The following is a 57,299-nucleotide window of genomic DNA, read 5'->3' as shown; positions in this document are numbered from 1 at the left end:
CCCCTGCACAGTAACCCGGTGTGGTCGGGGTGTCGCGGGGTTGGCCGGTTCCAGCCATCGCCAGGAGGACCGGAACCGTTCGTCGTAGGGGGGCGAGTAGGGTGCGCATGACCCGATCAGTCGGGTTGCTGGTGAGGGCCCGCGCCTTGTTCGACAGACACACGCGGGCCCTCCGAGTCCCGGCGGGCGGCACTACTGCCCGCCGGGGCCCTCCCCGCTCTCACGCCAGAGCCACAGGACCGTGCGGACCACAGCCAACAGGGTGCGAACAACGGCAGCGACCAGACGCCACACCCACCACCGGGTGCCCTCCTGCGACTTCGCGCGCTTCCTCGGGAACCTCATCGTCGGCTTCCTCTCCGGATCGGGGAAACGAGGCGCACACCGCGCCCCGAGACTGAGGGCAACAACATCCCCGTGACCAGCGAACCAACTGGTGTGCATGTGCAGATGCACGTGCACACTGTCGCACCTGGAGAGGACGCTCGGGTAGCGATGGCCGGACCCGGCCACCACAATCCAGGAATCCCATCCGCAGGTTCCTGACGTGCTGACTTACGCGGCGGTACCGATCCGTGAACGGCAACGGGCCACGAGAACGGCCACCCGCCCCACGGGGGACGGGTGGCCAGAAGAAGGGTTTCGGTCAGGACGGGGGCAGAGGGATCGCCCCACCCCCGACCGGACGACGAGCGGGCGGCTCCTCCCGAACCTCCGTCGCGGACAGAGTCGTCTCCACCTCCACCGTCAGATACCGCCTCACGCCGGGGTCGTGATGGTTCGGGCGGTCGCCGGACGAGCGGACGATGCGGATACCGGGGGAGTTCTCCAGGACGCGCACGAACGCGTCGATCTCCTCGGGCGGGCCGGACGGTCGGATGTCGAGTGCCACAGGGGTTCCTCTCAGAAAAGGGAGTCAGTCGAGCTGGCGGAGTCAACGCCCGGGGTACTGCCGGTGGTCGCGGCCAAACGTTCCTTCGCGGCGCGGTGAGCGGCCTGCCGCCAGATGCGGTTGTCCGGGTTGACGGCGGCGAGCTTGCACAGTTCCCGCCCCGACAACTCGTTGCCTCCCTGGGCCTCAGCCACGTACAGGTCGAGCAGCTGTTCGTACACCTCCTCACCGGGCTTCGGAGTGACCTGGCGGCCCCGGCCGTCGTGCTTGGGGTCCGGGATCTCCCAGGTCTCCAGCGATGGACGAACGTCCTCCGCCGGTTCGGGGGTCACGATGGACACCGGCTTCGGGGTGGGGGCGGTGGGCACGTCCAGGGGAACGTGTCCGGGGGTGTGGGGGAGCGAGTCCGCCCACGGGTCCACCCAGGTGTCGCGGGGGGTGGGGGCGAACGGTTCCGGGAACACCTCGTCGGGGAACGGGTGGTCGTACCCGTCGTCCTGGTCGTCGTTCTCCCATTCGGCGGCCGGGTCCACCCACTCCACCGGGGCGGGTTCACCGATCGCCTCCACCGCGTCCTCAACCCCCGCAAGCGGGGCCAGGTCCACGGCAGGCGTCCCGGGCGGTAGCGACACCACGTAGGTACCCGGCTCCACAACCCCGGCGCGGGCGGCGGCGCGGGCGTCCGCCTCAGCCTGCCGAACGATCCGCCGGTTCTCCACCTCGCGGCGGTGGTCAGCGATCACATCAGGCACCATCCGAGCGGCCTCCTCGACCTTGAACCCGCGCTTCAACCGGATCGCGACATCAGCCGGAACCCTCCACGACCAGAACGGGCCGAACTCGCGGCGGAGCTGGCGGATACACTCGGCCCGGGTCATGTGGGTGTCCAGCCCCTCCTCCCACGTCTCCATGTTCCACATGTGGGTTCGGCGGGTGATGCCGAAGCTGCCGATCGGGTCCCAGATCCACCGTGCCTTGGGGACCTGGCGGCCGGTGTCCGTGTTCGCTTTCTTCCACGCCCGACGCCGGTACTTGAGCGTGGTCTCCCACAGGTACCCGGCGATCAACGGTAGGGCGGTCCAGGCGACCTGTGCGGGGAGTTCGCGCCCGGAGGCGTGCGCCCACTGGAACCACGCCGACCCTGCGACGATCAGGCCCACCACGATGCGGGGGCTGGTGGCCTTCGCGCCTTCCTTCGCGAGCCGGTAGGAGATGAGACCGAAGTACGCGGCCATCCCGTCGAGGGCGAAGAAGAACAGGTACGGCCACACCCCGGTCAATCCCATGTCGTCGCGGGCGAACGGGATCAGACCCTGCATGATCAGCCCGGCGACGACGAACACGAACCCGAACACCAGCAGGTTCTCGACGGTGTTCTCGCGCTTCGTCTTCTGGTCGTCGGTGGGCGGGGTGCGGAGGGCCGTCCAGGCGGCGCGGAGACCGTGGACGGCGAGGGTTCCGGCGCGTGAGCGGAGTGTGGGGGTGGCGCGGGTCTTCCGCCGGTACTCGGCGTACCCCAGGAGGACGGTGAAGATCACGACGCTGGTGACAGCGAGGATGATCTGCGGGGCGGGCGGCAGCCCCGCCAGGTAGGTGAGGGCGGACGTCATCATCGTGATGGCGTCCCCGATACGATCGGTCACAGCTCGGGCTCCTGTTGTGGCAGGTGTTCGGGTTTGCCCCGGGCAGCCTTCACCGCTGCTCGGGGCTTTCTTCTGGTGAGGGTTATGCGATGATAGTATAAGAATCAGCGGTCATCGCATAGAACTATCCGGAAGTGAGGTGGTGGTGTGCCCAGGCCCGAGCAGGTGGGAAACTCACCCCATGACCGAACCCCGCCAACGCAGGACCAACGAAATCGGCGCAACCGGCCGACAAGTCGCGGCGAACGTCCGGCGCCTACGAAACGCCAGACAGCTTTCGGCCGCAGCCCTGGCCCAGCTCCTCACCGAGCACGGCCGGCCCTTCGTGCAGAGCGCCGTGGCGAACATCGAGGCGGGGCGGCGCCGAGTCGATGCCGACGACCTCATGGCTCTGGCCGTAGTCCTCGACGTGTCCCCGACGATGCTGCTGCTCCCGCCGGATGCCCGCACCACCACCGAGGCGACCGGCACAGGTCCGAAACCCGCTCATGAGCTGTACCGGTGGGCCGACCGCCAGTGGCCCCTCGAAGCGTCCACGGACCCGGAAACCCTCCGCCGTCAACTCCTCGACCTGTCCGTGTACGGGAACCCCGCCGGACTCCCCGCCTACGTCAACGTCGACCAGGACGTGCGGGCCATGGCCGCCTTCGGCCGTCCGAAGTTCCGAGATGACTCCTCCCCTGAGGGTGGTGACGCGCCACCCGCATAAGAAAGGTGCCCCCATGTCGCTGGGCGGATCGAACCGACTCATGTCCCCGGACGAGGTTGCCGCGTACCTCGGTGTCCCCAAGAAGACCGTGTACGACCGGTGGAAGGAATGGGGGCTGCGCGGTATCAAAGTCGGCCGCCACCTCCGGTTCCGGGAGCGCAACGTGGAGTCGTGGGTCAACTCCCAGGAGATCACCTACCTCAAGGACGCGGCCTGATGGCGTCGGTGAGGAAGCGGTGCGACTGCGCCAAGGGTGTTGAGGACGAGAAGCAGAAGGTCCGTGTCTGGAAGAAGTGCGACCACTCGGCCTACGTGTACTGGCGCAACGGCGGGCGCGGGTCTCGGCTTCTCTCCGAGGTATTCAAGCGCAAGGAGTACGACGGAAAGCAGTGGGGTGCGGCGGAACGGTGGGCCGCGCATGTCGATGGACGAAAGGCCATCCAGGAGGTGGTGCAGAAGCCGCGGCAGGGCGGGAAGACCTTCCGTGAAGTCGCGGAGAAGTACCTGGCGGAGAGGGTGGGCAAGGAGTCCACCACGGACTCCTACCGGTACAGCCTGCGGAACCATGTCTTCAACACCGACGTTGACGGCGTTCCGTTTGGTGAGATCCCAGAAGGCGCTGTGTCACGGGACCACATCAAGACCCTGGTGAAGCACTGGACGGAGAGTTTCGCCCCGAACACCGTGGCGGCCATCTACATCGCGGTGTCTGCGGTGTTCACCGATCGGCGCAAGAGCGGCGCGATCATGAAGAACCCCTGCTCTGAGGTGACGCTGCCCGAGCACATCGACTCACGCGTGTTCGTGTCGCCCACTCTCGAACAGCTCGACATCATGGCGAGTCGGTTGTGGGGCCCTTGGCAGTTGGCTCCGTATCTCGGCCACGCGGCTGGGTTGCGGTGCGGGGAGGCGTTGGCTGTCCGTCTGAATCAGCTCGTTGAGGGGGATGAGGGCTGGGTTCTCCGCATCAACCGACAGGTGTACACAGCGTCGAAGCTGACCCCGCTGAAGCACAGGAAGGCGGATGAGTTTCGCGAGATTCCCGTGACAGGGTTCCTGCACCGGAGGATCATGGAGCACGCCGAGGCGCATTCGATCCCGGAGGACGGGTTTCTGACGCCTGGCAAGGCCGGGGTTTGGGAGGGTGGGGCCCCGTACCCTCACCGGCCGTCGTTCTACGAGGAGTTGCGGGACGGGCTTGCTGCTGCGGAGCTCCCGGATGAGTTCATGTTCCAGTGGCTCCGTCATGATTTCGCGAGTCGGTGTATCCAGGGGAAGCCTCCCATCCCTCTTCCTCAGGTGGCGAAGATCTTGGGGCACCGAAACTCAGCGACTACGGAGCGTGTCTACTGGCACTTGTTGCAGGGTTCGGTGGCTTCGGCCCGGGACACCTTGGATCGCGGGTACGTGTTGGCTGGTTACACGTCCTAGAGCGCGTGTTGGCAAAGTGTTGTCACGAGGGTGACTGCCCCCCTGCTGACCTGCGCTGGCTGCTCACCCGGTACGCATCGTCTACATCCGGACTCTCGTGACCGGGAAGAAGGGGGCCGACTCCGGTCGGTCCATCGACACCGTCGCCAACACCGGCCAGTACCTGTAGGAATACTCCGGAGCGGGGCCCGCGTGCGATTCGCGGGTCCCGCTCCGCCGTTGGTACGGGATTGCCGAGCCACAATGGGGTCGGAGTCGGGAACTCCCGGACCGGATCCGGTTTGCTTTTCTGAGAATCCAGGTCGAACCGCCCTGAACTGGGACGACACGCCCATGGAAGCCCGGTGGAAACGCCCGGGAAGACGGCGCTTAGGCCACAATTGGCGCGGAAGCGTTCAAGACAGGTCCGTGGCGGATAACCTCTCATCATGAGTGTGCGGCGGATTATGGGTATCGAGACCGAATACGGGATCTCCGTGCCGGGAAACCCCGGAGCCAACGCGATGGTCACCTCCACCCAGGTGGTCAACGCCTACCTGGCCGCCTCGGCGGCACGGGCCAGGAGGGCACGCTGGGACTTCGAGGAGGAGAACCCGCTGCGCGACGCCCGCGGGTTCGACCTGGCGCGCGAGGTCGCCGACCCCACCCAGCTGACCGACGAGGACCTGGGCCTGGCCAACGTCATCCTCACCAACGGCGCGCGGTTGTACGTGGACCACGCGCACCCCGAGTACTCGGCGCCGGAGGTCACCAACCCCCGTGACGCGGTGCTGTGGGACAAGGCGGGGGAGCGGGTGATGGCCGACGCGGCCGCCCGCGCCGGTGCCACCCCGGGCATCGAACCGATCCAGCTGTACAAGAACAACACCGACAACAAGGGCGCCTCGTACGGGTGCCACGAGAACTACCTGATGAACCGGTCGACGCCCTTCGGGGACATCGTCCGGCACCTCATCCCGTTCTTCGTCTCACGGCAGGTGATCTGCGGGGCGGGCAAGGTCGGCATCGGGTCGGACGGCCAGAGCAGCGGCTTCCAGATCTCCCAGCGGGCGGACTTCTTCGAGGTCGAGGTGGGTCTGGAGACCACCCTGAAGCGTCCCATCATCAACACGCGGGACGAACCGCACGCCGATCCGGACCAGTACCGGCGCCTGCACGTCATCATCGGTGACGCCAACATGAGCGAGATCTCCACCTACCTCAAGTTGGGGACCACCGCGCTGGTGCTGTCGATGATCGAGGACGGCTTCCTCAGCGCGGACCTGTCCCTGGAGACCCCGGTGGCCGACCTGCGGGAGGTCTCCCACGACCCGGGGCTGACCCACCGGGTCCGGCTGCGGGACGGGCGCCGGATGACCGCCCTGGAGCTCCAGGGCGAGTACCTGGACCAGGCGCGCAAGTACGTGGAGGACCGCTTCGGCACCGACGTGGACCCCGACACCGCCGACGTCCTCGACCGTTGGGAGTCGGTCCTGTCCCGGTTGGCCGTCGACCCGATGGACCTGGCCACCGAACTGGACTGGGTCGCCAAGCTCAAGGTCCTGGAGGGCTACCGGTCCCGGGACGGGCTGGAGTGGTCCCACCCCCGGCTGCAACTGGTGGACCTCCAGTACTCCGACGTGCGCGAGGACAAGGGCATCTACAACCGCCTGGCCGCGCGCGGACGGATGCGGCGCCTGGTGGACGAGGCGGCGGTGGCCCGCGCCGTCACGGAGCCGCCGGAGGACACCCGTGCCTACTTCCGGGGCCGGTGCCTGGCCAAGTACGCCGACGAGGTCGCCGCTGCCTCCTGGGACTCGGTCATCTTCGACGTGCCCGGCTACGACTCCCTCCAGCGCGTGCCCACCCTGGAGCCGCGCCGGGGCACGAAGGAGCACGTGGGCGGTCTCCTGGAGGCCTCCGCCACCGCCGCCGACCTGCTGGCGGTCCTGGCGGGCAACCGGAGGAGCTGACCAGCGGTTCCCCGGGTGTCCCTCCGACACCCGGGGAACCGGCCCGGCCGTCCGCTCCGGGGAGCGGGCGTCAGTCGTGCCAGGTGCCGTCCGCGCAGCGCATCGGCCGTAGGCTCAGCGCCGTCCAGAGTTCCAGACGGGTCCGTGAGTCGGCCAGGTCGCGGCCGAGCACCCGTTCGGCCGTGCGCAGCCGGGCCCGCAGCGTGTTGCGGTGCACCCCCAGCTCCCGCGCCGTCTCCTCCACGTGCGCGCTGCTGTCCAGGTAGTGGCGCAGGGTGTGCGCCAGTTCGGTGCCGTTGCGCGCGTCGTGTTCCACGACGGACCCCAGTACGGCCTCGGTGAACGCCCGCGACCCGCTCTCGGGCACCGACGACCGCAGCAGCGCCCAGGCGTCGGCCTCGTCCACGTGCCGGTACCCCTGGGTGGAGACGGCGCCGCGCGCCCGGGCCACCGCCGACGCGAGTTCACCCGGGCCGCGCGCCCGGCAGGCCCCCGCCGCCGACACCCCGTCGAGCAGGGCGAGCAGCCGCTCGCCCGCGTAGGGACGGCCCGTGTCGGGCAGGACCGCCACCAGCTCCTCACCCAGACGGCAGAGCCCGCTCGACCCGGCCGCCTCCGTGTCGCCCAGTACGTCGACCAGGGCGTCGGCGGCGTCGTCCAGTGCGCCCGGGGCGGGAGACCGGAAGCAGACGACCTCCCAGGGCGGGGGCGGCAGGGTCAACGGCACCCCCACCGCCTGGCCCAGTGCGGCGGCGCGCAACAGCGGCGCGCGCTCCCGGAACATCGCCCGGCGCGCGTCCCGCGAGTGCAGCAGGTGCACGGCCAGCAGGGACGCGGCGTGGTTGGCGAGCACCCGGACGTTGGGGGAGGGCTCCGCGCAGCGCAGCGCCACCCAGCCGAGGGTGCGTCCGGTGGTGCCCAGGGTCTGTAGGAGGATCGACGCCCCGTCGTCGGCCAGCACCCGCATACCCGGAGTGGGCGCGGCGCCCAGCACCTCGGCGCGCACCTGGGAGTGCCAGCCGGGTTCGAGCTCGGGAACCGCCTGGCTCGTCATCGCGTTGCGGTCGAGCAGCAGGCACTCCCCGGAGGTGGCCGACACCAGTTCGCGCATCACCCCGGTCGGCCCCGAACGCAGGGCGGCGCGCGCCATCGCGTCCTGGGCGGCCAGCACCCGGCCCTGTTCACGGGAGCGCTCCGCCGCGTAGTGGTCGGCGACGGTCTCCACGACGGCGACGAACGACGTCTCGCCCTCGACCCGCAGGACGGGGAAGCCCAGCCGGTCGCCCTCGTCCAGGACCTCGGGCGGGATCTCGTTCAGCCAGATGTCGATGGCGAACGCCAGGCCCGCGCACCCCGCCCCGTGGAGCCGCCGTACGTAGGCCCGGTGCCCCGCGGCGTCGCCGCCCAGTCCGAGGCCGGCGGTCAGCACGAGTTCGCCGCCGCGCAGCCAGCGCACCGGGTCGGGCAGCTCGGTCACGTGCGCCCAGCGGACCACGCGGTCCAGCCCGGCGAACCCGGCGGAGGCGCTGACCTCCAGGTGCGGTGACGCGGTGATGTCGCGGACGGTGATGCTCACGGGCCCCTCCCGCCGTGCTCCGGCTGTGCGACCTGCACATTTGTCACGGTACAACCTGTGCGGACCATCCCGTCGCCGGTGGCGGTGGAGTGTCTACGGTCACAACAACACGCCGGATCACATCGGTCGTGGTCGCCGACGACCACGCCACGCGCCATCGGAGTTCCCATGTCAGAGCGGACCGCCCCCACGTCACCGCACCCCGCACGTGCGGCTGTGGCGGCCTTCGTCGGCACCACCATCGAGTGGTTCGACTTCTACATCTACGCCACCGCGGCGAGCCTGGTCTTCGCGACCCTGTTCTTCCCGGCCGACATCGACCCCATGGTGGGGCTGATGGCCTCCTTCGCCACCTTCTCGGTGGGCTTCTTCGCCCGCCCGCTCGGCGGCCTGCTGTTCGGCCACTACGGCGACCGGCTCGGCCGTAAGTCGGCGCTGGTCATCACCCTGCTCATGATGGGCGTGGCCACGTTCAGCGTGGGCCTGCTGCCCACCTACGAGCAGGTCGGGTTCGTCGCCCCGCTGCTGCTGGTGGTGCTCCGCTTCGTTCAGGGCATCGCCGTCGGAGGCGAGTGGGGCGGCGCGGTGCTCATGGCCGTGGAGCACGCCCCGGAGAACCGCAAGACCTTCTACGGTGCCTTCGCCCAGCTCGGCAACCCGGCCGGGGCGCTGCTGGCGACGGGTTCCTTCGGTCTGATCGCCGCCTGGGACACCGAGATCCTCTACGACTGGGGATGGCGCCTGCCGTTCCTGGCCTCGGTCCTGCTCGTGGCCGTCGGCATGGTCATCCGCTTCAAGGTGGAGGAGTCCCCGGTCTTCGACGCCGTGCAGGACGACCAGCCCCGGGGGCTCCCGCTCGGCTACGCCCTGCGCACCTCCTGGCGCACCCTCCTGCTGGGCGTGGGGGTGCTGCCGGTGGCCGTGGGCGGCTACTACATCGTCACCACGTTCCTCCAGGCCTACGGGGTCACCGAGGTCGGGATCAGCGAACAGGTCATCCTCACCGGTCTGACCATCGCGGCCTTCGTGGAGCTGGTGGTCACCCTCGGGGTGTCCTGGCTGGGCGACCGCTACGGAACCGTCCGGGTCGTCACCATCGGCCTGGTGGGTGTGGGCGTGCTGGCCCTGCCGCAGTTCCTGATCCTGGAGACCGGCAGCACCCTGCTCATCGTCCTCATGCTCTGCGTGATGCGCGTCGCCATGGCCACCGTCTACGGCCCCATCGCGCGGGTGCTGGCCCAGATGTACCCGCCCCAGGCCCGCTACACCAGCATCTCCATCGCCTACCAGACGGCGGGCGCGATCTTCGGCGGACTGGCGCCGCTGGCCTGCACCGCCCTGTTCGCCGCCACCGGCAGCATCCTGTCCGTGGTCGGGCTCCTGGTCGGCATGGTGCTGCTGAGCGTGGTCTGCCTGTCCCGCGCGCCCCGCTACCGGGACTCCGAACTGATCACCTCCGTCTGACCCGGCGCCCCCCGCTCCGACACCGCTCCGGTACCGCCGCCCCGCGTGGCGGCGGTACCACCCACTCCCGAGGAGGACCCACCCGTGACCGGTCTGCTCATCCACAACGCCCGCGTCCTGACGATGGACGACACCAACCCCACCGCGCCCGCCGTCGCCGTCCGTGAGGGCCGGGTCCGTCTGGTGGGCGGCGTCGAGGCGGCCCGTGCCGCCGCCGGACCCGGAGCCGTGGAGGTGGACGCGGGCGGCCGCACCGTCCTGCCCGGTTTCATCGACCCGCACAACCACCTGCTCTCCACCGCCGAGTCCCTGGCTGCGGTGGACGCGCGCTATCCCCGGGTGGGCAGCGCCGCCGACCTGGTCGCCGCGATCGCGGCCGAGGCCGAGCGCACCCCGTCGGGCCAGTGGATCCGTGCCTTCTCCATGGACGACGCCAAGTACCCGGGCGGTCGGCCCACCCGCCGCCACCTGGACGAGGCGACGACCGAGCACCCGGTGATCGTCTACCACGTCTCCGGCCACCAGGCCGTGGTCAACTCCGCCGCGCTGGCCTGGAGCGGGATCGGTGAGGACGTGCCCGACCCGGCCGGGGGCTCCTTCGTCCGCGACGAGGGCGGGCGGCTGACCGGGATGGTCACGGACGCGGCGATGGAACTCCTGCTGCCGCTGGCCGTGGACATCGGCTGCCACGGCCCCAACTTCCACACCGCGCTGCCCACCGAGCACCTGCTCGGCTGGCTGTCCGACGCGGCCGCGCCGTACCTGTCGGCGGGAGTGACCACGGTGTGCGACCCGCAGGTCTCCGCCCGCGAGCTGCGGGTGTACCGGGCGGCGCGCGCCGCGGGCACCCTGCCCCTGCGCACCTTCGGCATGCCGCTCTCGCACCAGCTCGACGCCCTGACGCAGGCGGGCCTCGCGAGCCCGTTCGGTGACGACTGGCTGCGCCTGACCGGGATGAAGTTCTACTCGGACGGCACCCTCCTGGGCGGCACCGCGAAGTTCAGCGTGCCCTACGGCGAGCGGGGTCAGTTCCCCGGCAGCCTCTACCACCACCCCGACCAGCTGGTGGACCTGGTGACGCGGGCGGCCCAGGAGGGGTGGCAGGTCGCGATCCACACCCAGGGCGACGCCGCGATGGAGCACACGCTGGACGCCATCGCCTCGGCAGCCCGGGTGTCGGGACCCGACCCGCGCCCCCGGATCGAACACTGCGGCTACCCGACGGTGGAGCAGGCCAAGCGCTTCACCGAGTACGGGGTCATCCCGGTCAACCAGCCCAACTTCCTGTACGACAGCGGCGGCGATTTCCTGCGTCGCCTGGGGGACCGCGCGCACCGGCTCCAGCCGATGCGTGAGGAGATCGACCTGGGGCTGCGCCCGGTGCTGTCCAGCGACTCCTTCGTCTCCAGCCTGCGCCCGATGGACACCGTGGCCAACGCCGTGTGCCGCACCACCCGGGAGGGGGCCGACATCGGGCGGGAGCAGGGCGTCACCCTGCACGAGGCGCTGCGCGCCCACACCCTGGACGCCGCGCACGCGCTGGGAGTCGAGGACCGTCTGGGGGCGCTGCGCCCGGGCTACCTGGCCGACCTGGTCGTCCTCGACGCCGACGTGGAGTCCCTGCCGCAGGACCGGCTGCGCGAGGTGAACGCCTGGCTGACCGTGCTGGACGGCGAGGTCGTCCACCGGGCCGCCTGAGCCGGGCGCGGACGCGAGCGTCCCCGCCCGCTGGACGCGGACGGGGACGCCTGGTGCCTGTGGTCAGCGGGCCGGAGACCCGCCGGTGACCACCGGGGTCAGGTCCTCAGACGGACGCCCCAGGAGTTCACCATGGGGGTGACCTCCTGGTAGAAGGTGGTCCCGCCGGTGCGGCAGTTGCCGGAACCGCCGGAGGTCACGCCCTGGGCCTGGGTGCCGGAGATGTAGGAGCCGCCGGAGTCGCCGGGCTCGGCGCACACGGTGGTCCGGGTCATGTTGGTGACGGTGCCCTCGGGGTAGCTCACCGACTGGCCGCGGGCCTGGATGGTGCCGCAGTGCCAACCGGTGGTGGAGCCGGAGCGGCAGACGGAGGAGCCGATGGGCGCCTGGTTGTGACCGGCGACGGTGGCGTACCCGCCGGTGTTGTAGCGGCTGACCAGGTTGGTCAGCGTGAAGTTGGAGGTACCGCGAACGAAGGCGGCGTCGTTGCCCGGGAAGACGGACTGCTCGAAGACGCCCCGGCCGTTGCCGATGGTCACCTGGGTGCCCACGCGGCCGCAGTGGCCGGCGGTGACGAACCCGGGCTGACCGGCGGCGTTGGTGGCCGCGAAGCCGACCGAACAGCGGCCGCCCATGGTGTAGGCCAGGCCACCGATGATGTCGGCGTAGAGCTCGGGCCGCGCACTGGTGGTCACCTCGACGGCCGAGGCGTCCACGCCGGCGTCCGCGAGCAGACCGCTGACGTCGGCTCCGGAACCCTCCAGGACCTCCAGGACGACGGTGTCACCCGCGACGTCCGGGTACCAGCCGACCACGCCGGGGACGGCGTCGGCGGCGTTGAGCTCCTGGACGATCTCGTCGAGGCCGTCGATGCCGTAGGAGACCAGTTCGGTCCCGGCGCCGGTGGCCTCCACGGCCTCGACCGCGGCGGCGTCGGTGACCAGGACGGTCAGTTCCAGGGTCTCGGTGTCGAAGACGGAGCCGCCGTAGGCGTCCCCGGCGGCCTCGGCCGCGGCCTCGTCGACCTCGAAGGCGGTGTCCTGGGCGGCCAGCAGCTCGTCGGCCTCGGACGGGGTCAGGTCGAGGTCGCGCTGGAGCGCTTCCTGCATGGAGACCGCGTCGGCCTCCGGGGTGGGTGACTGGGGAAGCGCTCCGGTGGCCGCGAGGGCGCCCGGGGTGCCGGACAGCACCAGGCCGAAGGCCAGGGCTCCCGTACCTATGGCGGAGACAACGGGGGAGGGTCGCATGGGGGTCCCTACTCTCCTGGGGGGATCAACGGGGGATCGGAGCCGAATTCCTTCGGCCCCTGTCGTTCACCGAGACATTCGGTAAACAACGCCTAACCATAGGTGCACGTTTTGGTGAGGGAAAGACCGCCAGAACGGTGCAGCATTCAGGGCTCGGTGGGGTCACCCGATGATGGGTCGCATGGCGGTCGCAGAACGTGGCGACACGAGCGGCCACCTTGCGGTTGTTGGAGTCGGTGCGCTACCGACCGAATCCGTTCCCCTGTCACAAGGGGGGCATTCTGGCCACATGCGGACACCGGTACCGCGTACCAAACGTGGCCGGGCGGACACACAGGTGTAACACCAGTGGTCACGGCTTCGCCAGCGTCCCCCTGGATGTGCGCAGTGCGTCCCTCTGTTCGATGTGTGGCACACGGGTCGTGGAGCGGAACGGCGACCGGGTGTGAGCGCCCATCGGAGGGTGTAGGGGCGCGAGCGGCGACACAGCGAACGCCCCCGCCCGCCGAACGGCGGACGGGGGCGCGGTCGCGCGGGAACCACATGGTCCCCGAACGGCCCTAGCTCGTGACGAGGCTGAGGTTCCAGGTGCTCAGCGCCGGGCCGACTTCCTGGTAGTACGTCGTACCACCGGAGGTGCAGTTGCCGGAGCCGCCCGAGGTCATGCCCTGGGCCTGGTCGTCGGAGATGAACGAACCGCCGGAGTCGCCGGGCTCGGCGCACACGTTGGTCCGGGTCATGTCGTTGACGGTGCCCTCCGGGTAGCTCACCGACTGGCCTCGGGCCTCGATGGTGCCGCAGTGCCAGCCCGTGGTGGAACCGGAGCGGCAGACGGCCGCGCCGACCGGGGCCTGGGTGGAGCCGCCGACGGATTGGGTGCCGCCGGAGCTGTACATGTTGACCAGGTTGGTGACGGTCCAGTTGGACGTGGACCGGACGAAGGCGGCGTCGTTGCCCGGGAAGATCGACTCCTCGAACACACCGGAGCCGCTGCCGTCCTCGCTGTCGGCGGAGGTGCCGACGGTGCCGCAGTGGCCGGCCGTCACGAATCCGTCGTTGCCCGCGCTGTCGGTGGCCGCGAAGCCCACCGAGCAGCGTCCGCCGCCCATGTAGTAGGCGTCGCCGCCGACGATGTCGGCGTACAGCTCGGGCGACTCGTCGGTCTCCTCCACCTGGACGGCGGAGGAGTCCACGCCAGCGGCCTCGATGAAGCCCTGGGCGTCGGACGCGTCGGTGGCCTCGACGACCACCGTGTCGCTGGCGAGGTCGGGGTACCAGCCGACGACACCCGGCTGGGCGCCGACCGCGTCGAGCTCGTCCATGATCGCCGCCAGGCCGTCGGTGCCGTGGGAGACCACCGAGGTCTCGGCGCCGGCGGCCTCGACGTCCGACGCCGGGCCGCCGTCCGTGAGCAGGACGGTCAGTTCCAGGGTGTCGGTGTCGAACACGGAGCCCGCGTAGGCGTCGCCGGCGGCCTCGGCCGCCGCCGTGTCGATCCCGAGGGCCTCCTTCTGGGCTTCGAGCAGGTCGTCGGCCTCGAACGGGGTGAGGCCGAAGTCCCTCTCAAGCGCTTCCTGCATGGTGGTCGCCTCGCCCTGGGGCGAGGGCTCGGCGGGGGCGGTCACGGCGGAGGCGCCGGGAGCGACCGAGAGCGCGAGCCCGAAGGCCAGCGCTCCCGTGCCGATCGCGGAGATGACGGGGGAGGGTCGCATTGATCCCTACTCTCCTTGGGGAATGGACGGGGGTTCGGGGGCGCGGCTCTCCTGAGGGGGAGACCCGGTCCCCGCGTGAGTTTCCGGCCGAACCGGGGAACTCGTTCGCTCACCGAGACAGTCGGTAAACGAATCCAAACCATAAGTGAACAGCTTGGGCAGCGAAAGCCCATGAAATGGATAATTCACTCAGGTGACGAGAGGATCATCCGATCACCGGGTTCGAGAAGGGGCGTCACTCTGGGTCGCGAGCCGCCTGACCTCCCGTTTTGGTGACTGGCTGTACGCGGATCACAAACTCGCCAGTAGGGCAAGGGGTGCTGTGTGGCCGGATGCGGACACTGGAACCGCGTGCCAACGGTGAGGGTGGGGCTACGTAGACGTACACGGCATGGTCAGAACGTCGCGGAGGGTGAAGATCAAGTTCGATCAGAGAACGAGTGTGCGCATGGCGCCCAAAGGGTGCGGGGGAGTGCCGCGACGTAGTGTCACGAAGGGGAGCGGAGCCGCGCGGCCGCCCTCCGGGGAGGACACGCCCGGGGCGGAGCCGGAGCTCGTGCCCGCGCCGCGTGCGGCCCGGCGGGACGATCCGAGGTAACTAGCGAGTATCGGGCCTGTGGAAGACGGTTGAGGCGGGGACCGTTGGGCCAAGATAAGGGCGAGGGCCCCGAACGGGAGGTAACGACAGATGGCGAATGACAACGGCGGCCAGAAGCACTCCTCGCGGCGTGAAGAGGAGGTCGAGGAGACCGAGGCGGCACCCGAGGCCCGGGAGCGCGACGAACAGCTGGACGAGGACGTCGACGACATCCTGGACGAGATCGACGACGTGCTGGAGAGCAACGCCGAGGACTTCGTGCGCCAGTTCGTGCAGAAGGGCGGTCAGTGACCGACGGGTTCGCTGACAGCGCACCCGGCCGTCACCGGCCCCCGGGGCGTACGGGACTAGGGTCGGTCCCACCGGCCGGTACCACCCCCGGCCCGTAAGGGAACGACAGACAGAGGGACGACAGGCGCCCCACCCGCCCCCGAGACGGGGTGGGGCGCGAGCGGAGGGAGTCGCGTGTTCGAAGGTTTCGAGGGCGGACGGATGTCGGCCGCATTCATGAGTGCGGGGACCTCGTCCTTCACCGAGTTTCTTCGGGAGGTCAAGCCCGAGCTGCTGCCCGGCCACCACGTGGGCTCGGCGGGCGGCTCCGGCACGGCGGAGCACCTCACCCCGGACGCGACGACCATCGTCGCGCTGACCTTCCCCGGCGGCGTCCTGCTCGCCGGGGACCGGCGGGCCACCCAGGGCAACGTCATCGCCAACCGCGACATGGACAAGCTCTACCGGACGGACGAGTTCTCCGCGGTGGCCATCGCCGGATCCGCCGGGATCGGCATCGAGCTCGCCAAGCTCTACCAGGTGGAGCTCGAACACTACGAGAAGCTGGAGGGGCGCTCCCTCTCCCTGGAGGGCAAGGCGAACAAGCTCGCCCAGATGGTGCGCGGCAACCTCGGCATGGCCATGCAGGGCTTCGTCGTGGTCCCCCTGCTGGTCGGGTTCGACGAGAACACCCGACAGGGCCGGGTGTTCAGCTACGACGCCGTGGGCGGCCGCTACGAGGAACAGCGCTACTACTCGGTCGGCTCCGGCTCGGTCTACGCCAAGGGCTCCATCAAGAAGCTCTACCGTGACGACCTGGACGAGACCACGGCGATCAGGGTCGCGCTGGAGTCGCTCTACGACGCCGCCGACGACGACTCCGCCACCGGCGGCCCCGACCTGCACCGCAGGATCTTCCCCCTCGTCGACGTCATCACCGAGGACGGGCACCGCAGGATCGGAGCCGACGAGGTGGCCCGCCTGGCGACCGAGGTCGTCGAAGGGCGCGCCGCCGACCCCGACGGCCCCAAGGCACGCCTGAGCTGAGGCGACCCGAGCCTCCACACCAGACCTCTCCCGACTAGGTAAGGAACGATCCGCGGTGTCGATGCCGTTCTACGTCGCCCCCGAACAGCAGATGAAGGACAAGGCGGACTACGCGCGCAAGGGCATCGCGCGCGGCCGCAGCGCCGTCGTCCTACAGTACGAGGGCGGAATCCTGCTGGTGGCGGACAACATGTCCCGCACACTGCACAAGATCAGTGAGCTCTACGACCGCATCGGCTTCGCCGCGGTCGGCCGCTACCCCGAGTTCGAGAACCTGCGCCTGATGGGCGTGCGCTTCGCGGACGTACGCGGGTACCAGTTCGACCGCCGCGACGTCAGCGGGCGTCAGCTCGCCAACATCTACGCCCAGACCCTGGGCACCGTCTTCAGCGAGAGCCTCAAGCCCTGGGAGGTCGAGATCGTGGTCGCCGAGGTCGGTGACACGGCTGCCGAGGACGAGATCTACCGCATCACCTTCGACGGCTCCATCGTCGACGAGCAGGGCTTCGTCGCGGTGGGCGGCTCCTCGGAGCACGTCTCGAGCCAGCTCAAGGACCGCTTCGCCGCCGACGCGCCGCTCAGCGCGGCGCTGAACGCCGCCACCCACGCCCTCGCCCACGAGAACGGCGAGGAGCGCGAACTGGAGGCCGGCAACCTGGAGGTCGCCGTCCTGGAGCGCTCCAGGGAGCACCGCAAGTTCCGCCGCATCCACGGCGACCGCCTGACCGCCCTCATCGAGGAGGGCAAGCGGGGCACCGCCGGGGACGAGGCCGACGAGTGATCTGACAGCACAACGGTGCGGCGCCACCCGGGCGCCGCACCGGCCGGGCTGGTGTGGACGACGCGGCCCCGTCGTCCACGCCACGGTGACGGAAGTTGGTGAGGCCGCGTGGAACGACGGATCTTCGGGCTGGAGAACGAGTACGGGGTCACGTGCACCTTCCGGGGGCAGCGCCGCCTGTCGCCGGACGAGGTCGCCCGGTACCTCTTCCGGAGGGTGGTCTCCTGGGGGCGCAGCAGCAACGTGTTCCTGCGCAACGGGGCCCGCCTGTACCTGGACGTGGGCAGCCACCCCGAGTACGCCACCCCCGAGTGCGACAGCCTCGTGGACCTGGTGGCCCACGACAAGGCCGGTGAGCGCATCCTGGAGGGGTTGCAGGTCGACGCCGAGCAGCGCCTCCACGAGGAGGGCATCGCCGGGGACATCTACCTCTTCAAGAACAACACCGACTCCGCCGGCAACTCCTACGGCTGCCACGAGAACTACCTCGTCGGCCGCCACGGGGAGTTCGGCCGCCTGGCCGACGTGCTCATCCCCTTCCTGGTCACCCGGCAGATCATCTGCGGGGCGGGCAAGGTGCTCCAGACGCCCAGGGGGGCGCTCTTCTGCGTCAGCCAGCGCGCCGAGCACATCTGGGAGGGCGTCTCCTCCGCGACCACCCGCTCCCGCCCCATCATCAACACCCGCGACGAACCCCACGCGGACGCCGAGCGGTTCCGCCGCCTGCACGTGATCGTGGGCGACTCCAACATGAGCGAGACCACCACCCTGCTCAAGCTGGGCTCCACCGACCTCGTGCTGCGGATGATCGAGGCCGGGGTGGTCATGCGCGACTACACCTTGGAGAACCCGATCAGGGCGATCCGCGAGGTCAGCCACGACATGACCGGCCGCCGCAAGGTGCGCCTGGCCAACGGCCGCGAGGCCAGTGCCCTGGAGATCCAGCGCGAGTACCTGGAGAAGGTGCAGGGCTACGTGGACCGGCACGGGACCGACGCGGTGGGTAAGCGCGTCCTGGACCTCTGGCAGCGCACCCTGGAGGCGGTGGAGACCCAGAACCTGGAGACGGTCCAGCGCGAGATCGACTGGGTGGCCAAGTACATGCTGCTGGAGCGCTACCGGGAGAAGCACGACCTCACGCTGTCCTCCCCCCGGGTGGCCCAGCTCGACCTCACCTACCACGACATCCACCGCGACCGCGGTCTGTTCTACTTGATGCAGAAGCGCGGCCAGATGGACCGCGTGGTGGGGGACCTGAAGATCTTCGAGTCCAAGTCGGTGCCGCCGCAGACCACGCGGGCCCGGCTGCGCGGGGAGTTCATCCGGCGGGCCCAGGAACAGCGGCGCGACTTCACCGTGGACTGGGTGCACCTCAAGCTCAACGACCAGGCGCAGCGGACCGTGCTGTGCAAGGACCCCTTCAAGTCGGTCGACGAACGCGTGGAGAAGCTGATCGCCGGGATGTGACCGGCGCTTTCGCACGGCCCCGGGGACCGGCCGAAGACGGCCACCCCGGGGCCCTCGTCCGCGCTCCCACCAGCCTCTTCGCTTTCGGAGACCGCTCGGGCCGGTTTCCCCTCGGCCGAAAACCGGATCGGGAGGCCTCCAGGGGCTGGCCACACTCCGACTGTTCGGTAGTGTGACCCTGTCCTGAGCCGGAAATCAGAGGTTGTGACCCATGCACCGACGTGCTGCCGCCCTCGCGGTGCCACTGACCGCCATCGCCTTGGCGGTCTCCAGCTGCTCATCGCTCCCGGAGGACTGGCGCACCCCCGCCTTCCTCAGCATGAACGACGACACGCTCGACTCCCGGTTGCCCCAGGTCACCGGTGATGTCGGCGAGGAGCCCGAGATCACCTTCCCCGACATCGAGCCTCCCGACGAGGAGATCTCCGGTGTCGTGAGCAAGGGCGCGGGTGAGGACGCCCTGGTCGGCGCGGACGACCTGGTCATCGCCAACGTCGTGCAGTACCAGTGGACCGCTCCCGGAGAGGGCGAGCCGGTCGAGGGGCAGTCCAGCTACGAGAACGGCGCTCCGGACCTGATCCGCATGGACCAGATGCCCGAGTACATCACCGAGACGCTGGTCAGCCAGCCCATCGGCAGCCGCGCGGTCTACGTCTTCCCGCCGCTGACCGAGGAGGAGAAGACCCAGGCCGAGTCCATGGGCCAGCCCGCCCCCGAGGGCGCCAGCGTCCTCGTGATCGACATGGTCGACCGGTTCAGCAAGGGCGCGGTCGTGCCCGGCGAGCAGACCGACGACGGCGGCGGCGACCTTCCGACGGTGACGCAGGAGGGACACAGCCAGCCCCGGATCGAGGTCCCCGACTCCGACGCCCCCGACGAACTCGAGGTCACCCCGCTCATCGAGGGCGAGGGCGCCGAGGTCGAGGAGGGCCAGCAGGTCATCGTCCAGTACACGGGCGTGCGCTGGGAGGCCGACGAGAACGGCGAGCACGAGGTCTTCGACTCCTCGTGGAACCAGGGCGGGGTCCCCTTCGACACCACCATCGGCGCCGGTGCGGTCATCAAGGGCTGGGACGAGGGCATCGTCGGCCAGAAGGTCGGCAGCCGCCTCATGCTGGTCGTCCCCGGTGACCTGGCGTACGGGAACACCGAGGAGGAGGCCATGGGCGCTCCCGCCGGTCCCCTGGTGTTCGTGGTCGACGTGCTGGGCGCCTACGACAACCCGCCGCCGCCCGAGGAGCCCGCGGAGGGCGCCGGGGGCGACGAGGTCGCCGAAGACCCGGAGGAGACCGAGGAGTAGCCGCCTCCCTCCGAACGAACGCGCACCGCCGCCCCCGCGAGCCCAGAGCTCGCGGGGGCGGCGGTGCGTTCGCGTCCGGGGCCCGTCCCCGGCCGTGGACGCACCGGAACCGGGCGGGAGCGGTGACGTGGCGGTGACACGCAGAACGGTGCCCGGCTGCCGGGGAGGCGCGGTCAGCGTGCGTAGAGTCGGCTACCCAAGGTGAGCAGCGGCGAGGGGGAGCCATGTCGGACCAGCGGCGGTACTGCTACGTGTCGGGTCTGCGCCTGGGCGTCCCGGCCCTGGAGGAGCTCTGCGCCCAGGGGAGCCCGCCGAGCCTGGTGGTCTCCTACCCCGCCGAACTCGCGCACCGCTCCGGCTACACGGACTTCGAGGAGGTCACCCGTCGGCACGGCCTGCCCCACCTGCGGGCGGCCGACATCAACACCGACGAGGTGCGCGACGCCCTCGTCGCCCACCGGATCGACCTGATGGTGGTCGCGGGCTGGTCACAGCTGGTCCACGAGGACGTCCTGGCCGCACTGCCCCTGGGCGGTGTGGGCCTGCACCCGTCCCCGCTCCCGGTCGGCCGGGGCCGCGCCCCCATTCCCTGGACGATCCTGCGCGACATGCGCTCCAGCGCCGTCACCCTCTTCCACCTGACACGGGAGGCCTTCTCCGGTGACGTCGTCGACCGGATCTGGTTCGACGTGGCCGAGGACGTGACCGCGTCCGGCCTGTACGAGCGGACCGGGCACCTCCAGTCCGAACTGCTCGTGCGCAATCTCGACGCCCTCCTGGAGGGAAGCGCGCCCCGGCGCCCACAGAGCGGGCACGGCTCGGAGTGGCCCCGGCGCCGCCCCAGCGACGGCCACCTCGATCTTGCGGCGGCCGGACGGGACGTGGACCGGATGGTGCGCGCCCTGGCCGACCCCTACCCCGGCGCCTTCGCGATGTTCGGCGGCGCCCGGATCACCCTGTGCGGCGGACGTGTCCGCGACGAGGTCGCGGGCGGCGACCCGGGGCAGATCGTCTCCGCTGGCCCTGGCCGCGAATGGGGTGTGACCTGTGGTGACGGCAGCGTGTTCGTGCCGGAGTCGCTCCGGGTGGACGAAGGAGTGCGCGCCGAACCGACCTCCCTGGCCATGTTCCGGCCCGGTCGCTACTTCGACGTACCCTCCGACCACATGATGGCCGCGACCCGTCGCACGCCGATCCCCGGATCCGAGCGTCCCTACCTGGGCGCCCAGTACGGAGGGGACCACGACTCCGACCTACGGGTCGGTCCGGACGAACGGCGCGACCTCAACCCCCGATGAGTGTGGCGGCGTGGCGCCCGGCGGCCGCCGCGCTGAGGAAGGCCGACCGGTCCTCGTCCAGCCCGCGCCCCATGGTGGACACCTTCACGGGAAGCGCGCGCACCTCGTCCTCCAGGCCGTTCACCGACACCTCCACCAGCGTGTGGCGCTCTCCCAACGGCCAGGCCTGGTCGCGGACGCGCTCGCCGAAGAATCCCGGCAGCCGGGGCACCACCACGTCCGCGGGGGCCAGGGCCACCCGCCCGTAGGCCGTCAGACTGTGGTGTGACACCCCCCGGTGCCGTTCACGGGTGTCGGCCTCGCTGACCCTCAGGCTGGCCACCGGGCGGCCGCCGAGGACGGCGGCGGCGTTGACCGCCTCACCGCAGGAGACACCGGAGAACCCCCACGGGGTACCGGTCCCCAAGTTGCCCGGTCCCTGGCAGACCACCGCGATCTCCGCGTCCAGCACGTGCCGGGCGGCCAGCAGACCCGAGTGCACGGTGACCGCCTCCAGGTCGCCGCCGAAGGCCTGACCGGTGGTCACACACCCCCGGAGCATGCCGTCCTCCCTCAACGCCCCCACGATCCGCGAGAACGCGGCGGGCAGCGCGCCGCCGTCGAGCATCACGTTGACCACCCGGGTCCCCGGACGCTCGATCCGCACCCCGGCCAGGACCGCGGGCAGCGAGGAGTGCAGGTCGGCCACGACCACGGGCATCCCGTCGATCCCCACGGCCTCGCGCAGCACCTCGTGGTGAGGCGCCCCCTGTTCGTCCGCGCCCAGTACGGTCGCCTGGAGCGGCGTGTAGCGGGCCTTCACCAGGTGCCCGGGGCCCTCGCGGTCGGCGGGCAGGCGGTCGGGCACCGCCACCACCATGGCGTATCCGCCGGTGCCCAGACCCAGGTCCAGGGCGCCGGTGTTGAGAAGGACCGCGTCACCCACGTCGGGGGTGCCCACCAGGTCCGTGTAGGCCAGGGCGGTGCAGGTCGTGGTCTGATCCGGCCCGTCCCCACTGACGGGCACCGAGACCGCGCACACACGGACTCCGGGCCAGGAGGGCAGGATCTGAAGGACTTCACCGCGGCGCCACCGGATCATGCTGGGCACGGTACCGTCGGACCTGAACCGAAGGTGGGAGGACGCGCCCTCGCGGCCCCGCCCGGTCCACCACAGCGGGCAACACAGCGGGCTAGAGGAGTGCGGACGATGTCGCGCAGGAAGACCGAACGGCAACTGAACCTGGTCATCTGCCTGTTGTCCACGCGGCGCCACCTGACCGCCCAGGAGATCAGGGCGACGGTGCAGGGCTACGCCGAGGCCGACACCGAGTCGGCGTTCAAGCGCATGTTCGAGCGGGACAAGCGGGAGCTGCGCGACAGCGGCATCCCCATCCAGGTCGGTACCGGTGACGCCTTCAGCGGTGAGGAGGGCTACCGGATCTCCCGTTCGGACTACGAGCTGCCCGAGATCGAGCTCCTGCCCGACGAGGCGGTCGTGCTGGGTCTGGCCGCCCGCGCCTGGCGCCACGCCTCCCTGGGCGAGGCCGCCGCCAACGCCCTCTTCAAGCTCCGCTCGGCCGGGGTCCCGGTGGACACCGAGGCCGCCCCCGGTCTGACCCCCGCCATGCGCACCGACGAACCCGCGTTCGGCCCCGTGTGGCAGGCGGTCCGGGACCGCCGTCCCATCTCCTTCGACTACCGCAAGCCCGGCGAGAGCGCGGCCCAGCGGCGCGAGGTCGAGCCGTGGGGCATCGTCAACCTGCGCGGGCACTGGTACGTGGTCGGCCACGACCGGCTGCGCGACGCCCGACGGGTGTTCCGTCTCGGGCGGATGCGGGGCGGGGTCACCGTCGTCCGGACCGGCCCTGACGTGGTGGTCCCCGAGGGGGTGGACCTGCGTTCGGTGGTCTCACAGCAGAGCGCCGTGCCCGAGCGCACCGCGACCCTGCGGGTGCGCACCGAGGCCGCCCACGACCTGCGCCGCCTCGCGCTCCGCGTGGTTCCGGGGGAGCGGGACAGCACCGGGGACGGCTGGGACACGCTCACCCTGCCCTACACCAGCACCACGGGGCTGGTGCGTCAGGTGGCCTCGCACGGTTCGCGCGCGGTGGTGGTGGAGCCCGAGCAGGTCCGCTCCGCGATGGCCGACCACCTGGCCGGGGTGGTGGAGGGCACCGCCGTGGCCGAGGAGACCGACCCCGCCGAGGGGTGGGAGGGCGCGGACGCCCCGGCGCGCGGCCCCCGCTCCGCCGACCAGCTGCGCCGTCTCCTCATGCTGGTCCCGTACGCCCTCGGCCGCGACGTGCGCGTGCCCGAGGTCGCGCGGCACTTCGGACTCAGTGAGAAGCAGGTGGTCTCCGACCTCAGCCTGCTGTGGATGTGCGGCCTGCCCGGGTACACCCCCGGTGACCTGATCGACGTCGACCTGGACGCGGCCCGCGAGACCGGCGAGATCATCATCGCCAACGCCGACACCCTGGCCCAGCCGCTGCGGCTGACCGCGGACGAGGCGGCCAGCCTGGTGGTGGGCCTGTCCCTGCTGGAGGCGCTGCCCGAGGCCCAGGGGATCGAGGGCGGTGCGCTCAGGCGGGTGGGCGAGAAGCTGCGCACCGCCGCCGGTTCGGCCGTGGGCGACCTGGCCGACGCGGTGCAGGTGCGGGTCGAGGTGGACGAGCAGGTGGCCCGGACCCAGCGGCGCTGCGCGGACGCCCTCAACAGCGGCCAGCGCCTGCACCTGCGGTACCTGTCGGGCTACCTGGACCAGGTGACCGAGCGCGACGTCGACCCCATGGGCCTCGTGGTCCAGGACGGCCAGACCTTCCTGGAGGGCTACTGCCACCTGCGCGAGGCCGTGCGGCTGTTCCGCCTGGACCGGGTCCTGGAGCTGACCGTGCTGCCCTTCGCCGCACAGGTGCCCGAGGGCGTGGCCCGCCGCGACCTGTCCGCCGGGGTGCTCCAGCGCTCCGAGCGCGACGCCCTGGTGACGCTGTCCCTGGAGCCCTCCGCGCGCTGGGTCACCGAGGACTACGTCTGCGAGTCGGTGACCGAACTGCCCGGCGGCGAGGCCCGGGCGACCCTGCGCACCCCGGCGCCCGCGTGGGTGTCCCGGCTGGCGCTGTCCCTGGGACGGGAGGGGCGCGTGGTGTCTCCGGTGGCGCTGGCCAAGGACGTCAGGGCCGAGGCCGAGCGTGCCCTGGGGCACTACCGCACCGCTCCGAACCGCGCCGAATTGGTCGAGACCACTTCGTCTCCGGAGTGACGCGCACCTGTTCACCGGGGGGTGGGGTGTAGGTCATCGCGGAAGGGATATGGTGAAGCCGTGATCGCCTTCGCTGTCCTCTGCGGCGTGTTCTGCGCAGGAGTGCTCGTCGTCGGCGCCCTCGGGACGAGGGTGCGCCGCGCGGCCTCCGCGCTGTCCGAAGGGGTGACACGAGCGGCGGGCGGGTACCAGGCGAGCAGCGCTGACCTGCGTGAGCGCGTCCGCCGTGGCGGTGCTGGGACATGACGGCCCCGCGGACGAACGCGCGTACCATCAGAGGCGCTTGGTCGCGCCCCACAGAGAGGTAGAACCATGGGACCGTTCAACGGACCTACCATCGCCATCCTGGTGATCCTGGCCATCCTGCTGTTCGGAGCCAAGAAGCTTCCGGACCTGGCCCGTTCCCTGGGGCGCAGCGCTCGCATCCTCAAGGCCGAGAGCAAGGGCCTGGTCGACGACGAGAACAACGAGTCCGAGGACCAGCAGGCCCAGCAGAACCAGCAGGCGCAGGCACAGCAGCAGGCCCCGCAGAACCCGGCGCCGCAGCAGAACCAGCAGCCGCAGCAGCAGGGCTACCCGCAGCTTCCCCCCGGTCAGCGCATCGTCAACGAGTCCGGTGAGCCGACCAACCAGACCTACAACAACTAGAACGTTCCGGTGGACCGGCGTGGTACCGGAAGGTGCCGCGCCGGTCGGCTGTCGTCAGCGGGGAGCGTCCGCACTCGGAGCGGGCCCAAGGAGAAGAGAGTGACCGCAAGATGAGGTCCCGAAGCCGATCGGCCAACCCGGACGCCCGGATGCCGCTCATGGACCACCTGCGCGAGCTGCGCAACAGGCTGGCCAAGGTGCTGCTCATCCTGTGCCTGGGAGCCGTGGTCGGCTTCGTCTTCTACGACCGGATCTGGGACTTCCTCACCCAGCCCTACTGCTCACTGCCCGCGTCCCAGGTGGTCGACGGCGGCGGCTGCTCCCTGATCGTCACCGGCCCCTTCGACGCCTTCTTCGTCGCCTTCAAGGTCTGGATCTTCGTCGGCGCCCTGGTCACGGCCCCGCTCTGGCTCTACCAGCTGTGGGCCTTCGTGGCCCCGGCCCTGCACAGCGGCGAGAAGAAGTACGCGTACATCTTCGCCCCGCTGGCCGGGATCCTCTTCGTCTCCGGCGCGGCCCTGGCCTACTCGATCACCGCGCTCGCCCTCCAGATGCTCTTCGGGTTCCTGCCCGAGGACGCCGACCCGTACCTGACCATCGGTGAGTACCTCAGCTACATGCTCATCATGATGAGCATGTTCGGTCTGGGCTTCGTCATGCCGCTGCTGGTGGTCCTGCTCAACATCGTCGGCATCGTCACCCACGAGGCCATCGCCAAGTGGCGCCGGGTCATCATCTTCTCCGCCTTCCTGGTCGCCGCCGTCATCACCCCGGCCGAGCCGATCTCCATGCTGGCTCTGGCCGTCCCCCTCGTGATCCTCTTCGAGATCGCCGAGGTGTTCTGCTTCTTCAACGACCGCCGCAAGAAGCGCCGCGACCCCACCAGCGATCTGGACGACGACCAGATCTCCGAGCTCGACGACCAGCCCTCGGAGCTGGACCACACGCCCGCCCCGCTGGAGGAGACCGACTCCGACGGCGGCTCCGGCAAGCGATCCTGAGCCGCCGCGCGACGCGCTAGGGTTCGGCTGGGGAGGTCCCGGACGCCCGCCGGGCCGGCACGGCCGTCCGGCCGGTCCGCCCCCTCGCAACGCTGGGACACCAAGGAGAGCCCCCTCCCGTGTGGGCTCCCGGACTAGGAAGTGCTGATGAGCGAGCAGACAGAGGCCAAGAGGGAACTGCCGCCCGAGGCCATGGGCAACGAGAAGTGGCACGACACCACGCACGCGGTGTGGTTGCGGTCCTCGCTGTCCAAGGAGGAGTCCGAGGCGGTCGTGGAGGTCGCGGAGTTCGACGACGGCTTCCGCGCGGTGCGCGACGGCAAGTCCCCGGAGAAGGGCACCCTGTTCTTCACCCCCGCCGAGTGGGAGGCCTTCGTCCTGGGCGCCCGTGACGGTGAGTTCGACATCCCGGAGGAGTACCTCACCGAGGAGGAGGCCGCGATCCAGCGCGGCGAGACCGAGGTCGAGGCGACCTGGGTTCCCTCCCCGCTGAACACGCCGGAGGCGATGGAGGAGTACCATCGCCGCCAACGTGAGGAAACCGAGCGGGAGTCCACGACCGAGGACGACTGATCGGGCCACCCGCACCCGGGCGCGCGGGTGTACGGGCTCCTCACCTGACCCCGTACACCCTTTCGTTCCCCTTTGTGGGTAGGTAAGGACCGGCATATGTCCCCTCATATCGCCCTTCTGGTCAACCCGGCCTCCGGCCGTCGCCGCGCCGCCGTCATCGCCGTGCGGCTGAAGGAGGCCCTGCGCGCCCAGGGCGCGCGCGTGCACGTCTACACCGGCCGATCGGCCGCCGACAGCCGCAGGCTGGCCAGGTTGGCCGCCGCGGACCGCCCCGACGCCCTGGTCGCGGTGGGCGGCGACGGCCTGGTACACCAGGTTCTTCAGGGAGTGGTCGGCACCGGGGTGCCCCTCGCGGTCATCCCGGCGGGCAGCGGCAACGACGTGGCCCGCGCCTTCGGAGTCCCCAAGGGGTCGGCCGACAGGATCGCGGAGGCGATCCTGGCCGGGCGTACCCGGGCCAGCGACGTGGTCCGTCTGACCACCGCCGACGGCCGCCAGCGGTACTACATGAGCGTTCTGGCCTGCGGCTTCGACGCCCGGGTCAACGAGCGCGTGAACAACTTCCGGTTCGGGATGGGCCGGTTCGGCTACCTCGTCGGACTCGCCGCCGAGCTCCGCTCCTTCAAGCCCATCGACTTCGAGATCGACGTCGACGACGAGCGGATCCGCGAACCCGGCATGCTCGTGGCGGTCGGCAACACCAGCGCCTACGGCGGCGGCATGCACGTGTGCGCCGAGGCCGTCCCCGACGACGGCCTGCTCGACGTGGTCTTCGTGAAGAAGGGGCCGCTCGGCCGTTTCCTGCGCCTGTTCCCCCGGGTCTTCGCCGGGACCCACCTGGGACTGGAGGAGGTGGTGTTCAGGCGGGGGCGCACCGTCACCATCCGAGGAGAGGCCGGGACCGCCTTCGCGGACGGGGAGCCCACGGGCGCTCCGACGCTGGTGTGCGAGGTGGTGCCAAAGTCGGTCGAGATGCTGGAGCTGACCTCATAGGCTGGGAATCCTATGAGTAGTCACTCCGAGCGTTACGCCGCCTTCCGCAGGCGCCAGAGCGCCTCCAGCGCCGCGATCGAGGCCTTCCAGGGGCTCTACGGGTTCGAGTTCGACCCCTTCCAGATCAGGGCCTGCAAGGCCCTGGAAAGCGGACACGGGGTGCTGGTCGCCGCGCCGACCGGTTCCGGCAAGACCGTGGTCGGTGAGTTCGCCGTGCACCAGGCCCTCAACGAGGGCACCAAGTGCTTCTACACCACGCCGATCAAGGCCCTGTCCAACCAGAAGTACAACGACCTGGTCCGGCGCTACGGCGCCGACCAGGTCGGGCTGCTCACCGGTGACAACAGCGTCAACGGTGAGGCGCCCGTGGTCGTCATGACCACCGAGGTGCTGCGCAACATGCTGTACGAGGGTTCGTCCACCCTGGGCGGGCTGGCCTACGTGGTCATGGACGAGGTGCACTACCTCGCCGACCGGTTCCGGGGCGCGGTCTGGGAGGAGGTGATCATCCACCTCCCCGAGTCGGTGCGGATGGTCGCCCTCTCCGCGACCGTCAGCAACGCCGAGGAGTTCGGTGAGTGGCTCCAGCAGGTGCGCGGCGACACCACGGTGATCGTCGACGAGAAGCGTCCCGTCCCGCTGTGGCAGCACGTGATGGTGGGCAAGCGGATCCACGACCTGTTCGTCGACGAACAACCGGAGGAGACCGGCGGCGAGGACGACGAGGAGGGCGGCGGCCGGAGCAGGCGCAAACGGGAGCGGCGCCGCTCCCAGCACCAGCGCCCGCGCGAGATCCAGGTGGGCGGGCGCAAGCTGCTCATCAACCCCTACCTGACCCGCACGGCGGAGGACGACTCCCGCACCACCCAGCTGGCCAACCGGCGCCGCCACCCGCAGACCCGGGCCCGGGGCAACGTGCGCCCGCGGACCCGCTTCGCCCCGCCCTCCCGGCCGATGATCATCGAGGAACTGGACGCCGAGGGCCTGCTCCCGGCGATCACCTTCATCTTCAGCCGGGCCGGGTGCGACGACGCCGTCCGCCAGTGCGTGGCCTCCGGTCTGGTGCTCACCACACCGGACGAGGCCGCCCACATCCGCGAGTACGCGGAGTCGCGCTGCGCGGACATCCCGCGTGCGGACCTGACGGTGCTCGGCTTCGACTCCTGGCTGCGCGCCCTGGAGGCGGGTATCTCCGCGCACCACGCGGGGATGCTGCCCACCTTCAAGGAGATCGTCGAGCACCTGTTCTCGAAGGGGCTGATCCGGGCGGTCTTCGCCACCGAGACGCTGGCCCTGGGCATCAACATGCCCGCCCGCACGGTGGTGATCGAGAAGCTCGACAAGTGGAACGGGGAGACCCACGCCTCGCTCACCCCCGGCGAGTACACGCAGCTCACCGGGCGTGCGGGCAGGCGCGGAATCGACGTCGAGGGGCACGCGGTCGTCGTGTGGCAGGCCGGGACCGACCCCGAGTCGGTGGCCAGCCTGGCGGGCACCCGCACCTACCCCCTCAACTCCAGCTTCCAGCCCTCGTACAACATGGCGGTGAACCTGGTCGGCCAGGTCGGCCGCCAGCGCAGTCGGAACATGCTGGAGGCGTCCTTCGCCCAGTTCCAGGCCGACCGCGCCGTGGTGGGCCTGGTCAAGCAGCTGCGCAAGCACGAGGAGGCCCTGGAGGGATACGCCAGCGCCGCCGAGTGCCACCTGGGTGACTTCATGGAGTACGCCGGTCTGCGGCGGGCCCTCAGCGACCGCGAGTCGGTGCTGGCCAGGAACCGGTCGGTCCAGCGCCGCGACGAGGCGCTGGAGAGCCTGGAGCGGCTGCGGCCGGGCGACATCATCCGCATCCCGGCCGGGCGCTACTCGGGCCACGCGGTGGTCCTGGACCCGGGGCTGCGCCACGACCTGCCCGCACCCCTGGTGCTCACCGTCGACAAGCAGGTCAAGCGGGTCAACTCCAGCGACTTCCCGGTGCCGGTGCACCCCTCGGGGCGCATGCGCATCCCCAAGTCGTTCTCCGCGCGCTCGCCGCGTTCGCGCCAGGACCTCGCCTCGACCCTGCGCAACAAGCTGAAGGAGCGGGGCACCGACCCGTCCTTCGAGCGGGGCGGGCGCCGGGGCGCCCAGGAGGACGCCGAGGTCCAGCGGCTGCGCACCGAGCTCAAGGAGCACCCGTGCCACGGCTGCTCCGATCGCGAGGACCACGCCCGCTGGGCCGAGCGGTACTTCCGTCTCCAGAAGGAGACCGACGCGCTGCGCCGCCGCGTGGAGGGGCGCTCGCACGTCATCTCCCGCACCTTCGACCGGGTGTGCGGTGTGCTGGAGGACCTGGAGTACCTCTCGGGCGACGACGTCTCCGAGGACGGCGGCAAGCTGGCCAAGATCTACTCCGAACTCGACCTGCTGGTCGCGGAGTGCCTGCGCCGGGGCGTGTGGGAGGACCTGAACCCCGTGGAGCTGGCGGCCTGTGCCGCCGCACTGGTCTACGAGGCGCGCCGCAACGACGACGCCTACCCGAGGCTGCCCGAGGGCAGGGTCGAGGAGGCGCTGACCGAGATGAACCGGCTGTGGGGCGAGCTCAACGAGGTCGAGGCGCGCCACCGCGTGTCGTTCCTGCGCCAGCCCGACCTCGGCTTCGTGTGGACCGCGCACCGTTGGGCGCGCGGCGACCGGCTCGACGCGATCCTGCGGCAGTCCGACATGACCGCGGGCGACTTCGTGCGCACCGCGAAGATGCTCGTGGACATGCTCAGCCAGATCGCCGGGGCCGCCGCCGACCCGCACGTGCGCGGCAAGGCCCGCAAGGCGGCCGACCTCGTCCGGCGCGGCGTGGTGGCCTACTCCTCCTTCAACTAGGCGTGAGGGCGCCCCGGTGGTCGAACCGGGTCATACGGGGCGCCATCATGGGATACGCACGGGACCCCTCCGGGGGCCTGTAGTCCGCGACACATCCTGAAACGAGGCTTCGTCCATGCTGCGCACCCTCATGAACGGCAAGATCCACCGCGCGACGGTCACCCAGGCCGACCTGCACTACGTGGGGTCGGTCACCATCGACGCCGACCTGATGGACGCCGCCGACATCGTCGACGGCGAGCAGGTCCACATCGTCGACATCGACAACGGCGCCCGCCTGGTCACCTACGCCCTGGTGGGTGAGCGGGGGAGCGGGGTCATCGGGATCAACGGCGCCGCCGCGCGCCTGGTGAGCCCCGGGGACCTGGTCATCATCATCGGTTACGCCCAGGTGGACGAGCGGGAACGGGCCGACCACGTCCAGCACGTCGTGCACGTGGACGGGGAGAACCGCGTCGTCGCGCTCGGCAACGACCCGGCCGAGCCGGTCCCGGGCAGCGATCTCGTCGCCGGTCGCTGACCGGACCCGCGCCATGCGACGCCCGTGCCCCGGCACGGGCGTCCGTGTTCGCGGAAACCCCCCGAAATGGCCGGTTCCGGCCTGATCGGACATCCGGGTCCCGGGTATGTCCACAGGCGCCATGGACGAACGGGACGAGGAACGGCGCCGGGTCGCCGAACACATCGAGTGGCAGAAGCAGGGCGCCTGGGTCGTCCTGTGGGGCCCCTACACCCGGCGGTTCTGGGCGTTCGCGCGCTGGCCGGTGATCCCGGTCGGCGGGGTGGTGGTGCACGCCGACGACCCCGACCTGCTGTACGCGGAGATGCGCTACGTCGAGCGCGAGCACGACTTCCTGCGGTGGCGCTACGGGCGGGGCTGACGGGGCGGACCCGGCCTGGTCCGAAAAGGTGCGGAGGACTACGATTCATCCGTTGGCCGGATGAATCGGAGCACCCACCTCGTGTCCACAGAAACCAGCCGGGACGGGGACCCCCTCTCCGAAGCGGCTCGGGCCCGCCTGCAACGGCGTACCGTCCTCGTCCTCATGCTCGCCCAGGTCGTCGGCAGCGTCGGCATGGGCGCCATGCTCGCCGTGGGCGCGCTCATCGCCCTCGATCTGAGCGGGTCGGACGCGTGGTCGGGGATGGCCACCACGATGATCACCCTGGGCGCGGCCGCGTTCGCCCTGCCCCTGGCCTCGCTGGCCGCGCGCAGCGGGCGCCGTCCCGGCCTCTCCCTGGGCTGGCTCTTCGGTGCGCTGGGCGGAACAGTGGTCATCACCGCCACGCTCCTGGACCTCTTCGCGCTCTTCCTGTTCGGCATGCTCCTGGTCGGCGCGGGGACCGCGACCAACCTCCAGGCCCGGCACGCCGCCGCGGACCTGGCCACCGAACGCACCCGCGGCCGCGACCTGTCCGTGGTGGTGTGGGCGACGACCGTGGGTTCGGTGGTGGGTCCCAACCTCATCGGCCCGACCGGCGGACTGGCCGTCCTCCTGGGCCTGCCCGACCTGCTGGGTCCGGTGCTGCTCACCACGGTCGGGTTCCTCGGCGGCGCGGTGCTGATCGCGTTCCTGCTGCGGCCCGACCCGCTGCTGACGGCGACCGCCGAGGCCGCCCGGATCGACGCGGACCAGGGCCGGGCACCGAGGGGCGGGGTCGGGCTGACCGACGCCCTGCGGGCGATCGGCCGGACCCCGTCGGCCCTGCTGGCCGTGGTGGGGGTCGTCGCCAGCCACACCACGATGGTCTCGGTCATGACGATGACACCGGTGCACCTGACACACCACGGTGCCGAACTCACTGTCATCGGACTGACCATCTCCCTGCACATCGCCGGGATGTACGGGCTCTCCCCACTGGTGGGCTGGCTGGCGGACCGCTTCGGGCGCACGCCCGTGCTCCTCACCGGGCAGGTGATCCTGTTGGCGGCCGCCGCCGTCGCCGGAACCGCCGGGCACAGTGAGGCGCTGGTGACCACCGGGCTGGTCCTGCTCGGCCTCGGCTGGTCCTTCGGGCTGGTCTCGGCCAGCGCGCTGCTGGCCGAGTCGCTGCCCGCCGAGGTCCGCCCCCGAGCGCAGGGGTTCAGCGACCTCGCCATGAACCTGGGGGCCGCCTCGGCGGCCGCGCTGTCCGGCGTGGTCCTGGCGACGGTGGGCTTCGGGGGCCTGAACCTGTTCGCCGCCCTGTTCACGGTCCCGGTGTTCGTGCTCGCCCTCCGCGCACGGGGCAAACACTTCCCGACCTTTACCGGAAACGCCCGCTGAGCTCCGCTCCGCCCCTCCTGGGCGCGGTTACGGTGCGGTTCTGAGGTGCCCGCCGCTCTCGGCGGGACGCGCCACTGGACGAAGGGGTGTTCTGGGTGAGTGATCGGGAGCCCGAGGAGGGAGCCGGTGAGCGGCCGGACCAGGATCCGGTCAACCACCACCCGCCGGAGGAGTGGCGGCCGGGCGACCCCGGCGATCCGATCGAGGGCGGCCCGCAGCCGCCCGGGGAGCCCCGGCACGACCCTCCGCCGGGAGGGGCGCACCAGCACGGCACTCCGCCGATGGGGCAGCCGTCCTACGCGCCTCCTCCCGGGGGCCCGTACCCGGGAGGGGCGCTCCACGGTGGTCCGCCGCCGGGCGGTGTGCCCCCGGGCGACCAGCCTCCGGGTGGTCCGCCCCCCGGGGACGCGTGGTCGGGCGGCCAGCCCTCATGGCAGCCGCCCCCGGGCTCCCAGCCCCCGTGGCAGCAGCCCTCGGGCGCCCAGCCCTCGGGCGCCCAGCCCTCGTGGCAACGGCCCCCGAACGGGCAGCCCTCGTGGCAGCAGCCCCCCGGTGGTCCGCCGCCCGGGCCCCCGCAGGGCGGGGGACCCTCCTACGGGCCGCCGCCGGGCGAGCCCGGACCGTACGGGGGCGGCCCCGGGCAACCGGACCCGGGTGAGTACTCCCAGGGGCCCAGCGGCCCGGGGAGCGCGGGATACGAGCACGCGGGCTACGCCCCGGGATACGGCGGCTACCCGAGCGAGCCGGTCAACTACGGCGCCCAGGGCGGCCACGGCCACCCCGGCGGATACGGTCCCCCGGGGCAGGGCGGCTACGGCCCGCCGCCGTCGAAGCCGACTCCGTGGGGCAGGATCATCGGGATCGGCTGCGGAGTCCTGCTCCTGCTGCTCCTGGCTCTGGGCGGCTGCGCGGCGGTCGCGCTGGTCCTGGCGGACCAGAGCTCGCCCAGTGGCAGCGGCGATGCGGGCGTCGAACAGACCGAGGAGGCGCCGGGAGAGGACGTGCCCTCCGAGGCGGAGCTGACCGCCACCTCGACCGAGTTCGAGCCCAGCTCCCTCTACGTCGAGGGCGAGTTCACCAGTGTCGAGGTGACCGTCACCAACACCGGTACGGACGCCCTGGACGTCAATCCGCTCTACTTCGTCGTGGTGGACGCCGAGGGGGAGGAGCACAGCCCGGGAGACGCGATCGCGATGGACGCCAACGAGCTCGGTGTGCAGACCCTGGACCCGGGGCAGACCGCCGACGGCGCGATCACCGTCCCCGGTGAGATCGACGCGGAGCGGGTGCTCTTCGAGCCGTACTTCACCGGCCCGGTGGAGGTCCCGGTGACCTGAGCGACGGGGCCGCCCACGGGCTCGGGACGAGGTCCTGTCAGGGGGCGAGCGCGGGGTCGCGCAGCCACTCCGACAGGGCCTCCCTGCGTTCGCTGTCGCACTTGAGCGGGCAGGTGGTGCAGTAGCCGTGCTCGGGGTCGGCCTTGTAGTCGAAGCAGCAGGTGCCCCGGACCGCCCAGGTGCCCCGGGGGTGGTCGGGGGCGAACGGGAACAGCCGCGGCCGCCTACGGGTGACGGCACCCGCCTCGACCACCGCTTCACCGAGCCGGGTGGCCAGTTCCCAGGCCTGCTCGGCGTCACGGCCCAGGTAGCGGGCCGGGTTGAGCATGTAGAAGTGCAGGGTGTCCAGGACCCAGCCCCACAGGGTGCGCTTGCCGGCGCGTGAGTGTGCGTGCAGGGCCTCGACCAGGGGCTCGACGGTGGCGAACAACGCCTCCGCGACCAGGCGCAGCTGCTCGTCCTCGTCGCGGGCGACCACGGTCTCGGGGTGGTCGGCGGCGGGGTCGTCGGGCAGGACCACGGTGCGGAGGTCGGTCACGGTGGGCGTGTCGAACCTGCTCCGGACCGTGTCCCAGGGCAGGTACAGGGTGTCCGGGGTGAGCAGCGGTCCGCGTCCGGTGAGGTACAGGCAGGCGGCGACCAGGAAGATCGGCTCGCGCAGGGTGACCCGGAGGAAGTTGGTCGCGGCGGGGAGGCGGTGGCCGGGGCCGTGCTCGGTCCGGAGCTTGTCGAACAGCACGGGGAGCCAGTCGTGTCCGGTCATCGAGGCGACGCTGTGGAACTGGACGCGGTCCACCGGACGGCCGTGGAGCCGGTCGGCGTCGGTGAGCTCGGGCAGCGGCGCGAACTTCAGCCGCGCGCTGACGCCCTGGAAGACGTCGAGCGGATCTGGAGTCACCTGGCAACCCTTCGTCGCGGAGCGGAACGGACAGGTCCGGGGGCGTGCGACAGCCGCGTCCGGACGGGTCGTGTTCACGTGCGCCTATGAAGTGAGGCTACCCTAACCATCGCGGCGGTGGCAATGCGTCAGCCTGGACGTTTGCCGAATCGTGGAGCCTTCGTGCCCTGGGGTGCGGGGGTGACGTACGGGTCCGTCGGCCGCCGTCCGACGGACCCGCGTGGTCAGTGGCTCAGGGCACGGAAGCGGCGCAGCGCCAGCGGGACGCAGACGGCCACCATCAGCGCGGGCACGCCCAGAGCCAGGAGCAGCGCGTTCTGCGCGGGCCAGGCGTCCGAGGGCAGTACTTCGTTGCCGAACAGCTCACGAGTGGCGCTGACCACGGCCGACAGCGGGTTCCACTCCGCGATCGGAGCCAGCCAGGACGGCATCGCGGTCGACGGCAGGAAGCTCGTGGACAGCATGGTGAGCGGGAAGGCCAGCGGGTAGACCAGCATGCTCGCCGCGTCGGGGTTGGTCGCGTGCAGGCCGATCAGGACCCCGAGCCACACCAGAGCGAACCGGAAGAGCAGGAGCAGCCCCACGGCGGCCAGCGCGCCGCCGACACCGTCCTCGAAGCGCCAGCCGATCAGGGCGCCGCAGCCGAGCAGCAGCACGACCTCCAGCACGGCGCGCACCATGTCGGTGAGCGTGCGCGCGCCCAGGATCGCCATCGGCGCCATGGGCATGGAGCGGAACCGGCTCATGACGTCGCGCGCGGTGTCGCGGGCGATCCCGGCCGAGGTCCCGGCGACGCCGTACAGCATGACCATGGCCAGCATGGCGGGCACCAGGAAGGTGCGGTAGTCCCGTGCCCCCGTCCCGGACATGACGTCACCGAACACGTACCCGAACAGCAGCACCATCAGCAGCGGCATGCTGATCGCGATCACCAGCTCGAAGGGGTCGCGGACCATGTGGCGCAGGTTGCGGTGGCTCAGGACCAGGACGTCGGTCCAGGCCCGGCCCCGGCGTTCGCGGGCCGGGTGGGACACGGGCGGCGTGCCCCGGTCGTGCCGGGCGGTCGGGGGAGTGGTGGTCGCGGTCATCGGGTGGCCTCCTCCGTGTTGGTCCCGGTGCCGGTCAGGCCCAGGAAGACCTCGTCGAGGCTGGGACGGCGCACCCCGATGTCGGTGATCCTCAGTCCGGAGCCGTCCAGGGCGCGTACGGCGCCGGTCAGCGCGGCCATCCGGTCCTCGGCCGACACGCTCACCCGCCGTTCGGCGGAGTGCACGCGCGCGGGGGCGGTCAGGGCCGTGCCGAGCAGCTCCGCGACGGCGGACAGGTCCGCCGGGTCGTGCACGAGCACGTCCAGGCGGTCGCCGCCCGCCTGGGACTTGAGGGTGTCCGGGGTGCCCTCCGCGATCACCCGGCCGTGGTCGATGACGGCGACGCGGTCAGCGAGCTGGTCGGCCTCCTCCAGGTACTGCGTGGTGAGCAGCACGGTGGCCCCTCCGCGGACGAGGTCGCGGACGGCCTCCCACACCTGGATCCGGCTGCGCGGGTCGAGCCCGGTCGTGGGTTCGTCGAGGAACAGGACACGGGGCTCCTGGATGAGGCTGACCGCCAGGTCGAGGCGGCGGCGCATCCCGCCGGAGTAGCCGCTGGAGGGGCGGTCGGCGGCGTCGACGAGGTCGAACCGCTCCAGGAGCTCCCGGGCGCGCTCGCGTGCGCCGGTCCGGTCGTACCCGTACAGACGGGAGAACATCACGAGGTTCTCGCGGGCGGTCAGGATCTCGTCGACGGAGGCGTACTGGCCGGTCAGGCCGATGACGGAGCGGACCATCTCCGGTGCGGTGAGCACGTCGTGGCCGCCGACCGAGGCCGTGCCGGAGTCGGGTCGCAGGAGGGTGGACAGGACGCGCACGGCGGTGGTCTTGCCCGCCCCGTTGGGTCCGAGCAGGCCGAGGACGGTGCCGGGGGCGACGGTGAGGTCGAGCCCGTCCAGGGCCCGGGTGTCGCCGTAGCGCTTGTGGAGTCCCCTGGCCCTGACGGCCGGGGGAGACGACGGTTCCATGACTGTGTGCCTCATAAACTGTGTACGTACTAAACTTATTAGTTTAAGTAGTACACAGTTTTAGGATGGGAGTCAACCAAGGCGGCGGACCGGAGCGGCGGTCCCCGCGCGGCGGTACCGACGACTGGTGGGGTATGACGAGCGAAGAACGGCCGACGACGGGAACCACCCGGGAGATCGAGCTCCTGTGGGGCCAGCGGGAGACCGCCCGGCGCGGACCCAAGCCCAGGCTCAGCCGCACGGCGATCGTCGAGGCCGCGATGGCGGTGGCCGACGCCGAGGGACTGGACGCCGTCTCCATGCAGCGCGTGGCCAGGGAGCTCGGCTACACGACGATGTCGCTGTACCGGCACCTGGAGAGCAAGGAGGACCTGCTCGTCCTCATGCAGGACGCCGCCCTGTCCCAGCGCCCCGCCGGGCCCCGCGACGACGGTGACTGGCGGGCCGGGACCGAGGAGTGGTGCCACCGGGCGCTCGACCAGTGGCGGAGGCACCCCTGGTCCGCCTACATCCCCCAGTCCGGCCCCCCGAGCGGCCCCAACGGACTCCGCTGGATGGAGGCCGGGCTCCGCGAGGTCTCCGCCTCCGGGCTCGGAGCCGCCGAGTCACTCCAGGTCCTCCTGCTGCTCTCGTACGCGCTCAGGGACCTGATCCGCATGGAGGAGGACCTGGCGCGGGCCGCCCGGGCACGCGGCGGCTCCGTGGAGGACGACGAACAGGGGTGGGTCCGGGGGCTGCGGGGGGTCATCGACCCCGAGGAGTTCCCGACGATCCTGTGGACCCTGGACCAGGGCACGTTCGACGAGGCCCCGGCCGGATTCGCCGAGGAGAGCGGTCTCCTGGGCGGCCTGGGCTTCGCCGTCCAGCGCATCCTCGACGGTGTCGACGCGTACGTGCGCACCGGGGGCCGGGCCGAGGCAGGGGGCTGAGGACCGCCCGGGGCCGGGGAGCGGGGGCGGGTCCGTCCGCCCCCGCCCGTTCAGCGCACCAGCACCAGGTGGTGGCGGGCCAGCGCGGACACCACCCGCACGCACGTGGGCGCGTCCACGCCCGCGCGCTCGGCCAGCGCCGCCACGGACAGCTCCCGGTGCTCGGCCAGCGCCTCCAGCACCGGTTCCGCCACGACGGGAAGCCGGTACCGCTTCCCCGCGACGGTGACCACGACCCGGGCGTCCCCGCCCTCGCCCTCCCGCACCACGGGGGGAGGCAGGATCGGGACGAACTCCACCCGCGCGTGCTCCGGGGGAGCGCCGTCCTCCACCGGCCAGGGCAGGGAGAACGACGTGCGCCGGGGGAAACGCGCGTCCCGCTCGGCCAGGAAGGTGTCCAGGTCCAGGCGCTCGGCCAGCTCCGTGATCCGCTCGACCAACTCGTGCCGGTGCTTGCGGCGCGAGTCGGGGTCGGCGAACCGGGGCAGGTCCCGACGGAACGCCTCCTCCTCGAACAGTCCGCGCACCAGCGCGTCCGCCCAGTCCACCCCGGTCGCGCGGGTGAAACCGAAGGTGAGGTGCATACTCACCTCACCGGTGCCGGTCACCGTGTGCCACCAACCGCGCGGCACGTGGATCACCTGACCGGGGCGCAGCACGCCCTCCCACACCAGGTGCAGCTCGCCGTCCGCGTCCCGGGGCGGGGTGTGCGCGTGGTCGGTGTCGTTCCTCATCGGGTACGGGCGCGAACCCGGCCCGTGCACCTGCCAGTGCTTCGTCCCCTCCACCTGCACGATCACCGTGTCGTGGTCGTCCCAGTGGGTGTCGAACCCCCGGGACTCACCCCAGATCAGGTACAGGTTGGTCTGCGCGCGCTCCCGGGTCAGCCGCATGAGGTCGTCGGCGGCCGCGCCGATCGGCGGGTGCATCCGGTCGATGCCGTCCAGCACCAGGCTCGCCCCGGCGCGCAGCTCCCGGTACAGCGACTCGGGGCGCACGATCCGGCGTTCGGTCCGCGAGACCCGGGCCCGGTCCGTGTAGCGGTCCAACGGGACCGGTGAGCCGTCCTTGTGCAGGCGCAGACGGGGCGGCTCCGGGGCGCTCTCGGCCAGCAGGCCGTTGAGGTCGTCGAAGGTCAGGAGCGAGCGCACGGCGTCCGCGCCCAGGTCGGCGAAGACGAACTCCTCCGACAGTCGGGTGGTGAGTGCGTCGCGGCCCACGACGTCGCACAGGGTTCGGGTGAACAGGCTGCCGGGATCGGTCACGGCTGTCCCCTTTCCAGGAGGGTCGGACGTTACGGTTCTGCGGGCGCGCGGATCGTGGTGGCGGGGGGACCCGCCCGGCCCGCGCCGGAGCGGCACGGACCGGGCGGGCACCGATCAGATGAAGTCCGAACTGGAGTCGGTGCCGTCGTTGTCGCCGCCCGCGGTGGTGTCGCGGGAGGTCACCTCCGCCAGATCCTCGACCTCAACCTCGATGGGGTCCATACCGCACCTCGCTTTCTGTGTGCCGTCGATCCTCTTGGTCAGGGCCGGACCGGGTGCCGTCAGCGCCCGGTGAGCCCCGTTCGGTGGGCCGCGAACGCGTGCGCGTCGGCGGCCAGTCCCACGGCCCTGCTCACCGCGCGCGGGCCGTGCCCGACGTCGTGTTCGTAGCGCAGCAGGGCGGCCGGGCGGTCCCCGTCCCCTCCCGCCGCCAGCAGCGCCGCGCACATCTTGCGCGGGTGGGCGGCGTCGGTCCGGGTGTCGCCGTCGAACCCGGTGAGCAGGACACTGGGATGCCGCAGGCCGGGTGTGCGCAGGGCGGTGTCCAGAGCGCGGTGGTAGGGGGAGTACGACACCAGTGCGGCGAAGTCGTCGGGGTCGGCCGCGGTGCCGAACTCCCGTGTCCACATGCGGCCCAGCCCCAGCCGCTCGAACCGCACCATGTCCGCGAGGGGGGCCGAGGCGATCACCGCCGAGCACAGGTCCGGGCGGGCGGTGGCGGCGGCCAGCACCAGCAGCCCCCCGGCCGAACCGCCGGACAGGCACAGTTCGGCGCGCGTGCACCACCCGGAGGACACCAGCGTGTCGGCGGCGGCGATCAGGTCGCGCACCGCGCGCGTCTTGTGGCGGCCCGAACCCTCCAGGTGCCACCGGCGCCCGGCGTCACCCCCGCCCCGGACGTGGGCCACGGCGTAGCGGCCGCCGGAGAGCAGCCAGGCGAGCACGGTCGCGCTGAACCCGAACTGGCGCGGACGTCCGAAACCCCCGTACGCGTGCAGGAGGGTGGGGCCCGGCCCGGAGCCACCGGAGGCGTCGAAGACCGTGACCGGCACCCGGGTGCCGTCGAAGGACCGACACCACTCCACGGTGCGGACCACGGAGGGGGCGGCCCCGGTACCGGGGCGCGCGCCGGTGGCCGCGTCGGGGTTCGCGGGGGCGGGCCAGGGCACGGGTGTCCGGTGCCCTGGGGCCAGGCGCAGGACCCTCTGCTGGGTGGCCACGTCGGCGTAGGCGAGGAAGACCGTGCCGTCCGGCATGGCCACCGGGCCGGAGGCCATGCCCTCACCCGGCAGCTCCACCGTGTGGGAGCGGACGCCGGTGACGGCGTCGTGCACGGCGGCCTCGCTGATGCCCAACCGGGTGCGGACCACCAGCAGCGCCGTGCCCTCGGGCGAGCGGTGCGGGCAGAACGCGTCCAGGGTCGCGCCGGGGTCCTCGGGGACCACCTCCCGCCAGTGCTCGGGTGAGAGCCGGTCGCCGGGGGCTCCCGGGTCCACCGCGCACACGCGGCGTCGCGGCGCGTCCAGTGTGGTGCGCAGGTACAGCAGACCGTCGGGACCCGCCCCCACCTCGGTCTCCGCCTCGTGGTCGACCTGGAGCGGTCGGAACTCCGGCCGCTCCGCCGGACGCGCGGCCAGGTCGGCCAGCCACAGGTCGGTGCGGTGACCGGTGCCGTGGCTCTCCGTGACCAGCAGCCAGCGGTCGTCCAGGACCCGCACGCCGGGTACGGTGCCCGGCCCGGTGCAGGGGTACACGAGCGTCTCGGCGCCGTCCACGACCCGGCGCAGCCACACGCCGCGCACGCCCCGGACGCCGTCGCGACGCACGTAGTAGAAGGACCGCCGTTCGCCGGGCAGCCAGGCCACGTGCGAGTACCGTACTCCGGAGACCGTCGGGCCGACCGTCGCTCCGGTGTCCGTCCGGACCACGCGCAGGCCACCGCGTTCCACCCCGCCCGAGGAGGTCTGGACGGCGACCAGTCGGCCGTCCGGGCTCGGTTCCCAGGAGTCCAGGGTGGTCCGCCCCGTGGGGTCGTCCGCGCAGGGGTCGTGGACGGTCAGCGGATCCGTGTCCGGGGCCCCGGCGGCGGTGTCTCCGGGGTCCCGGGGCCACACCACGAGGCGCGGGTGTTCGCTCCCCGCCCGGCGTACCGTGCAGAACAGCGTGCCGGAGCGGTGGACCGGCGGCGACCACAGGTCGGTCGCGACCAGCGCCCGGATGCGTTCGGCCAGGTGTGCGCGCAGGGGCCAGGTGGCCGCCTCCCGCTCGTACTCCCGACCGCGCTCCGCCAGCCAGCGGAGGGTCGCGGGGGAGTCGGAGGTCTCCAGCCATCGGTAGGGGTCGGGGACGGGGTGGCCGTGCAGCGTGTCGACGACCGACACGGGGTCGGCGGCCGGGGCGGTTCCGGGTCGGTTACGCACCATCACATGGTTCAAGCGGCCCGACACGACGGTCAAGGAAGAGATACCTGGCCCCGAGGGACGCGACTGTGTCGGTGAGGGAAGGTTTGTGGGCGGTGCCAGCCACGACCGCCGGGATGGTCGGCGGGGAACCGGGTAGGTCTCCGACGAGGGGCGGACCGAGCCTCGGGAGTTCCAGGAGTGAGGGAGGGACCCGTGGAGAACACCGTCCGGCACCCCCGGGAGCCGCGCCGGTCGCTGGTGGCGGCGGCGTGCTTCGGGGCGGCGGTCCTGGCCACGGCTCTGGTCGGCGGCGCCGCCGCGGCACAGTCCGGCGCGGTCTACGCTCGCCTCGACCTGCCGGTGTGGGCACCGCCCGCCTGGCTGTTCGGTCCGGTGTGGACCGTCCTGTACGTGCTCATCGCGGTCGCGGGCTGGCTGGTGTGGCGGGCGGCCGGAACCCGGGGCGCCGCCGTCTTCCTTGGCGTCTACGTCCTCCAGCTGCTCCTGAACGCGGTCTGGACGCCGCTGTTCTTCGGCGCCGGGCTCCAGGGCCTCGCGCTGGCGGACATCCTGCTGCTGGTCGTCGCGGTGACGGCGACGCTGTTCCTGGCCCGTCCGCACAGCAGGTCGGCGGTGGTGCTCCTGGTCCCCTACCTGGTGTGGGTCGTTTTCGCCGCCACGCTCAACGCCGCCATCTGGGCGGCCAACTGACCCAGACGACCACGGGGGAGACGGGGACGGGCGGCGCCCCGGGGGATGGGGCGCCGCCCGTGTGTCCGGTCCGGGGAGGTGTGGACCGGACCGGGGGGCGGATCAGACGTTGTCGGGGTGGCCGATCGCCAGGCCGCTCTCCTGGTCGAAGAAGTGCAGCTGGCTGACGTCCACCGCCAGGCTGATGGTGCTGCCCGGGCGCACGCTGCTGCGCGGGCTCACACGGGCGGTGAACTGCGAGCGGTTGTCGCCCAGCGGCAGGGCGGCCTCGGCGCTCTCCTCGTCGTCACCGGCGGCGTCCTTCGCCAGGGCTGCCGCGTCCTCGTGGCGCACGGGCGGGGCGTCGATGCCGAAGATCACGTTGATCTCGGTGCCCAGCTCCTCGGTCACGTCGGCGGTGACCTCGATGCGCGGGTCGCCGTTGCCGTCGAACTCGGCGTCGCTGAAGTCCGAGGGGCGGATGCCCAGGATCACCGAACGGCCCACGTACTCGCTCAGGTGTGGGCGCTCCTTGAGGACCGAGGCCGGGACGGGGAGCGCGTGCTCGGCGAACTTCAGGACCGCGCCGTCACCGTCGCGGGAGATCTCGGCGTCGACGAAGTTCATCGCCGGGGAACCGATGAACCCGGCCACGAACAGGTTGACGGGGGCGTCGAACAGGCGCTTGGGGGTGTCGACCTGCTGGAGTCGGCCGTCCCGCAGCACCGCGACCCGGTCACCGAGGGTCATCGCCTCGATCTGGTCGTGGGTGACGTAGACGGTGGTGACGCCCAGGCGCTCGTGGAGCTGGTTCAGGGAGGCGCGCATCTGCACGCGGAGCTTCGCGTCGAGGTTGGACAGCGGCTCGTCCATGAGGAAGGCCTGCGGCTCGCGCACGATGGCGCGGCCCATCGCCACACGCTGGCGCTGACCACCGGAGAGCGCGCCCGGCTTGCGCTTGAGGTAGGGCTCCAGACCGAGCATGTCGGCGGCCTCACCCACGCGCCGGGCGATCTCCGCCTTGGGGACCTTGCGCAGCTTCAGACCGAAGGCGAGATTCTGCTCGACGGTCATGTGGGGGTAGAGCGCGTAGTTCTGGAAGACCATCGCGATGTCGCGGTCCTTCGGCGGACGGTCGTTGACGATCTCGTCCCCGATCACCAGCGTGCCCGCCGAGATCTCCTCCAGGCCCGCGATCATGCGCAGCGCGGTGGACTTGCCGCAGCCGGAGGGGCCGACGAGCACCATGAACTCGCCGTCGTTGATCCGGAGGTTGAGGTCGTCGACGGCCTTGACGTCGCCGCCGTAGATCTTGTCGACGCCCTCAAGGACGATCTCCGCCATGGCTGTCAGCTCCCGCGTTGGCTCGGTGGTGTGGCGTATCCGATGGTGGGGAACCGCGGGGCCGTGGACCCCTCAGATGCCCCTTCACCGGGCCCGATGTTCGAAGTTGATCGAAACGGGTCGGTTTCTTGATCACATCAGACATGATCGCGATCAAAATGTCCAGAGCGGATTTGATTTCGATCCGATTGCGGTCACGCGCAAACCACCCTTGGCCAGCTGGCGTGTGCGGCTCAGGTGCGTTAGCCTGGCGCACGGTTCATCACGCTCTCCCCTCCCAGCACTTGGGCCGGTAGCCACGACACGGCGCCCGGGTTGAGACAAGGGGTCGGGGAGTCTGGGTAACCTAACGACCAGTCCAGCACTGGACGGACCGGTTGTGCGGCCCCCACTCGTCCGATTGGACGCTGCATCACGCGCCAGGTGCAGCTGGGATCGGGTGAGGGGCGGAGTACCGCGACCGGGCGGGGGGTTGGACCCGGAAAAGGCCCGAACATCCAGTAGACAACGGTCTTCCGAGCTCGCCGCCGACGGGACGGAGCCGGTCCGAAGGGTGGCTCGGGCCTTTTCCGCGTCCCCCCAATATGCTGACCGCCAGGACCCTCAGAATCCAGCGGAAAGCGAGCATCCCACGTGGTTGCCGAGCAGAAGGGGCCGGAGGCAGCTCCGAACCCCGAAAGACCCTCGCCGAGCATCACGGCGCCGGAGTCCGAGGCGCGGGCCACGACGTGGTCCCCCCTGGCCCCGGGGCACCGCTGGGGACGCTTCGACCTCCTCCTGAGGACCCTGGCCGCAGTGGGCGCGGGCCTGGCCCAGCTCTTCGCGCTCCCGCCGTACGGCCTCTGGTGGCTGGGCCCGGTCAGCGCCGCACTCCTCCTCCTCGCCGTGTGCGGGACCCGCGTGCGCCGCGCCGCCTGGCTGGGCGCCCTGTCCGGCGCCACGCTCATGGTGCCGCTGGTCCACTGGCAGGGCATCTTCGGCGTCGACGTGTGGCTGGGCATCGCCGCGGCCGAGAGCGCCTACTTCCTTCCCATGGCCATGGGCCTGTCACTGGTGGCGAGACTGCCCTACTGGCCCGTGTGGACCGCCGCCCTGTGGGTGGCCCAGGAGGCCGTACGCGCCCGCTGGCCGCTCGGGGGCTTCCCCTGGGGCAAGCTCGCCTTCGCGCAGCCGGACACGCCCTTCGTGGGGTACGCGGCCCTGGGGTCCTCCCCGCTCGTCTCCTTCGCCGTCGCCCTGACCGGCGCCATGCTGGTGTGGACCCTGCTGCGCGCCGTGACGGCCCGAGGCCGCGCGCGTGTGCTCCTCCCGGCCCTCGGCCTGGCCGCCAGCGCCGCGATCGTCCTGGGGGGTCTCGTGGCCCCCGCGATCAGCCGTCCCACCCCGGTGGAGACCGTCACGGTCGGCATGGTCCAGGGCAACGTGCCCAACGTCGGTGAGATCTCCATCCTCGGAGAGCGCGCCCAGGTGCTCCAGAACCACGCCGACGGCGTAGCGGAACTGGCCGAGTCGGTCCGGGCGGGCGAGTACCCCCAACCCGACCTCGTGCTCCTGCCGGAGAACGCCAGCGACATCGACCCCTTCCGGGACCCCGAGGCGGCGCGGACCATCGACGAGGCCGCGCAGGAGGTGGACGCGCCCCTCCTCTGGGGGCTCAGCCGGTTCAACGACGACGGCACGCGCTCCGTGCAGAGCCTGGTGTGGGACCCCGAGACCGGCCCGGGCGACGCCTACGACAAGCGCTACCTGGTCCCGTTCGGCGAGTACGTCCCCTACCGCGACTTCTTCACCCGGTTCGTCTCCCGTCTGGGCCAGGTCAGCTCCGACGCCGTCCCGGGCACCGAACCAGGGGCCCTGGACATCGGCGGCACCACGCTGGCCGTGGGCATCTGCTTCGACGTGGCCTTCGACCCGCCGGTGCGCGAGTCCGTGGCGGCGGGCGGGGGGATCATCGTGATCCCCACCAACAACGCCAACTACAACTTCACCGGGCAGTCGCACCAGCAGCTGGCCATCACCCAGCTGCGCGCCGTCGAGCACGGACGCCCGGCCGTGGTGGTCTCCACCAGCGGGGTCAGCGCCGTCGTCGAGCCGGACGGCGGGATCGCCTACGAGTCGCCCGAAGCGGTGCGCGACGTCAACGTCGCGGAGCTCACCGCCATGGAGGGCACCACGGTGGCCACCCGGCTGGGCGCGGTCCCGGAGGCCCTGATGGCCGCGCTCGGCCTGGCCGCGGTGGTCGCCTCGGTCGTCGTCTCCCGCAGGTCCCGGACCTGAACCCGCCCACCGGCCGGGGGAGCGGTCCCCGTCGCGGGGGTCGGAACCGGGGCGTCCGCCGCGGGTGGGAGTTCCCGGACCGGGAACCATTCACGTCACGGGTACGTTTTCCCCGTCAAGGGGAGAACCCGACTCCGGTCCACGACACTGAGGATGATTCGCGATGCCGCTGCTGATGGTGCTGGCGCTGATGGCACTGCCCTTCCTTGAGGTGGGCCTGATGATCTGGGTCGGCGGACAGATCGGCGTGCCGTGGACGCTGGCCGCGCTGGTCTCGCTGATGATCCTCGGCGTGGCCGTGCTGCGGCACACGGGCCGGGCCTTCCGCGAGGTCGTCCAGGAGGCCGACGAGGCCATGCGCACCGGTGAGCAGCCCCGCAAGGGCCTGCTCGACCCGTTGATGCTCATGGCCGGCGGCATCCTGCTGGTCATCCCGGGGTTCCTCACCGCCGCCGTCGGTCTGCTGCTGGCCACCCCGGTCACGCGGCCCGCCCTGCGGTGGGCGTTCGCCGGTTGGGCGGCCCGCCGGATGAGGAAGATGCAGGAACGCGTGAACGAGGAGTTCTCCGCGCGTGGCGCCACCATCCCGAACCAGGCCCCCTTCGGGCCCGGCGGACCCGCCGGTTCCGGTGGGCCCGCGAACCCGTTCGGCACCGCTCCCGGAGGCTCGCGGGGCGCGGAGACCGGGGACCGGTCCACCCCCAACCGGGGCCGCGTCATCCAGGGCCAGTTCGAACCCGAGGACGACGACCGGAACTGAGACCCCGGTCACCCGCGTTCGGGTCCGGGTTCCGGCCCGGACGGGGAGACCGACACGTAGGCACCCACGATGCGGGCGATCACCGTGGTCAGGAACAGGGTCCCCGCCACCGCCTCGCCGGTGGCCAGCGAGCGCGCCCACGGGGTGACCGGCACGAGGTCGCCGTAGCCGAGCGTGACCAGGGTGACGAAGCTCAGATAGGTGAGGTCCTGCCAGTCCACCGGTGTCCCCGGGGCGAGGGAGTCCTCGAAGCCACCGGGCCACAGGGCCTCCACGATGCCGAACAGCGCCGCGAACACTCCGCCCAGCAGCAGGTAGGCGCAGATCGCCGCCAGGATCAGCTGCGGGCCCTGCTCACGCTGGTGCCGCCGCCGGTAGGTGAACACGAACGCGAGCAGCTTCAGGATCAGGTAGCCCTGGAACAGCACGACGGCGCAGAACAGCCCGAGACGCGCGGTGGGGACCTCGGGGTGCAGGGCCGACCAGAACCCGGACACCAGGAAGACCACGGAGAGCACGGCCACGGGGACCAGGCGTCGGCCCTCGGGCAGGACAACGCGCACGCCCAGGAAGACCACCGCCGGATACAGCAGGGTGTACAGCATCTCCCACAGCTGTCCGCGCAGCGTCAGCGGATACGCGAAGTGCAGCAGCGCCGATGCGGCCAGGAACGCCGCCAGGGGGTGTGAGAGCCCCGGTCGACCACGCATACCGGCCCCTTCCCGTACGCCACCGCTCGCCGGGAGGCTAGCCCGGCCGCGGGCGGGACCGTGTGAGGCGCGGGAGGTGTTTGCCCGACCTTGGAGCGCCGTCGACACGCGGTAGACCAGCGGGCTGCGAGCATCCTCAGGGAGTGGGGCCACCAGGGTCCGCACGAGCCGGAGGAGCACCATGAGCGTGAGCATCCCCGAGCCGGTCGCGTCGTTCGTCGACCGGGTCAACGACCACGACGAGCAGGGCTTCCTGGAGGCCTTCACCCCAGACGGGGTGGTGGACGACTGGGGACGGGAGTTCCGGGGGCGCGAGGCCATCAAGGGGTGGAGCGAGGTGGAGTTCATCGGGGCCCGCGGCGTGCTGGACGTGCGCTCGGCCGAAACCACCCCGGACGGGGTCACGGTGGTCGGTGACTGGAGGTCGCGGCACGCCAACGGGCTGAGTTCCTTCGCCTTCCGCGTCGAGGGGGACCGGATCGCCCGGATGACCATCAGGGAGGGCTGATCCGTTCCGGCGCAGCACGGGGTCGACGGGACGACGGGACGCGTGGCCCACCAGCACTGATCGTTTCGATCACGTTCGATCACGCGGTGGGCGCGAGTCCGGGTTCAGTGCTCCGCGACACGTCCGTGGAGGCGCGCGTGCAGACCGCGCACCTCCTCGCTGAGGGACCCCACCGGACCCTCCACCGGGATACCGGGAGCCACCTCGTTCACGGACAGCGCCCGCACCGGACCGGCCGGGACACCCCACTCCGCCAGCCAGGAGCCCAACTGCTCCGCCGAACTCGCGTACACGATGCGCCCCAGCCCCACCCAGGCGTGGGCGGCGGAGCACATCGGGCAGTGCTCACCCGAGGTGTAGACGGTGGCCTCGGCGCGCTCGGCGGGGGTCAGGTGCCCGGCGGCCCAGCGGGCGATCGCGAACTCCGGGTGCTGGGTGAAGTCGCCCCCGGCCACGTGGTTGTGGTCCTCGAACAGCACCGCGCCGTCCGCGCCCACCAGCACCGAACCGAACGGCTCGTCACCCCGGTCCAGAGCCGCCGCGGCCAGGTCCACCGCGCGACGCAGGTGACGCAGGTCGGTCTCGTCCACCATCATGGGCTCCTTCGCTCCGGGTTCGGCGCCACCGTACCGCGCGCCGGGAAAACCCCTGGTCGCCTCCGGGGCGCGTGGCTACGCTGCGACCCATGGAGATCAGGATCCGGCCCTACGAACCCGGCGACCGCGACACGGTGGTCGGCCTCGCCCTGCGTGCCTGGGAGCCCGGCTACGCAGCACTGGAGCGGACCCTGGGACCGAGGTTGCACCGGCGGCTCCACGGGGACTGGCGCCGGACGCACGCCCGCGACGTCCGGGAGGACCTGGACTCGGCGGAGGCGGACGCGTGGGTGGCCGTCACCGACCGCGTGGCCGGGTTCGTCACCGTCCGGCTCGACCGGGAGGGCGGCACCGGACTGGTCCACCTGTTGGGGGTCGACCCCGAGCAGCAGGGGCGGGGCACCGGCACGGCGCTCACGGAGTTCGCCGTGGAGCGCATCCGGGAGGAGGGCATGGCGGTGGCCGTGATCAGGACCGGCGGCGACGACGCCCACGCCCCGGCACGCGCCGTCTACGAGAAGGCCGGGTTCGTGGCCTCACCGGTGGTGCACTACTACCGGAGTCTGTGACCCGGGAGTCCCCCGATCACCGTGGACGACGGGCTCACCGCCGGAGGGCCGTGCGGCGCCCCGCGCGCAGACCGTTGGCGATCACCACCACCTCAGCCAGTTCGTGTACCAGGACCACCGCCGCCAGTCCCAGGACGCCGAACAGCGCCAGTGGCACCAGACCGACGATGATCGCCAGTGACAGCCCGACGCTCTGCCACATGATGGTCCGGCAGCGGCGGGCGTGGGCCAGGACCGCCGGGAGGTGGTGCAGGTCCTCACCCATCAGGGCGACGTCCGCGGTCTCCACGGCCACGTCGGTGCCCATCGCGCCCATGGCCACGCCCAGGTCGGCGCAGGCCAGGGCCGGGGCGTCGTTGACCCCGTCACCGACCATGGCCACGGGGCCCCCGGCGCGCAGCTCACCGACCACCCGGGCCTTGTCCTCGGGCAGCAGCCCGGCGTGCACCTCCTCGGGGGCGATCCCGACCTCGACGGCCAGCGCCCGGGCCGTGACGGGGTGGTCACCGGTCAGCACGGCCACGCGGTGCCCGGAACGGCGCAGTTCCGCGACCACCTCGGCGGCCTCGGGGCGGGGTTCGTCGCGGACCGCGAGCGCGCCCGTCACGTCGCCGTCCACCTCCACCAGGACCACGGTGGCCCCGGCCTCCAGCAGCCGCTCGACCTCTCCCCGGAGGGGACCCGGGGAGACCCACCCGGGACGGCCCAGACGCACCTGCGCGCCCTCCACCCGGCCGGTCAGCCCGTGGCCGGGTACCGCGAGGACGTCCTCCGCCGGAGGGGGTGAGGGGTGGGCGGCCAGCACCGCTCGGGCGAGCGGGTGTTCGCTGCGCGCCTCCAGCGCCGAGGCCAGGGCCAGGACGCGCTCCCGGGCGCGCCCGGGAGCGGGCACCACCTCCATGACGGCGGGCGCGTTCCGAGTGAGGGTCCCGGTCTTGTCCAGGGCGACCACCCGGACGCCGCCCATCGCCTCCAGCGCCGCGCCGCCCTTGACCAGTGCGCCCTGACGTGAGGCCGCGCCGACGGCGGCCACCACGGTCACCGGAACGGAGATCGCCAGCGCGCAGGGAGAGGCCGCCACCAGCACGACCAGCGCCCGTTCGATCCAGGTCAGGGGGTCGCCCAGGAGCGATCCGACCGCCGCCACCAGCGCGGCCGCGACCATCACCCCGGGAACCAGGGGGCGGGCGACCCGGTCGGCCAACCGTTGGCCCTGACCCTTGCGGGCCTGCTCGGCCTCCACGACGCGCACCACGCGCGCCAGGGAGTTGTCCTCGGCCCCGGCGGTCACCGTGACCTCCAGCGGACCGGTGCCGTTGACCGAGCCCGCGTACACGGCCTCGCCCGGTCCCGCCTCCACGGGCACGGACTCCCCGGTGATGGCCGAGGTGTCCAGGCTGGTGTGCCCGACGGCGATGACGCCGTCGGTGGCCAACCGTTCGCCCGGTCGCAGCACGAGGGTCTGCCCGGGGCGGAGCCGGTCGGGGGAGACGGTGTGCTCGACCCCGTCGCGCAGCACGGTCGCCCGCGCGGGCACCAGGTCCAGCAGGGCGCGCAGGCCGCGCCGGGTGCGCGCGACGGCGTACCCCTCCAGCCCCTCGGCGACGGTGAAGAGCACGGCCAGCATCGCCGCCTCACCGACCTCGCCCAAAGCCACGGCACCGGCGGCGGCCAGGGTCATCAGGGTGCCCACGCCGATCCGGTCCCGGAACGGGCCCGGACCTGACAGGCGGCGCACGGTGGAGGGGACGAAGGTCCAGGCCGCGACCGCGAGGGCGGCGGACTTCAGCAGGAGGGAAAGGGACTCGGGGGCGCCCCACCATCCCGCCGTGTACCCGGCGAGCAGCAGGGGCGCGGCGACGGCGGCGAAGCGGATCTCGGTGACCTGCCCGAGCCGGGTGGGCTCCGCCGGGTCGGTGGACCGCACGGGCGGGGCGTCGCCGCAGCAGGTGTCGCTCACCGGACGCCGTCGGTTCCGTAGGTGGGGCACAGGGCGACCGCGTTCCCGGTCGCCGCGAGGAGGGTCTCGGCCGCCGCGAGCAGGGTGATCAGTTCGGGGCGGCTGAGCGAGTAGAAGACCTGGCGCCCCTGGGGGCGCCCCTCGACCAGGCCGCAGTCGCGCAGGCACGACACGTGTTTGGAGACCGTGGACTGGGCCAGGCCCAGCTGGTCCACGAGGTCGGTCACACGTGCCTCACCCTGCGCCAGGCGACGCACGATCGCCAGCCGGGCCCCGTCGGAGAGACTGTGGAAGAGGGCCTCGGCCGCGTCCAGCCCGGAGTCCGCGCAGACCCCCTCCACACCTTCATTCATCGTCATGCGACGATCATATTCAGTTTTGGCGATGAATCAACACCGGGTCAGGCGCGCTGGGCCACCGTTCTCGAAGCGGCCAGCGTCTGGGAGATCTTCGCCGCCAACCTCGCTGAGGGCACGTCCGTGTGGGGACGCCAGGCGAGCGCGTCGGAGTCGCCGCCCCGCGCGGGCACCGTCGCGGCCGTCGCCCGGTACAGGTACAGGAAGTCGAAGTGCACGTGCTCCGGCTCTCCCCGGTCCTCGTCCTCCGGGACACCGCGGACGTCCAGGTCCAGCGGGAGCGCGTGCGTGTCCGACCCCGTCCGGGCCGACTCGACCTGGTCCGGGGACAGACCGGTCGCCTCCGTCAGACGGCTCAGCGACGCCTCGTCCAGGGCGCCGTCCCCGTCGGTCAGGTGGCCGCCCGGCAGGAGCCAGGGGCCCCGGTCGCCCTCGCGGACCATCAGCACCCGCCAACACGGGTCGAGCACCACGGCCCCCGCGGTCACGTGCCCCCGGAACTCCTTGGGCGAGGAGAGCTCGTGCCCACCGTCCAGGGCCCGCACCAGGGGGTCGGCCGCGTCGACTTCCTTGGGGAAGCGCTCCAGATAGCCGTCCAGCACGGCGCGGATGTGCGTGTTCGGGATGCTCAATGTGGCTCCTGTCGATCCAGACACGTGGCGCCCCCAGGATCCCGGCTCGGCACCGGCCGTGAACAGTTCCCACGCTGGTCGGCCCCGAGGTGGTACCCGAACCCGCTAGGCGTCCGCCCGGGCCGTCATCCGGTCGTCCACGAGCCGGATCACCGTGATCACCACGATCGCCACCCCCGCCACGGCCAGTCCGGTCAGGACCTTGGTCGGGTCGCTCACGTCGAGGTCGAAGAACCAACGGCCCCACGGCGTCACCATGGCCAGGGTCAGGAGGCCCACCATGGACCCGACCATCGCCACCTTCCACCACACGTACGGTTTGGCCACCAACAGGAGCACCCACAGCGTCGTCGCGCACAGCGTGATGACCACCGCCGTGCGGTCCGCCGGGTCCGGGACCGTGCGCCCGCCGAGCACCAGCAGGTAGGTCGTCACCGCGGCCAGACCCGCCACCATCCCCGAGGGGATCGCCAGCCGCAGCGTGCGCAGGACGAACCCCGGCCGGGCGATGTCGGTGTTGGGCGCCAGGGCCAGGAAGAACGACGGGATGCCGAAGGTGACCGCGTTGATCAGCGTGGCGTGCCGGGGGAAGAACGGGTACGCCACCGCCAGCAGGCCCACGATGATCGCCAGCGTCATCGTGTACACGGTCTTGGTGAGGAACAGGCTGGCCACCCGCTCGATGTTGCCGATCACCCGGCGGCCCTCGGCCACCACCCGGGGCAGCACCGCGAAGCGGTTGTCCAACAGGACCAGCTGCGCGACCGACCGCGAGGCCGGGCTGCCCGAGCCCATCGCCACGCCGATGTCGGCCTCCTTCAGGGCGAGCACGTCGTTGACGCCGTCACCCGTCATCGCCACCGTGTGGCCCCCGTCGCGGAGCCCGCGCACCATGTCGCGCTTGCGCTCGGGGGTCACCCGGCCGAACGCCGAGTGGCGCTCGACGTCCCGCGCCAACTCCTCGGGCCCCCGGGGCAGATCCCGCGCGTCCACCGGGCGGTCCGCGCCGGGCAGGCCCAGCTCACGACCGACCGCTCCCACCGAGGCGGCGTGGTCGCCGGAGACGATCTTGACGTCCACCCCCTGGTGGGCGAAGTAGTCCAGGGTCGGCCCGGCGTCCTCACGCACCCGCTGGTCCAGCACCACCAGGGACACCGGCTCCACCGTCCCCGGGGCGAACTCGTCGTCCACCCGGACCGAGGCCCGCGCCAGCAACAGCACCCGCAGGCCCTGGGCGCCCAGACGGGCGGCCTCCTCGGCGGCGGGGGAGCTGGGGTCGGCCAGGACGTCGGCGGCGCCGATCACCCAGTGCCCCTCACCCGCGGGAGTCAGCAGGCTCGCGCCGCTCCACTTGCGCGCGGAGGAGAAGGGCGCCAGCGCGGTCACGGTCCAGTCCGGGGCCTCATGCCCGCCGGCCGCGCACCCCTCGGCGATCGCGGCCATGCTCGGGTTCGGGTCCGGGTCGCTCGCGGCCAGCGCGGCCAGCACAGGGGTCGGGGAGTCCGCGCCACCCAGGTCACGGATCTCGGCCAGCCTCATACCGACCTCGGTCAGCGTGCCGGTCTTGTCCGTGCACACCACGTCCACCCGCGCCAGGCCCTCGATCGCGGGCAGTTCCTGCACGAGGCAGTGGTGGTGTCCCAGGCGGATCACCCCCACCGCGAACGCGATGCTGGTCAGGAGGATGAGCCCCTCGGGGATCATCGACACCAGAGCCGCCACCATGCCGCGCAGGGCGTCCGCCAGCGGCCCCGAGATCCCCCCGGACACCGGCTGGTCCAACGCGACCTGCCCGTTCATGAACAGCTGGCTGTAGACGAGCAGCGCACCGATCGGGAACAGGGCGTAGGTGATCCAGGTGAGGATCGTGTTGATCCCCGACCTGAGCTCCGACCGCACCAGTGAGAACCGGCTCGCTTCCTCGGCCAGCCGCGCCGCGTACGCGTGCCGTCCCACCTTCGTCGCCCGGAAGCGCCCGGCCCCGGCCACCACGAAGCTGCCCGACATCACCGTGTCACCGGCCTGCTTGAGCACTGGGTCGGCCTCGCCCGTCAGCAGCGACTCGTCGACCTCCAGCCCTCCGGCCCAGGTCACGACGCCGTCGACCACCACCTGGTCACCGACCCCGACCTCCAGGACCTCGTCCAGGACGATCTCCTGGGTCGCGACCCGCACCGTGGAGCCGTCGCGCACCACCCGGGGACGCGCGGCGTTGACGATCGCGAGCCGGTCCAGGGTGCGCTTGGCGCGCAGCTCCTGGACGATCCCGATCAGCGTGTTGATCACGATGACCATCGCGAACAACCCGTCCTGGACCGGTCCGATGACGGCGATGATCGAGAAGAGCACCGCGATCATCGCGTTGATGCGGGTGAAGACGTTCCCCCGGATGATCTGTCCGACGCTGCGACTCGCCCGGACGGGGACGTCGTTGGTCCGCCCGCCCGCGACACGTTCGGCGACCTCCTCCCGCGACAACCCCCGCTCCGGGGGCGGCCCCAGGAGTACGGACCGGGCCGAGACGGGCTCGGTCGGGATCGGGCCCCGCTGGGACCGGTCGGTTTCTTCGGACACGGAGGACTCCTGGTTGGGAGGGCGAAGGGGACGGGAGCGGTGAAACCCCCGCTCACGGGCCCCGGCGTCAACGCACACAAGACTAGGGAGCCCCCAGAGTAGAAGTGCACGCCCCGGCGGCGCCGTAGGGCCCGCGTGACTCTTCACCCTGGGGCCAGCACCACCCTGACCAGGGATCGTGTCCCCGGCGGGCGCCCATGGGGGTTCGCGTCGTAGAGTCCTTGGCAAGGGACCCGAACGCGTGGGAGACAACGAGATGTGCACGGTGATCGTCGGTTTCGATCCGGACGCCAGGACACCGCTGGTCGTCGCCGCGCTCAGGGACGAGATGCGCTCACGCCCCTGGGCCTGGCCCGCGCCGCACTGGCCCGACCTGCCGAACCTGGTCGGCGGCCGCGACCAGCTCGCCGGAGGGACCTGGCTCGCCGTGGACCCCCAGAAGCGACGGATGGCCGCACTGCTCAACGGGTGGCCGTGGGACGGCACGATGCCGTGGGAGGGCACCTACCCCGCCAGCCGGGGCGACCTGCCGCTCAAGGCGTTGACCACTCAGAACCGCGACCCCCTCGCGGGCGAGGACCCCACCCGCTACGCCCCCTTCCACCTGCTCGACGCCGACGCGCACAGCGCGACCCTGTACAGCTGGGACGGGCGGTGTCTGGACATCCGTTCCCTTCCCCGGGGCGTGACCACACTGGTCAATACGGGCCTGGACCCCGCCGACCCCCGGGCCGCCCGGCACACTCCGGAGTTCGCCCGGACCCGCCCGGACCCGGACCTGGCGAAGGTCGACACTCCGGAGGGGATCTGGGGGGAGTGGCCCGCCCTCATCGGCAAGGCGGCACACGAGCGGCCCCGCTCGGCGGGCACCACCCCCGGGGGCGACCCCACGGGCCTGATCGCCCACGCGGACCTGGGCGAAGGCCGGGTGTGGGCCACCGGTTCCGTCACCCTCATCGCCCTGGACCGCGACACGGTGCGCTACGCCTTCACCGACACCCCCGCCGCCCCCGAACCCTGGAAGATGATCGACCTCTAGAAGCGGATGGGCAGCAGGGTTTCCCACGGGTGTGGGCTCACATCGAACTCGGCCCCCGGAGGCCCGCCGGTCCATCCCCACGGGCGTGGGGCTCACCCACCCCAGTTCCTGACTTCCGATAAGTCAACCGGTCCATCCCCACGGGCGTGGGGCTCACACTTAACGACCTGCGGAAACGAGCCAGGTTATCTGGTCGAGAGCTACCCAAAGGTAGGAAATTGGCCGAACTCGGCCACTTGCTGTAAAACGCCCCCGGCGGGTTTTGTAGCCGCTAGGTTCGTCTCACATTCCCTCTTCGAACAAGTGGAGCCCCCGTGGCCACGGGTAACTTCGATGACCCATACTACTTCGACCTCGGCCTTTGGGCCAAGGAGCGCGGCCTGAACGGCGGGCGATACCCCTACGTTTGCCATGCTGTCGACAGCGTTGCGGCCGCATCGGAGATATGGGACACCGTCCTTTCGAGAGGAGTACGGAAGAGGATCAGCGTTGGAATGGGAGTCTCAGAATCGCGGGCGCGTTCACTGACCGCATTCTGGGCTGGATGCCACGACGCAGGGAAGCTGGTGCGCCACTTCCAGGAGCAGGTTCCCACGGAACTCTCCCGATACCCGGTCGAGTCCGCCGAAAGGAAGGGGCACGCCGTGGTCACCGCCGAGTGGCTGACGACGGCTCTCCCCAAGATCGGTTACACCGATGCGGAATACGTCGCAGACCTGGTCTCACAGCTCCTGGGGGGACACCACGGCATCTATCCCGCTCCCATGGCCCAATTCCCCGATCCCTTTCTCGGGTTCGGTTTCGCGCGTGGCCTTTGGGAGGAACAACGGGAACGTTCTCTGCTTCTCGTTCACGAACTCGCGGGGGAACCGGAACCTCCACCGTGGTTGGACACTCCCACGGCCGCCCTGGTCTGTGGGCTCATCATCCTCGCGGACTGGTTGGTCAGCCAGGAACACTTCATCCTGAAGCAGTTGGCGACTCCTCTCGAGAACGGCAGCCATGACTGCCTGGTGAAGTTCTTCGGGCGATCACGTGCTCTGATCCCCGCCCTGGTTGGTGCGGCGGGTCTGGGACGCCTCACTGTCGCTCCGTCGACTTTCGCTGACGCCTTTCCGGAGCTGGAAACTCCCAATGGGCTACAGGAGTCCCTGGCCCGGCACCTGCCCGCACTCTGCTCGGACGGCGGCCTGATCCTGGTCACGGCTCCGCCTGGAGAGGGGAAGTCGGAAGCCGCCTTTCACGCAGCTGACCTGTTGGGGCACGCCACCGAGCGAGACGGTCGCTTCGTTGCGCTGCCCACCATGGCCACGGCCGACCACATGTACTCGCGCTTGAAGGAGTACGCGGCGCGCCGAGCCACCACCCCGGCTCCACTGGCGCTCCTGCACTCCATGGCCTGGCTGAGCTCGGACTACGCGCCTTCACCGCCCGTCCTGGGCTCGTCGACGGTGCTCTCCGGATTCGACATCACCGAGTGGCTGTTGGGCAATAAACGCGGGCTCCTGGTCTCCTGGTCGGTAGGTACCGTCGACCAGGCCCTCATGGCCGCCCTACCCTCCCGGCACAACGCGGTCCGTATGTTCGGGCTGAGCGGCAAGGTGGTGGTCATCGACGAGGTGCACGCCGTGGACCCGTACCAGCGGACTCTCCTCGAAACACTGCTGCACTGGTTGGGCGCCTTCGGCACCCCCGTCGTGTTGCTCTCGGCCACACTGCACCATTCCACGGCC

General features: G+C 71.4%; 50 protein-coding genes (1 of these 50 running past the window's edge). 31 read left to right on the top strand and 19 right to left on the bottom strand.

The annotated features are described in order from the left end of the window. Window positions 1-192 precede the first annotated feature (192 nt). The 3 genes from AC0VYL_RS16095 to AC0VYL_RS16085 form a co-directional block, all read right to left on the bottom strand. Window positions 193-345, bottom strand: a complete 153-nt coding sequence (locus tag AC0VYL_RS16095) for a hypothetical protein (protein ID WP_475480635.1) — start codon at window positions 343-345, stop codon at window positions 193-195. Between the two features lie 301 nt (window positions 346-646). Further along, window positions 647-892: a hypothetical protein gene (locus AC0VYL_RS16090; RefSeq protein ID WP_475480634.1), complete on the bottom strand. Its 246-nt coding sequence runs from the start codon at window positions 890-892 to the stop codon at window positions 647-649. Window positions 893-903: 11 nt separating this feature from the next. Further along, window positions 904-2,535: a DUF2637 domain-containing protein gene (locus AC0VYL_RS16085; protein WP_475480633.1), complete on the bottom strand. Its 1,632-nt coding sequence runs from the start codon at window positions 2,533-2,535 to the stop codon at window positions 904-906. Window positions 2,536-2,716: 181 nt separating this feature from the next. On the opposite strand from AC0VYL_RS16085, the gene AC0VYL_RS16080 reads away from it, so the two are divergent. The 4 genes from AC0VYL_RS16080 (at window position 2,717) to dop (ending at window position 6,627) form a co-directional block, all read left to right on the top strand. Continuing rightward, the gene (locus AC0VYL_RS16080; RefSeq protein WP_475480632.1) at window positions 2,717-3,244 is read left to right on the top strand and encodes a helix-turn-helix domain-containing protein; all 528 of its coding nucleotides are present in this window, start codon (window positions 2,717-2,719) and stop codon (window positions 3,242-3,244) included. Window positions 3,245-3,257: 13 nt separating this feature from the next. Then, entirely contained in the window at window positions 3,258-3,461 is a 204-nt protein-coding gene (locus AC0VYL_RS16075; protein ID WP_475480631.1) for a helix-turn-helix domain-containing protein, read from the top strand. Then, window positions 3,461-4,675 (top strand): tyrosine-type recombinase/integrase, encoded by a 1,215-nt coding sequence (locus AC0VYL_RS16070; protein ID WP_475480630.1) that lies wholly within the window; start codon window positions 3,461-3,463, stop codon window positions 4,673-4,675. Before AC0VYL_RS16075 ends, AC0VYL_RS16070 begins: the two co-directional genes overlap by 1 nt. A 428-nt stretch (window positions 4,676-5,103) precedes the next feature. Further along, window positions 5,104-6,627, top strand: a complete 1,524-nt coding sequence (dop, locus tag AC0VYL_RS16065) for a depupylase/deamidase Dop (RefSeq protein WP_475453913.1) — start codon at window positions 5,104-5,106, stop codon at window positions 6,625-6,627. A 70-nt stretch (window positions 6,628-6,697) separates the two neighbouring features. On the opposite strand, the gene AC0VYL_RS16060 is transcribed toward dop, so the two are convergent. Next, window positions 6,698-8,203, bottom strand: coding sequence for a PucR family transcriptional regulator (locus AC0VYL_RS16060; RefSeq protein WP_475453911.1), 1,506 nt, complete (start codon window positions 8,201-8,203; stop codon window positions 6,698-6,700). Window positions 8,204-8,371: 168 nt separating this feature from the next. On the opposite strand from AC0VYL_RS16060, the gene AC0VYL_RS16055 reads away from it, so the two are divergent. Beyond that, window positions 8,372-9,667, top strand: a complete 1,296-nt coding sequence (locus AC0VYL_RS16055) for an MFS transporter (RefSeq protein WP_475480629.1) — start codon at window positions 8,372-8,374, stop codon at window positions 9,665-9,667. Window positions 9,668-9,751: 84 nt separating this feature from the next. After that, the gene (locus AC0VYL_RS16050) at window positions 9,752-11,365 is read left to right on the top strand and encodes an amidohydrolase (protein WP_475480628.1); all 1,614 of its coding nucleotides are present in this window, start codon (window positions 9,752-9,754) and stop codon (window positions 11,363-11,365) included. A 98-nt stretch (window positions 11,366-11,463) separates the two neighbouring features. Here AC0VYL_RS16050 and AC0VYL_RS16045 read toward each other — a convergent pair whose 3' ends face one another. Further along, complete coding sequence (locus AC0VYL_RS16045; protein WP_475480627.1) at window positions 11,464-12,612, bottom strand: S1 family peptidase; 1,149 nt, start codon at window positions 12,610-12,612, stop codon at window positions 11,464-11,466. Between the two features lie 560 nt (window positions 12,613-13,172). After that, a complete protein-coding gene (locus AC0VYL_RS16040) occupies window positions 13,173-14,324 on the bottom strand; it encodes a S1 family peptidase (RefSeq protein WP_475480626.1) in 1,152 nt (383 codons plus the stop codon). Between the two features lie 688 nt (window positions 14,325-15,012). Here AC0VYL_RS16040 and AC0VYL_RS16035 point away from each other — a divergent pair. The 6 genes from AC0VYL_RS16035 to AC0VYL_RS16010 all read left to right on the top strand — a co-directional run bounded on the left by AC0VYL_RS16035 (window position 15,013) and on the right by AC0VYL_RS16010 (window position 21,085). After that, the gene (locus tag AC0VYL_RS16035; RefSeq protein ID WP_475453901.1) at window positions 15,013-15,213 is read left to right on the top strand and encodes a ubiquitin-like protein Pup; all 201 of its coding nucleotides are present in this window, start codon (window positions 15,013-15,015) and stop codon (window positions 15,211-15,213) included. A 174-nt stretch (window positions 15,214-15,387) separates the two neighbouring features. Further along, entirely contained in the window at window positions 15,388-16,239 is an 852-nt protein-coding gene (gene prcB, locus AC0VYL_RS16030; protein ID WP_475453899.1) for a proteasome subunit beta, read from the top strand. 55 nt (window positions 16,240-16,294) lie between these two features. Further along, on the top strand, window positions 16,295-17,020 hold the full coding sequence (gene prcA, locus AC0VYL_RS16025) for a proteasome subunit alpha (RefSeq protein ID WP_475453897.1): 726 nt from the start codon (window positions 16,295-16,297) through the stop codon (window positions 17,018-17,020). A 108-nt stretch (window positions 17,021-17,128) separates the two neighbouring features. After that, window positions 17,129-18,487, top strand: a complete 1,359-nt coding sequence (gene pafA / locus AC0VYL_RS16020; RefSeq protein ID WP_475453894.1) for a Pup--protein ligase — start codon at window positions 17,129-17,131, stop codon at window positions 18,485-18,487. A 211-nt stretch (window positions 18,488-18,698) separates the two neighbouring features. After that, complete coding sequence (locus AC0VYL_RS16015) at window positions 18,699-19,787, top strand: FKBP-type peptidyl-prolyl cis-trans isomerase (protein ID WP_475480625.1); 1,089 nt, start codon at window positions 18,699-18,701, stop codon at window positions 19,785-19,787. Window positions 19,788-20,011: 224 nt separating this feature from the next. Next, a complete protein-coding gene (locus AC0VYL_RS16010) occupies window positions 20,012-21,085 on the top strand; it encodes a methionyl-tRNA formyltransferase (protein ID WP_475480624.1) in 1,074 nt (357 codons plus the stop codon). On the opposite strand, the gene AC0VYL_RS16005 is transcribed toward AC0VYL_RS16010, so the two are convergent. Next, window positions 21,072-22,166: a DUF3866 family protein gene (locus AC0VYL_RS16005; protein WP_475453887.1), complete on the bottom strand. Its 1,095-nt coding sequence runs from the start codon at window positions 22,164-22,166 to the stop codon at window positions 21,072-21,074. The two genes, AC0VYL_RS16010 and AC0VYL_RS16005, sit on opposite strands and share 14 nt — an antisense overlap. A 108-nt stretch (window positions 22,167-22,274) precedes the next feature. Here AC0VYL_RS16005 and AC0VYL_RS16000 point away from each other — a divergent pair, with 108 nt between their 5' ends. The 11 genes from AC0VYL_RS16000 (at window position 22,275) to AC0VYL_RS15950 (ending at window position 34,001) form a co-directional block, all read left to right on the top strand. Continuing rightward, entirely contained in the window at window positions 22,275-24,326 is a 2,052-nt protein-coding gene (locus AC0VYL_RS16000) for a helix-turn-helix transcriptional regulator (protein ID WP_475453884.1), read from the top strand. A 60-nt stretch (window positions 24,327-24,386) separates the two neighbouring features. Next, a complete protein-coding gene (locus AC0VYL_RS15995) occupies window positions 24,387-24,572 on the top strand; it encodes a hypothetical protein (RefSeq protein ID WP_475453881.1) in 186 nt (61 codons plus the stop codon). Window positions 24,573-24,638: 66 nt separating this feature from the next. Next, window positions 24,639-24,974 (top strand): Sec-independent protein translocase subunit TatA, encoded by a 336-nt coding sequence (gene tatA, locus AC0VYL_RS15990; protein ID WP_475480623.1) that lies wholly within the window; start codon window positions 24,639-24,641, stop codon window positions 24,972-24,974. 149 nt (window positions 24,975-25,123) lie between these two features. Next, complete coding sequence (gene tatC, locus AC0VYL_RS15985; RefSeq protein WP_475483527.1) at window positions 25,124-25,975, top strand: twin-arginine translocase subunit TatC; 852 nt, start codon at window positions 25,124-25,126, stop codon at window positions 25,973-25,975. A gap of 147 nt (window positions 25,976-26,122) precedes the next feature. Beyond that, window positions 26,123-26,548 (top strand): DUF397 domain-containing protein, encoded by a 426-nt coding sequence (locus tag AC0VYL_RS15980; protein WP_475453875.1) that lies wholly within the window; start codon window positions 26,123-26,125, stop codon window positions 26,546-26,548. Between the two features lie 96 nt (window positions 26,549-26,644). Beyond that, window positions 26,645-27,541 (top strand): diacylglycerol/lipid kinase family protein, encoded by an 897-nt coding sequence (locus tag AC0VYL_RS15975; RefSeq protein WP_475453873.1) that lies wholly within the window; start codon window positions 26,645-26,647, stop codon window positions 27,539-27,541. Between the two features lie 12 nt (window positions 27,542-27,553). Then, complete coding sequence (locus AC0VYL_RS15970) at window positions 27,554-30,397, top strand: DEAD/DEAH box helicase (protein ID WP_475453870.1); 2,844 nt, start codon at window positions 27,554-27,556, stop codon at window positions 30,395-30,397. Window positions 30,398-30,512: 115 nt separating this feature from the next. Then, window positions 30,513-30,917, top strand: a complete 405-nt coding sequence (gene panD, locus AC0VYL_RS15965; protein WP_475453867.1) for an aspartate 1-decarboxylase — start codon at window positions 30,513-30,515, stop codon at window positions 30,915-30,917. A gap of 121 nt (window positions 30,918-31,038) precedes the next feature. Beyond that, a complete protein-coding gene (locus tag AC0VYL_RS15960) occupies window positions 31,039-31,278 on the top strand; it encodes a hypothetical protein (RefSeq protein ID WP_378744094.1) in 240 nt (79 codons plus the stop codon). A gap of 81 nt (window positions 31,279-31,359) precedes the next feature. Continuing rightward, window positions 31,360-32,664 carry an MFS transporter gene (locus tag AC0VYL_RS15955; RefSeq protein WP_475453864.1) on the top strand — a complete coding sequence of 435 codons (1,305 nt, stop codon included), beginning with the start codon at window positions 31,360-31,362 and terminating at the stop codon, window positions 32,662-32,664. Between the two features lie 95 nt (window positions 32,665-32,759). Further along, window positions 32,760-34,001: a DUF4352 domain-containing protein gene (locus tag AC0VYL_RS15950; RefSeq protein ID WP_475480622.1), complete on the top strand. Its 1,242-nt coding sequence runs from the start codon at window positions 32,760-32,762 to the stop codon at window positions 33,999-34,001. Between the two features lie 37 nt (window positions 34,002-34,038). Here the strand turns inward: AC0VYL_RS15950 and AC0VYL_RS15945 are convergent, their stop codons facing one another. The 3 genes from AC0VYL_RS15945 to AC0VYL_RS15935 all read right to left on the bottom strand — a co-directional run bounded on the left by AC0VYL_RS15945 (window position 34,039) and on the right by AC0VYL_RS15935 (window position 36,955). Next, window positions 34,039-34,899 (bottom strand): (2Fe-2S)-binding protein, encoded by an 861-nt coding sequence (locus tag AC0VYL_RS15945; RefSeq protein ID WP_475480621.1) that lies wholly within the window; start codon window positions 34,897-34,899, stop codon window positions 34,039-34,041. Between the two features lie 224 nt (window positions 34,900-35,123). Next, on the bottom strand, window positions 35,124-35,987 hold the full coding sequence (locus tag AC0VYL_RS15940) for an ABC transporter permease (RefSeq protein ID WP_475453856.1): 864 nt from the start codon (window positions 35,985-35,987) through the stop codon (window positions 35,124-35,126). After that, window positions 35,984-36,955 carry an ATP-binding cassette domain-containing protein gene (locus AC0VYL_RS15935; protein ID WP_475480620.1) on the bottom strand — a complete coding sequence of 324 codons (972 nt, stop codon included), beginning with the start codon at window positions 36,953-36,955 and terminating at the stop codon, window positions 35,984-35,986. The genes AC0VYL_RS15940 and AC0VYL_RS15935 overlap by 4 nt, the downstream gene beginning before the upstream one ends. A 134-nt stretch (window positions 36,956-37,089) precedes the next feature. On the opposite strand from AC0VYL_RS15935, the gene AC0VYL_RS15930 reads away from it, so the two are divergent. After that, a complete protein-coding gene (locus AC0VYL_RS15930) occupies window positions 37,090-37,884 on the top strand; it encodes a TetR/AcrR family transcriptional regulator (RefSeq protein ID WP_475483526.1) in 795 nt (264 codons plus the stop codon). A gap of 50 nt (window positions 37,885-37,934) precedes the next feature. On the opposite strand, the gene AC0VYL_RS15925 is transcribed toward AC0VYL_RS15930, so the two are convergent. Both AC0VYL_RS15925 and AC0VYL_RS15920 read right to left on the bottom strand, forming a co-directional pair. Further along, on the bottom strand, window positions 37,935-39,149 hold the full coding sequence (locus AC0VYL_RS15925) for a cupin domain-containing protein (RefSeq protein WP_475453850.1): 1,215 nt from the start codon (window positions 39,147-39,149) through the stop codon (window positions 37,935-37,937). A 281-nt stretch (window positions 39,150-39,430) separates the two neighbouring features. Beyond that, window positions 39,431-41,572, bottom strand: a complete 2,142-nt coding sequence (locus tag AC0VYL_RS15920; RefSeq protein WP_475480619.1) for a prolyl oligopeptidase family serine peptidase — start codon at window positions 41,570-41,572, stop codon at window positions 39,431-39,433. 192 nt (window positions 41,573-41,764) lie between these two features. On the opposite strand from AC0VYL_RS15920, the gene AC0VYL_RS15915 reads away from it, so the two are divergent. Next, a complete protein-coding gene (locus AC0VYL_RS15915) occupies window positions 41,765-42,262 on the top strand; it encodes a TspO/MBR family protein (RefSeq protein WP_475480618.1) in 498 nt (165 codons plus the stop codon). A 102-nt stretch (window positions 42,263-42,364) separates the two neighbouring features. Here the strand turns inward: AC0VYL_RS15915 and AC0VYL_RS15910 are convergent, their stop codons facing one another. Further along, window positions 42,365-43,585, bottom strand: coding sequence for an ABC transporter ATP-binding protein (locus tag AC0VYL_RS15910; protein WP_475453842.1), 1,221 nt, complete (start codon window positions 43,583-43,585; stop codon window positions 42,365-42,367). Between the two features lie 633 nt (window positions 43,586-44,218). On the opposite strand from AC0VYL_RS15910, the gene lnt reads away from it, so the two are divergent. After that, window positions 44,219-45,862, top strand: coding sequence for an apolipoprotein N-acyltransferase (gene lnt / locus AC0VYL_RS15905; RefSeq protein ID WP_475480617.1), 1,644 nt, complete (start codon window positions 44,219-44,221; stop codon window positions 45,860-45,862). 163 nt (window positions 45,863-46,025) lie between these two features. After that, a complete protein-coding gene (locus AC0VYL_RS15900; protein WP_475453837.1) occupies window positions 46,026-46,622 on the top strand; it encodes an FxsA family protein in 597 nt (198 codons plus the stop codon). Window positions 46,623-46,630: 8 nt separating this feature from the next. On the opposite strand, the gene AC0VYL_RS15895 is transcribed toward AC0VYL_RS15900, so the two are convergent. Next, window positions 46,631-47,332 (bottom strand): potassium channel family protein, encoded by a 702-nt coding sequence (locus AC0VYL_RS15895; protein ID WP_475480616.1) that lies wholly within the window; start codon window positions 47,330-47,332, stop codon window positions 46,631-46,633. Window positions 47,333-47,513: 181 nt separating this feature from the next. Here AC0VYL_RS15895 and AC0VYL_RS15890 point away from each other — a divergent pair, with 181 nt between their 5' ends. Then, window positions 47,514-47,840: a nuclear transport factor 2 family protein gene (locus AC0VYL_RS15890; protein WP_475480615.1), complete on the top strand. Its 327-nt coding sequence runs from the start codon at window positions 47,514-47,516 to the stop codon at window positions 47,838-47,840. A gap of 104 nt (window positions 47,841-47,944) precedes the next feature. Here the strand turns inward: AC0VYL_RS15890 and AC0VYL_RS15885 are convergent, their stop codons facing one another. Continuing rightward, entirely contained in the window at window positions 47,945-48,433 is a 489-nt protein-coding gene (locus tag AC0VYL_RS15885) for a nucleoside deaminase (RefSeq protein WP_475480614.1), read from the bottom strand. A 92-nt stretch (window positions 48,434-48,525) separates the two neighbouring features. On the opposite strand from AC0VYL_RS15885, the gene AC0VYL_RS15880 reads away from it, so the two are divergent. After that, complete coding sequence (locus tag AC0VYL_RS15880; protein ID WP_475480613.1) at window positions 48,526-49,005, top strand: GNAT family N-acetyltransferase; 480 nt, start codon at window positions 48,526-48,528, stop codon at window positions 49,003-49,005. 34 nt (window positions 49,006-49,039) lie between these two features. Here the strand turns inward: AC0VYL_RS15880 and AC0VYL_RS15875 are convergent, their stop codons facing one another. From AC0VYL_RS15875 to AC0VYL_RS15860, 4 genes are all read right to left on the bottom strand, one after another. Next, window positions 49,040-50,965, bottom strand: coding sequence for a heavy metal translocating P-type ATPase (locus tag AC0VYL_RS15875; protein ID WP_475480612.1), 1,926 nt, complete (start codon window positions 50,963-50,965; stop codon window positions 49,040-49,042). Then, window positions 50,962-51,324 (bottom strand): ArsR/SmtB family transcription factor, encoded by a 363-nt coding sequence (locus AC0VYL_RS15870; protein WP_475480611.1) that lies wholly within the window; start codon window positions 51,322-51,324, stop codon window positions 50,962-50,964. Before AC0VYL_RS15870 ends, AC0VYL_RS15875 begins: the two co-directional genes overlap by 4 nt. A 41-nt stretch (window positions 51,325-51,365) precedes the next feature. Next, window positions 51,366-51,953, bottom strand: coding sequence for an NUDIX domain-containing protein (locus AC0VYL_RS15865; RefSeq protein WP_475453818.1), 588 nt, complete (start codon window positions 51,951-51,953; stop codon window positions 51,366-51,368). 105 nt (window positions 51,954-52,058) lie between these two features. After that, a complete protein-coding gene (locus AC0VYL_RS15860) occupies window positions 52,059-54,491 on the bottom strand; it encodes an HAD-IC family P-type ATPase (RefSeq protein ID WP_475483525.1) in 2,433 nt (810 codons plus the stop codon). A gap of 292 nt (window positions 54,492-54,783) precedes the next feature. Between AC0VYL_RS15860 and AC0VYL_RS15855 the strand changes: the two genes are divergently transcribed. Both AC0VYL_RS15855 and cas3 read left to right on the top strand, forming a co-directional pair. Next, on the top strand, window positions 54,784-55,566 hold the full coding sequence (locus AC0VYL_RS15855; protein WP_475483524.1) for an NRDE family protein: 783 nt from the start codon (window positions 54,784-54,786) through the stop codon (window positions 55,564-55,566). A gap of 314 nt (window positions 55,567-55,880) precedes the next feature. Beyond that, window positions 55,881-57,299, top strand: the 5' portion of a protein-coding gene (cas3, locus tag AC0VYL_RS15850) for a CRISPR-associated helicase Cas3' (protein WP_475480610.1). The gene runs 1,356 nt beyond the window's last position; 1,419 of the gene's 2,775 nt are visible here — the first part of the coding sequence; its start codon is at window positions 55,881-55,883; its stop codon lies off the right edge, out of view.

It is taken from the genome of Nocardiopsis sp. iso_238 (genome assembly GCF_056173325.1).
This window is presented reverse-complemented; position numbering and strand designations above follow the sequence as displayed.

Bases quoted from the DNA above. Each gene is read 5' to 3' on its own strand.
- AC0VYL_RS16095 (WP_475480635.1), bottom strand. From the start codon at position 345: ATGAGGTTCCCGAGGAAGCGCGCGAAGTCGCAGGAGGGCACCCGGTGG.
- AC0VYL_RS16080 (WP_475480632.1), top strand. From the start codon at position 2,717: ATGACCGAACCCCGCCAACGCAGGACCAACGAAATCGGCGCAACCGGC.
- AC0VYL_RS16075 (WP_475480631.1), top strand. From the start codon at position 3,258: ATGTCGCTGGGCGGATCGAACCGACTCATGTCCCCGGACGAGGTTGCC.
- AC0VYL_RS16070 (WP_475480630.1), top strand. From the start codon at position 3,461: ATGGCGTCGGTGAGGAAGCGGTGCGACTGCGCCAAGGGTGTTGAGGAC.
- dop (WP_475453913.1), top strand. From the start codon at position 5,104: ATGAGTGTGCGGCGGATTATGGGTATCGAGACCGAATACGGGATCTCC.
- AC0VYL_RS16055 (WP_475480629.1), top strand. From the start codon at position 8,372: ATGTCAGAGCGGACCGCCCCCACGTCACCGCACCCCGCACGTGCGGCT.
- AC0VYL_RS16045 (WP_475480627.1), bottom strand. From the start codon at position 12,612: ATGCGACCCTCCCCCGTTGTCTCCGCCATAGGTACGGGAGCCCTGGCC.
- AC0VYL_RS16040 (WP_475480626.1), bottom strand. From the start codon at position 14,324: ATGCGACCCTCCCCCGTCATCTCCGCGATCGGCACGGGAGCGCTGGCC.
- AC0VYL_RS16035 (WP_475453901.1), top strand. From the start codon at position 15,013: ATGGCGAATGACAACGGCGGCCAGAAGCACTCCTCGCGGCGTGAAGAG.
- AC0VYL_RS16015 (WP_475480625.1), top strand. From the start codon at position 18,699: ATGCACCGACGTGCTGCCGCCCTCGCGGTGCCACTGACCGCCATCGCC.
- AC0VYL_RS16010 (WP_475480624.1), top strand. From the start codon at position 20,012: ATGTCGGACCAGCGGCGGTACTGCTACGTGTCGGGTCTGCGCCTGGGC.
- AC0VYL_RS16005 (WP_475453887.1), bottom strand. From the start codon at position 22,166: ATGATCCGGTGGCGCCGCGGTGAAGTCCTTCAGATCCTGCCCTCCTGG.
- AC0VYL_RS16000 (WP_475453884.1), top strand. From the start codon at position 22,275: ATGTCGCGCAGGAAGACCGAACGGCAACTGAACCTGGTCATCTGCCTG.
- tatA (WP_475480623.1), top strand. From the start codon at position 24,639: ATGGGACCGTTCAACGGACCTACCATCGCCATCCTGGTGATCCTGGCC.
- tatC (WP_475483527.1), top strand. From the start codon at position 25,124: ATGCCGCTCATGGACCACCTGCGCGAGCTGCGCAACAGGCTGGCCAAG.
- AC0VYL_RS15980 (WP_475453875.1), top strand. From the start codon at position 26,123: ATGAGCGAGCAGACAGAGGCCAAGAGGGAACTGCCGCCCGAGGCCATG.
- AC0VYL_RS15975 (WP_475453873.1), top strand. From the start codon at position 26,645: ATGTCCCCTCATATCGCCCTTCTGGTCAACCCGGCCTCCGGCCGTCGC.
- AC0VYL_RS15970 (WP_475453870.1), top strand. From the start codon at position 27,554: ATGAGTAGTCACTCCGAGCGTTACGCCGCCTTCCGCAGGCGCCAGAGC.
- panD (WP_475453867.1), top strand. From the start codon at position 30,513: ATGCTGCGCACCCTCATGAACGGCAAGATCCACCGCGCGACGGTCACC.
- AC0VYL_RS15960 (WP_378744094.1), top strand. From the start codon at position 31,039: ATGGACGAACGGGACGAGGAACGGCGCCGGGTCGCCGAACACATCGAG.
- AC0VYL_RS15940 (WP_475453856.1), bottom strand. From the start codon at position 35,987: ATGACCGCGACCACCACTCCCCCGACCGCCCGGCACGACCGGGGCACG.
- AC0VYL_RS15935 (WP_475480620.1), bottom strand. From the start codon at position 36,955: ATGGAACCGTCGTCTCCCCCGGCCGTCAGGGCCAGGGGACTCCACAAG.
- AC0VYL_RS15930 (WP_475483526.1), top strand. From the start codon at position 37,090: ATGACGAGCGAAGAACGGCCGACGACGGGAACCACCCGGGAGATCGAG.
- AC0VYL_RS15920 (WP_475480619.1), bottom strand. From the start codon at position 41,572: ATGGTGCGTAACCGACCCGGAACCGCCCCGGCCGCCGACCCCGTGTCG.
- AC0VYL_RS15910 (WP_475453842.1), bottom strand. From the start codon at position 43,585: ATGGCGGAGATCGTCCTTGAGGGCGTCGACAAGATCTACGGCGGCGAC.
- AC0VYL_RS15900 (WP_475453837.1), top strand. From the start codon at position 46,026: ATGCCGCTGCTGATGGTGCTGGCGCTGATGGCACTGCCCTTCCTTGAG.
- AC0VYL_RS15895 (WP_475480616.1), bottom strand. From the start codon at position 47,332: ATGCGTGGTCGACCGGGGCTCTCACACCCCCTGGCGGCGTTCCTGGCC.
- AC0VYL_RS15890 (WP_475480615.1), top strand. From the start codon at position 47,514: ATGAGCGTGAGCATCCCCGAGCCGGTCGCGTCGTTCGTCGACCGGGTC.
- AC0VYL_RS15885 (WP_475480614.1), bottom strand. From the start codon at position 48,433: ATGGTGGACGAGACCGACCTGCGTCACCTGCGTCGCGCGGTGGACCTG.
- AC0VYL_RS15880 (WP_475480613.1), top strand. From the start codon at position 48,526: ATGGAGATCAGGATCCGGCCCTACGAACCCGGCGACCGCGACACGGTG.
- AC0VYL_RS15870 (WP_475480611.1), bottom strand. From the start codon at position 51,324: ATGACGATGAATGAAGGTGTGGAGGGGGTCTGCGCGGACTCCGGGCTG.
- AC0VYL_RS15855 (WP_475483524.1), top strand. From the start codon at position 54,784: ATGTGCACGGTGATCGTCGGTTTCGATCCGGACGCCAGGACACCGCTG.